Source organism: Cypionkella sinensis (genome assembly GCF_042646385.1).
Classification (GTDB): Bacteria; Pseudomonadota; Alphaproteobacteria; order Rhodobacterales; family Rhodobacteraceae; genus Cypionkella; species Cypionkella sinensis.
The window spans coordinates 2,288,905-2,343,391 of sequence record NZ_JBHRTO010000001.1 but is presented as its reverse complement, the minus strand read 5'-3'; the positions used below and the strand labels follow the sequence as shown (position 1 = coordinate 2,343,391).

59 protein-coding genes (2 of these 59 running past the window's edge) are annotated in these 54,487 nt (G+C 61.7%); 42 read left to right on the top strand and 17 right to left on the bottom strand.

Annotated features, from left to right (window positions below; all coding sequences use genetic code 11):
- Positions 1-94 carry the end of a hypothetical protein gene (locus tag ACFOGH_RS11785; protein ID WP_380073261.1) on the top strand. Its footprint begins 848 nt before the window's first position, so only the last 94 of its 942 coding nucleotides appear in the window; its start codon lies off the left edge, out of view; it ends in the stop codon at positions 92-94.
- Here the strand turns inward: ACFOGH_RS11785 and ACFOGH_RS11780 are convergent.
- Positions 91-297 (bottom strand): DUF6471 domain-containing protein, encoded by a 207-nt coding sequence (locus tag ACFOGH_RS11780; protein ID WP_380073260.1) that lies wholly within the window; start codon positions 295-297, stop codon positions 91-93. The genes ACFOGH_RS11785 and ACFOGH_RS11780 overlap by 4 nt on opposite strands.
- Before the next feature lie 103 nt (positions 298-400).
- On the opposite strand from ACFOGH_RS11780, the gene ACFOGH_RS11775 reads away from it, so the two are divergent.
- Together ACFOGH_RS11775 and ACFOGH_RS11770 are read left to right on the top strand one after the other, a co-directional pair.
- Positions 401-1,363: an IS1595 family transposase gene (locus ACFOGH_RS11775; protein WP_380073259.1), complete on the top strand. Its 963-nt coding sequence runs from the start codon at positions 401-403 to the stop codon at positions 1,361-1,363.
- Positions 1,364-1,433: 70 nt separating this feature from the next.
- Positions 1,434-2,138: an NYN domain-containing protein gene (locus ACFOGH_RS11770; RefSeq protein WP_380073258.1), complete on the top strand. Its 705-nt coding sequence runs from the start codon at positions 1,434-1,436 to the stop codon at positions 2,136-2,138.
- Positions 2,139-2,611: 473 nt separating this feature from the next.
- Here the strand turns inward: ACFOGH_RS11770 and ACFOGH_RS11765 are convergent, their stop codons facing one another.
- A complete protein-coding gene (locus ACFOGH_RS11765) occupies positions 2,612-3,718 on the bottom strand; it encodes a hypothetical protein (RefSeq protein ID WP_380073257.1) in 1,107 nt (368 codons plus the stop codon).
- Between the two features lie 3 nt (positions 3,719-3,721).
- Positions 3,722-4,765: a tryptophan--tRNA ligase gene (gene trpS, locus ACFOGH_RS11760; RefSeq protein ID WP_380073256.1), complete on the bottom strand. Its 1,044-nt coding sequence runs from the start codon at positions 4,763-4,765 to the stop codon at positions 3,722-3,724.
- An 86-nt stretch (positions 4,766-4,851) separates the two neighbouring features.
- Between trpS and ACFOGH_RS11755 the strand changes: the two genes are divergently transcribed.
- Complete coding sequence (locus ACFOGH_RS11755) at positions 4,852-5,589, top strand: rhomboid family intramembrane serine protease (protein WP_380073255.1); 738 nt, start codon at positions 4,852-4,854, stop codon at positions 5,587-5,589.
- Positions 5,590-5,609: 20 nt separating this feature from the next.
- Here the strand turns inward: ACFOGH_RS11755 and murJ are convergent, their stop codons facing one another.
- Positions 5,610-7,154: a murein biosynthesis integral membrane protein MurJ gene (gene murJ, locus ACFOGH_RS11750; RefSeq protein ID WP_380073254.1), complete on the bottom strand. Its 1,545-nt coding sequence runs from the start codon at positions 7,152-7,154 to the stop codon at positions 5,610-5,612.
- A 363-nt stretch (positions 7,155-7,517) separates the two neighbouring features.
- Here murJ and ACFOGH_RS11745 point away from each other — a divergent pair, with 363 nt between their 5' ends.
- From ACFOGH_RS11745 to ACFOGH_RS11730, 4 genes are all read left to right on the top strand, one after another.
- Complete coding sequence (locus ACFOGH_RS11745) at positions 7,518-7,769, top strand: GlsB/YeaQ/YmgE family stress response membrane protein (protein WP_380073253.1); 252 nt, start codon at positions 7,518-7,520, stop codon at positions 7,767-7,769.
- 50 nt (positions 7,770-7,819) lie between these two features.
- Positions 7,820-8,311, top strand: coding sequence for a YidB family protein (locus ACFOGH_RS11740; protein ID WP_380073252.1), 492 nt, complete (start codon positions 7,820-7,822; stop codon positions 8,309-8,311).
- A gap of 24 nt (positions 8,312-8,335) precedes the next feature.
- A complete protein-coding gene (locus tag ACFOGH_RS11735; RefSeq protein WP_380073251.1) occupies positions 8,336-8,830 on the top strand; it encodes a Dps family protein in 495 nt (164 codons plus the stop codon).
- 138 nt (positions 8,831-8,968) lie between these two features.
- Positions 8,969-9,514: a hypothetical protein gene (locus tag ACFOGH_RS11730; RefSeq protein ID WP_380073250.1), complete on the top strand. Its 546-nt coding sequence runs from the start codon at positions 8,969-8,971 to the stop codon at positions 9,512-9,514.
- Positions 9,515-9,536: 22 nt separating this feature from the next.
- Here the strand turns inward: ACFOGH_RS11730 and ACFOGH_RS11725 are convergent, their stop codons facing one another.
- Entirely contained in the window at positions 9,537-12,320 is a 2,784-nt protein-coding gene (locus ACFOGH_RS11725; protein ID WP_380073249.1) for a [protein-PII] uridylyltransferase, read from the bottom strand.
- A gap of 21 nt (positions 12,321-12,341) precedes the next feature.
- Positions 12,342-13,517 carry a penicillin-binding protein activator gene (locus tag ACFOGH_RS11720; RefSeq protein WP_380073248.1) on the bottom strand — a complete coding sequence of 392 codons (1,176 nt, stop codon included), beginning with the start codon at positions 13,515-13,517 and terminating at the stop codon, positions 12,342-12,344.
- 82 nt (positions 13,518-13,599) lie between these two features.
- Between ACFOGH_RS11720 and rsmI the strand changes: the two genes are divergently transcribed.
- The 3 genes from rsmI to gshB are packed head-to-tail and all read left to right on the top strand — an operon-like array spanning position 13,600 to position 15,819.
- The gene (gene rsmI / locus ACFOGH_RS11715; RefSeq protein ID WP_380073247.1) at positions 13,600-14,472 is read left to right on the top strand and encodes a 16S rRNA (cytidine(1402)-2'-O)-methyltransferase; all 873 of its coding nucleotides are present in this window, start codon (positions 13,600-13,602) and stop codon (positions 14,470-14,472) included.
- Positions 14,469-14,822: a YraN family protein gene (locus ACFOGH_RS11710; protein ID WP_380073246.1), complete on the top strand. Its 354-nt coding sequence runs from the start codon at positions 14,469-14,471 to the stop codon at positions 14,820-14,822. The genes rsmI and ACFOGH_RS11710 overlap by 4 nt, the downstream gene beginning before the upstream one ends.
- Before the next feature lie 55 nt (positions 14,823-14,877).
- A complete protein-coding gene (gshB, locus tag ACFOGH_RS11705; RefSeq protein WP_380073245.1) occupies positions 14,878-15,819 on the top strand; it encodes a glutathione synthase in 942 nt (313 codons plus the stop codon).
- Between the two features lie 71 nt (positions 15,820-15,890).
- Here gshB and ACFOGH_RS11700 read toward each other — a convergent pair whose 3' ends face one another.
- Together ACFOGH_RS11700 and ACFOGH_RS11695 are read right to left on the bottom strand one after the other, a co-directional pair.
- Entirely contained in the window at positions 15,891-17,405 is a 1,515-nt protein-coding gene (locus ACFOGH_RS11700; protein WP_380073244.1) for a YifB family Mg chelatase-like AAA ATPase, read from the bottom strand.
- Positions 17,406-17,474: 69 nt separating this feature from the next.
- Positions 17,475-18,344: a glutathione S-transferase N-terminal domain-containing protein gene (locus ACFOGH_RS11695; RefSeq protein ID WP_380073243.1), complete on the bottom strand. Its 870-nt coding sequence runs from the start codon at positions 18,342-18,344 to the stop codon at positions 17,475-17,477.
- Positions 18,345-18,543: 199 nt separating this feature from the next.
- Between ACFOGH_RS11695 and ACFOGH_RS11690 the strand changes: the two genes are divergently transcribed.
- The 8 genes from ACFOGH_RS11690 (at position 18,544) to ACFOGH_RS11655 (ending at position 26,852) form a co-directional block, all read left to right on the top strand.
- Positions 18,544-19,419, top strand: coding sequence for an RNA polymerase factor sigma-32 (locus ACFOGH_RS11690; RefSeq protein WP_380073242.1), 876 nt, complete (start codon positions 18,544-18,546; stop codon positions 19,417-19,419).
- A 68-nt stretch (positions 19,420-19,487) separates the two neighbouring features.
- Positions 19,488-20,684, top strand: coding sequence for a bifunctional phosphopantothenoylcysteine decarboxylase/phosphopantothenate--cysteine ligase CoaBC (coaBC, locus tag ACFOGH_RS11685; protein ID WP_380073241.1), 1,197 nt, complete (start codon positions 19,488-19,490; stop codon positions 20,682-20,684).
- Between the two features lie 102 nt (positions 20,685-20,786).
- Positions 20,787-21,272 carry a dUTP diphosphatase gene (gene dut, locus ACFOGH_RS11680; RefSeq protein WP_380073999.1) on the top strand — a complete coding sequence of 162 codons (486 nt, stop codon included), beginning with the start codon at positions 20,787-20,789 and terminating at the stop codon, positions 21,270-21,272.
- A complete protein-coding gene (locus tag ACFOGH_RS11675; protein WP_380073998.1) occupies positions 21,269-22,303 on the top strand; it encodes a HesA/MoeB/ThiF family protein in 1,035 nt (344 codons plus the stop codon). Before dut ends, ACFOGH_RS11675 begins: the two co-directional genes overlap by 4 nt.
- A 266-nt stretch (positions 22,304-22,569) precedes the next feature.
- Positions 22,570-23,361: a transporter substrate-binding domain-containing protein gene (locus ACFOGH_RS11670; RefSeq protein ID WP_380073240.1), complete on the top strand. Its 792-nt coding sequence runs from the start codon at positions 22,570-22,572 to the stop codon at positions 23,359-23,361.
- Positions 23,362-23,398: 37 nt separating this feature from the next.
- On the top strand, positions 23,399-24,190 hold the full coding sequence (locus ACFOGH_RS11665; RefSeq protein ID WP_380073239.1) for an amino acid ABC transporter permease: 792 nt from the start codon (positions 23,399-23,401) through the stop codon (positions 24,188-24,190).
- 72 nt (positions 24,191-24,262) lie between these two features.
- Positions 24,263-26,272 (top strand): M3 family metallopeptidase, encoded by a 2,010-nt coding sequence (locus tag ACFOGH_RS11660; protein WP_380073238.1) that lies wholly within the window; start codon positions 24,263-24,265, stop codon positions 26,270-26,272.
- A gap of 55 nt (positions 26,273-26,327) precedes the next feature.
- The gene (locus ACFOGH_RS11655) at positions 26,328-26,852 is read left to right on the top strand and encodes an MgtC/SapB family protein (RefSeq protein ID WP_380073237.1); all 525 of its coding nucleotides are present in this window, start codon (positions 26,328-26,330) and stop codon (positions 26,850-26,852) included.
- On the opposite strand, the gene ACFOGH_RS11650 is transcribed toward ACFOGH_RS11655, so the two are convergent.
- A complete protein-coding gene (locus ACFOGH_RS11650; protein ID WP_380073236.1) occupies positions 26,790-27,770 on the bottom strand; it encodes a GlxA family transcriptional regulator in 981 nt (326 codons plus the stop codon). The genes ACFOGH_RS11655 and ACFOGH_RS11650 overlap by 63 nt on opposite strands.
- 73 nt (positions 27,771-27,843) lie before the next feature.
- Between ACFOGH_RS11650 and ACFOGH_RS11645 the strand changes: the two genes are divergently transcribed.
- From ACFOGH_RS11645 to ACFOGH_RS11615, 7 genes are all read left to right on the top strand, one after another.
- Positions 27,844-28,758, top strand: coding sequence for a BKACE family enzyme (locus tag ACFOGH_RS11645; protein ID WP_380073234.1), 915 nt, complete (start codon positions 27,844-27,846; stop codon positions 28,756-28,758).
- A gap of 6 nt (positions 28,759-28,764) precedes the next feature.
- Positions 28,765-29,061: a hypothetical protein gene (locus tag ACFOGH_RS11640; RefSeq protein WP_380073233.1), complete on the top strand. Its 297-nt coding sequence runs from the start codon at positions 28,765-28,767 to the stop codon at positions 29,059-29,061.
- A gap of 63 nt (positions 29,062-29,124) precedes the next feature.
- The gene (locus ACFOGH_RS11635; protein WP_380073232.1) at positions 29,125-30,594 is read left to right on the top strand and encodes a carnitine 3-dehydrogenase; all 1,470 of its coding nucleotides are present in this window, start codon (positions 29,125-29,127) and stop codon (positions 30,592-30,594) included.
- A 3-nt stretch (positions 30,595-30,597) separates the two neighbouring features.
- Positions 30,598-31,761: an acyl-CoA dehydrogenase family protein gene (locus ACFOGH_RS11630; RefSeq protein WP_380073231.1), complete on the top strand. Its 1,164-nt coding sequence runs from the start codon at positions 30,598-30,600 to the stop codon at positions 31,759-31,761.
- 15 nt (positions 31,762-31,776) lie between these two features.
- Complete coding sequence (locus tag ACFOGH_RS11625) at positions 31,777-32,079, top strand: SelT/SelW/SelH family protein (protein ID WP_380073230.1); 303 nt, start codon at positions 31,777-31,779, stop codon at positions 32,077-32,079.
- Positions 32,080-32,329: 250 nt separating this feature from the next.
- On the top strand, positions 32,330-34,318 hold the full coding sequence (locus ACFOGH_RS11620) for an acetate--CoA ligase family protein (RefSeq protein WP_380073229.1): 1,989 nt from the start codon (positions 32,330-32,332) through the stop codon (positions 34,316-34,318).
- Between the two features lie 2 nt (positions 34,319-34,320).
- Positions 34,321-35,115, top strand: a complete 795-nt coding sequence (locus ACFOGH_RS11615; protein WP_380073228.1) for a carnitinyl-CoA dehydratase — start codon at positions 34,321-34,323, stop codon at positions 35,113-35,115.
- 19 nt (positions 35,116-35,134) lie between these two features.
- Here the strand turns inward: ACFOGH_RS11615 and ACFOGH_RS11610 are convergent, their stop codons facing one another.
- Together ACFOGH_RS11610 and sugE are read right to left on the bottom strand one after the other, a co-directional pair.
- Entirely contained in the window at positions 35,135-35,512 is a 378-nt protein-coding gene (locus ACFOGH_RS11610) for a YciI family protein (protein ID WP_380073227.1), read from the bottom strand.
- 54 nt (positions 35,513-35,566) lie between these two features.
- Entirely contained in the window at positions 35,567-35,887 is a 321-nt protein-coding gene (gene sugE / locus ACFOGH_RS11605; protein WP_380073226.1) for a quaternary ammonium compound efflux SMR transporter SugE, read from the bottom strand.
- A gap of 223 nt (positions 35,888-36,110) precedes the next feature.
- On the opposite strand from sugE, the gene ACFOGH_RS11600 reads away from it, so the two are divergent.
- Both ACFOGH_RS11600 and ACFOGH_RS11595 read left to right on the top strand, forming a co-directional pair.
- A complete protein-coding gene (locus ACFOGH_RS11600; RefSeq protein WP_380073225.1) occupies positions 36,111-37,724 on the top strand; it encodes a GMC family oxidoreductase in 1,614 nt (537 codons plus the stop codon).
- A gap of 110 nt (positions 37,725-37,834) precedes the next feature.
- Positions 37,835-38,275 (top strand): c-type cytochrome, encoded by a 441-nt coding sequence (locus tag ACFOGH_RS11595; protein WP_380073224.1) that lies wholly within the window; start codon positions 37,835-37,837, stop codon positions 38,273-38,275.
- Between the two features lie 58 nt (positions 38,276-38,333).
- On the opposite strand, the gene ACFOGH_RS11590 is transcribed toward ACFOGH_RS11595, so the two are convergent.
- Positions 38,334-38,618, bottom strand: a complete 285-nt coding sequence (locus tag ACFOGH_RS11590; RefSeq protein WP_380073223.1) for an I78 family peptidase inhibitor — start codon at positions 38,616-38,618, stop codon at positions 38,334-38,336.
- Positions 38,619-38,637: 19 nt separating this feature from the next.
- Positions 38,638-38,958: an I78 family peptidase inhibitor gene (locus tag ACFOGH_RS11585; protein WP_380073222.1), complete on the bottom strand. Its 321-nt coding sequence runs from the start codon at positions 38,956-38,958 to the stop codon at positions 38,638-38,640.
- Positions 38,959-39,132: 174 nt separating this feature from the next.
- Between ACFOGH_RS11585 and ACFOGH_RS11580 the strand changes: the two genes are divergently transcribed.
- From ACFOGH_RS11580 to ACFOGH_RS11560, 5 genes are all read left to right on the top strand, one after another.
- Positions 39,133-40,269 carry an S-(hydroxymethyl)glutathione dehydrogenase/class III alcohol dehydrogenase gene (locus tag ACFOGH_RS11580; protein WP_380073221.1) on the top strand — a complete coding sequence of 379 codons (1,137 nt, stop codon included), beginning with the start codon at positions 39,133-39,135 and terminating at the stop codon, positions 40,267-40,269.
- A 24-nt stretch (positions 40,270-40,293) separates the two neighbouring features.
- A complete protein-coding gene (locus ACFOGH_RS11575) occupies positions 40,294-40,680 on the top strand; it encodes a hypothetical protein (protein WP_380073220.1) in 387 nt (128 codons plus the stop codon).
- 345 nt (positions 40,681-41,025) lie between these two features.
- On the top strand, positions 41,026-41,496 hold the full coding sequence (gene ybaK, locus ACFOGH_RS11570) for a Cys-tRNA(Pro) deacylase (RefSeq protein ID WP_380073219.1): 471 nt from the start codon (positions 41,026-41,028) through the stop codon (positions 41,494-41,496).
- Positions 41,497-41,547: 51 nt separating this feature from the next.
- Positions 41,548-43,095, top strand: coding sequence for an acetolactate synthase large subunit (locus ACFOGH_RS11565; protein WP_380073218.1), 1,548 nt, complete (start codon positions 41,548-41,550; stop codon positions 43,093-43,095).
- Positions 43,096-43,340: 245 nt separating this feature from the next.
- Positions 43,341-44,099, top strand: coding sequence for an NYN domain-containing protein (locus ACFOGH_RS11560; RefSeq protein ID WP_380073217.1), 759 nt, complete (start codon positions 43,341-43,343; stop codon positions 44,097-44,099).
- 110 nt (positions 44,100-44,209) lie between these two features.
- Here the strand turns inward: ACFOGH_RS11560 and ACFOGH_RS11555 are convergent, their stop codons facing one another.
- The 3 genes from ACFOGH_RS11555 to ACFOGH_RS11545 are packed head-to-tail and all read right to left on the bottom strand — an operon-like array spanning position 44,210 to position 46,535.
- Positions 44,210-44,692 (bottom strand): RidA family protein, encoded by a 483-nt coding sequence (locus ACFOGH_RS11555; protein ID WP_380073216.1) that lies wholly within the window; start codon positions 44,690-44,692, stop codon positions 44,210-44,212.
- 1 nt (position 44,693) lies between these two features.
- Positions 44,694-45,125: a hypothetical protein gene (locus ACFOGH_RS11550; RefSeq protein ID WP_380073215.1), complete on the bottom strand. Its 432-nt coding sequence runs from the start codon at positions 45,123-45,125 to the stop codon at positions 44,694-44,696.
- A gap of 57 nt (positions 45,126-45,182) precedes the next feature.
- Positions 45,183-46,535: a cytochrome P450 gene (locus ACFOGH_RS11545; protein WP_380073214.1), complete on the bottom strand. Its 1,353-nt coding sequence runs from the start codon at positions 46,533-46,535 to the stop codon at positions 45,183-45,185.
- A 219-nt stretch (positions 46,536-46,754) separates the two neighbouring features.
- Here ACFOGH_RS11545 and ACFOGH_RS11540 point away from each other — a divergent pair, with 219 nt between their 5' ends.
- The 9 genes from ACFOGH_RS11540 (at position 46,755) to ACFOGH_RS11500 (ending at position 54,380) form a co-directional block, all read left to right on the top strand.
- On the top strand, positions 46,755-47,591 hold the full coding sequence (locus tag ACFOGH_RS11540; RefSeq protein ID WP_380073213.1) for a PhzF family phenazine biosynthesis protein: 837 nt from the start codon (positions 46,755-46,757) through the stop codon (positions 47,589-47,591).
- Positions 47,592-47,656: 65 nt separating this feature from the next.
- Complete coding sequence (locus ACFOGH_RS11535) at positions 47,657-48,412, top strand: hypothetical protein (protein WP_380073212.1); 756 nt, start codon at positions 47,657-47,659, stop codon at positions 48,410-48,412.
- 23 nt (positions 48,413-48,435) lie between these two features.
- Positions 48,436-48,984 (top strand): hypothetical protein, encoded by a 549-nt coding sequence (locus ACFOGH_RS11530; RefSeq protein WP_380073211.1) that lies wholly within the window; start codon positions 48,436-48,438, stop codon positions 48,982-48,984.
- Between the two features lie 135 nt (positions 48,985-49,119).
- Positions 49,120-50,295 carry an elongation factor Tu gene (gene tuf, locus ACFOGH_RS11525; RefSeq protein ID WP_380073181.1) on the top strand — a complete coding sequence of 392 codons (1,176 nt, stop codon included), beginning with the start codon at positions 49,120-49,122 and terminating at the stop codon, positions 50,293-50,295.
- Between the two features lie 178 nt (positions 50,296-50,473).
- A complete protein-coding gene (locus ACFOGH_RS11520) occupies positions 50,474-50,776 on the top strand; it encodes a ribbon-helix-helix domain-containing protein (RefSeq protein ID WP_380073210.1) in 303 nt (100 codons plus the stop codon).
- Positions 50,777-50,867: 91 nt separating this feature from the next.
- Positions 50,868-51,263 (top strand): VOC family protein, encoded by a 396-nt coding sequence (locus ACFOGH_RS11515; protein WP_380073209.1) that lies wholly within the window; start codon positions 50,868-50,870, stop codon positions 51,261-51,263.
- A 66-nt stretch (positions 51,264-51,329) separates the two neighbouring features.
- On the top strand, positions 51,330-51,851 hold the full coding sequence (locus ACFOGH_RS11510) for a Twin-arginine translocation pathway signal (RefSeq protein WP_380073208.1): 522 nt from the start codon (positions 51,330-51,332) through the stop codon (positions 51,849-51,851).
- 15 nt (positions 51,852-51,866) lie between these two features.
- Positions 51,867-53,441, top strand: coding sequence for a GMC family oxidoreductase (locus ACFOGH_RS11505; protein WP_380073207.1), 1,575 nt, complete (start codon positions 51,867-51,869; stop codon positions 53,439-53,441).
- A 402-nt stretch (positions 53,442-53,843) separates the two neighbouring features.
- Positions 53,844-54,380, top strand: a complete 537-nt coding sequence (locus ACFOGH_RS11500) for a hypothetical protein (RefSeq protein WP_380073206.1) — start codon at positions 53,844-53,846, stop codon at positions 54,378-54,380.
- A gap of 2 nt (positions 54,381-54,382) precedes the next feature.
- Here the strand turns inward: ACFOGH_RS11500 and ACFOGH_RS11495 are convergent, their stop codons facing one another.
- On the bottom strand, positions 54,383-54,487 hold the 3' portion of the coding sequence (locus ACFOGH_RS11495; RefSeq protein ID WP_380073205.1) for a DUF2798 domain-containing protein. The gene runs 117 nt beyond the window's last position; the window shows 105 of its 222 coding nt (coding positions 118-222); the start codon falls outside the window, past its right edge — the gene reads right to left on this strand; the stop codon is at positions 54,383-54,385.

The window sequence follows — 54,487 nt, the reverse complement described above, 5'->3', positions numbered from 1 at the left end:
GATAGTTGGTGAGGCAACTTTTAAGATTGTCAGAGTTCATGGTGTACATAAACGACATGAGCAGCCTAGGCTAGATTTCAAAGACGAAGACTAAAACCGAAGTTCATGCACTCCTATAGCGCTTAGGCAATGCAGCAAGAAGGCCGCCGTGAATTTTCCACGTGCTAACTTGTTGCGAATATTCACTTCTTTGTCGTCAATCATATCTGCAAGCTGCGCATAGGTCACGCCTTTGCGCTTCAATTCTGACTTTAACATATTGGCTGCGAACACTTCCCAATCTGTCTTTTCTATCATGTATCACCCTTAGCAGTAAAAGTATCGTATACGTTACTTATGCCCTTGCGCGCGATACGTCAACGCACTATATACGTTACATAAGTAACGAAAGTAGTGCATCATGGCCCAACACTTCCTCCTTTCTGCAGCCGCTCGCACCCTGAGCCTGCGCACCATCTACAAAGATGGTGAGGAAGCCGCATACGCCAAGTTCTGCGAAATGCGCTGGCCGGAAACCAATGGCGATGCGATCTGCCCTGACTGCGGTTGCTGCGAAACCTACAAGATCACCACCCGCCGCAAGTTCAAATGCAAGGCTTGCAGCCGCCAATTCTCGGTCACGTCTGGCACCATCTTTGCATCGCGCAAGATGGCTTTCGTTGATTTGCTGGCCGCGATCTGCATTACTGTGAACGCCGCCAAAGGCGTCTCAATGGTGCAGCTTTCGCGGGATCTGGACTGCCAATATAAAACCGCCTTCGTGCTGGCCCACAAGCTGCGCGAAGCGATGGCAAGCGAAGTGCAGACTGGCGCAATGCTTCAAGGTCACATTGAAATCGACGGCGCTTACTTCGGCGGTCATATCCGCCCCGAGAACCATAAGGCAGACCGCAAGGACCGTCGCCTGAAAGAACACCAGAACGGACGCCGCCGCGTTGTCGTGGTGATGCGTGAGCGTCATGGCCGCACCCTGCCAATCGTCACCATGTCCGAAGCTGATGGCGTCGTGCTGGCCAATGAGAACGTGGACCGCATGGCAACCATGTCAGCCGACGAAGCAAGCCACTGGGACATGCTGCACAACGGCTGGAATGTTGATCGCGTGAACCACAGCGAAGTTTACAGCGACCACGGCAAGCACACCAACTGGGCAGAAAGCTACTTCTCGCGCCTGCGCCGCATGGTTGTCGGTCAACACCACCATGTCAGCCCGCAATACCTGCACCAGTATGCAAACCAAGCCGCATGGCTTGAAGATAACCGCCGCAAGGACAACGGCGCGCTGGCCTTCGGTCTGGTGCAAAACGCGATGGGCTGTCCCGTCAGCCGCGCTTGGAAGGGCTACTGGCAGAAAGTGGCTTAGCCTGTGACAAAACGCCAGTTGACCTAGACCACGGCTTGATTCATAAGTAGGCCACAGCACCCCGGTAGACTTGTCTGCCGCCAGCCGTGGGCGTGAAAACGCTCACGGCATTTTTGTTTGTGAGAACATCATGGTTAACGTTGCCTGCTACATTGATGGCTTCAATATGTATCATTCGATTGATGAGGGGAACCGAGCATCGGGATACCTTAAGGGGCATCTAAAGTGGGTTGACCTTTACGCCCTCATGAAAAGATTTACAGACCCGGCAATCCACACAGTCCAGCAGGTGAAATTCTTCACGGCCTATCCTGTCTGGAATCCCGCAAAACTATCACGCCATCAAAATTATGTAGCAGCCTTGCGGCACACAGGCGTCACTATAGTTGAAGGGAAGTTCAAAACTAAGGACAGTTACTGTAAAAACTGCCGAACTACTTATCAGGGCCGAGAAGAAAAAGAATCTGACGTCAACATAGCTATGCATCTGATTAATGATGCGCATTGCGGTGTTTTTGACCAAGCGTTCTTAGTGACCAACGACTCAGACTTGCTTGGGCCAGTTCGAATGCTCAGAAATACAATCCCTGACAAGAAAATCAAAGTCATTGCACCGCCTTTTCGTCGCCACAGCAAGGAACTATGGGCGGCGGCAAATGGTCGCGCTAAGATTGGCGAAGCGCATCTGCTCGCATGCTTGCTGCCAATAGAAGCATTCGACGGGGCCGGGAATGTGATATTCCGCCGTCCTAACGAATATGCCATTCCTGTCTAGATAAGCCTCCACCTAGCCCCATCCCTGCCAACTAACCCCGCCGATTCCATACGCGCCAAAGCCGCATAAACGCGCCGCATGGCCTGTGCGTAGGTAACGCTAGGCTCGCGGCCCGATACATAGACAGCAACGTCTCTGCCCCTCATAGGACCGCCCCGCAGCCCTTCGGTGATCAATCGCCGCAATTCCCTACGCCTGAACATGTTCGCGGCTCTAGGCGTCGCTACACGATGGCCGCTTGGATCAATCCCCCGCGAACGCAAGAGCGCTTCAACGTGTGGCAAACCATCAAGACCGCCGCGCACGATCTGGCGGCGAAGGGTGAGCAATGCGCTGTCTATCGTCTTATCTAACATGCAGCCAAGTTAGCTGATCAAGCTCGCGAGGGATTCACTTTTGTTGGTGCGTTTGCTACATAAGGCCGGATATTTAAGCAGAGAGGATGACCGAAACGCCGGGTTCATCCTCTGCGCCTAAATATCCCCGCCGGAGGCTCTTGGTTTTAGCGGTGCCTTGCGTTTCAGGCTGTGGTGCAGGTGTTTGAGCAGGGCATGCTGGATCATGCCGCCGATCAGGCTGGCGGACGAGATCAGCAGGCCGACCAGCCCCGCGCCCAAGGCCCATGCGGTTTCGGAAAAGCGCAAGGTGGCGCGGAACAGGCGGGCTTTGCCCAAGACTTCGGCGCGACCGACGAGCTTCGGGCCAAGCGCCTCGGCAGCATTGGCGAGGCGGCGGGCGTCGGCGGCATCATCGACCATCGGCAGCAGGTGCAGGGCTGTGGTGGCATCGGTGGCCGCGTTCAGGCGTTGCAGGTCGGTCAGGGTGTTGGTCAGCGGCAGGAAGGCCTCGGTACGGATGGCGGCGGTCAAATCGTCAACCGAGCGGACGGCAGGCAGGCTGGCCCAGTTTATGCCGGTGCGGGCGGCATCGACGGCCATTTCCACCAGACGCGGCGATAGGCGGCCCATCTTGCGGGCGAGTTTGGCAAGGCTTGCGCCTGCCTTGACCACGCCGCTGGAACCGCCCGAGGCGAGGATGGCGGCGGTGGCCCCCAACCCCACCACCGACAGGGCAAGGTCGATTTGATCCACCGGGTCGCCACTGGCATAGGCGACACCGGCGCGGGTGACGCCGAGCAGATCGCCGACCGGCGTCAGGGCGATGGGGGCTTGGCAGACCATCACTTCGGTCAGGGCACATTGCGCCGGATCATAGGCGCAGGCGGCGCAGGACGTGACGGTGGCGTAGGTGCTGTGATCTTCTTCGCGCGCGGCTTGCACGGCGGCGTTCAGCGCGGAAGGGATCGCGATCTTGCGTTCATAGGCAAGGTCCACTAGCGCATCGAGGGCAAGCCAGTTGCGCGGCTCTTCCGCCAGACGGTTGGCGATATGCGCGGCGAGGGTTTCGGGGGTGGCGGCGGTGATCAGCATCCGCTCGGTCGTGGCGGCGATCTGGTCTTTGGTCGCCTCGACAAACGGGGCGATCAGCGGATCTGCGGCGATGCGGGCGGCGGTGAGGGTGGTTCCGGCAAGCGAGCCTGCCAGAACCAGAAGCAAAATCAGGCGGGCGATCCCGCGCACGCGCTATACCTGACGCGAGCGGATCATGCCGATGATGTCATAGACCTGATCGACGATGGGCCGCGCGATGGCGTCGGCGCGGGTAGCACCTTCGCCCAGGATGCGGTCGATTTCGGCGGGGTCTTGCATCAATTGGCTCATCTTGGTGGTGATCGGCGAGAGTTTCGCCACCGCCAGATCGGCCAGTGCCGGCTTGAAGGTGCCAAACTGCGCGCCTGCATAGTCGCGGATCACCGCTTCGGGCGTTATATCTGCCAGCGCCGCATAGACATTGATCAGGTTGCGCGCGTCGGGGCGGTCTTTCAGGCCGTCGAGATCGCTGGGCAAGGGCTCGCTATCGGTTTTGGCCTTGCGAAACTTTTGCGCGATCTTGTCGGCGTCATCGGTCAGGTTGATGCGCGACTGATCCGAGGGATCGGATTTCGACATCTTCTTGGTGCCATCGCGCAAAGACATAACGCGGGTGGCGGCGCCTTCGATCACGGGTTCGGTGATCGGGAAGAAGTTGACCTTGTAATCGTTATTGAACTTCATCGCGATGTCGCGGGTCAGTTCCAGATGCTGTTTCTGATCTTCGCCCACCGGAACATGCGTGGCTTTATAGGCCAGAATATCGGCGGCCATCAACGATGGATAAGCAAACAGGCCGAGTGAGACGTTTTCGGAGTTCTTGCCGGCCTTGTCCTTGAACTGGGTCATCCGGCTCATCCAACCCATGCGGGCGACGCAGTTGAAGATCCAGCCAAGCTCGGCATGGGCGGTGACTTGAGATTGGTTGAACAGGATCGAGCGCGCAGGGTCGATGCCTGCGGCGATGAAGCCAGCGGCGGCCTCGCGTGTTTGTTGGCGCAGCTTTATGGGGTCTTGCCAGGTAGTGATCGCGTGCATGTCGACAAGGCAATACACGGTCTCGATGCCTTCATCCTGCTTTTGCACAAAGCGTTTCAGGGCACCAAGGTAATTACCAAGGGTCAATCCGCCCGAGGGCTGGATGCCGGAAAAGATCCGGGTCGGGAAAGTCTGAGGCGTTTGGACCGGCTCGGACATGGGGTTCTCCATCTGGAAATTGCTGCCGGATCGGCTTAACGAAGGGGGAAGGGGGCGTCAATCAGCGGCGGCCCAAGTGGGGTGCGATGCAGGATGATGTGAAAGACGGGCCGATTGCCCCGATCAATCCGCTGCCGGTGGTGGTGTGGCTGCTGGTGCTGCCGATGATCGGGCTCGAGATCTTGTTCAGTCTGGCCGATGCCGGGGTGATTGGCGGGCCGCAGGCGGTGGGCTGGCGGGTGGCGGCGATCGAAGGCTACGGGGTGTTCCCCGAATTCTGGCGGCAGAATTGGGCTGCGGGGGCGGTGGATATGCCGCTGCTGCGACGGTTTTTCAGCTTTGCCTTCATCCATGGCTCGATGACGCAGGCGCTTTTTGGCATCGCGATGACAATGGCTTTGGGCAAATTCGTCGGAGAGGTGTTCAAGGGATGGGCGTTGGCCTTGGTATTCCTAGGCTCCGGCGCTATCGGCGCGGTGGTATATGCCTTTGCGGTGCCAAACGTGCCGCTGTTTGGCGCTTATCCGGGGGTTTATGGGCTGATCGGTGCGTTTTCGTTCCTGATCTGGGTGAAGCTGGCTGGAACTGGGTTGAACCAGTTGCGCGCGTTCAGTTTGATTGGTGCGTTGTTGGTGTTTCGCGCGCTGTTCGGCGTGTTCTTCACGCTGGCACCGATGGTGATGCCAAGCATGGGCGCGACTGGTGAGGATTGGTCTTGGGTGGCCGACTTGCCCGCTTTTGCCGTGGGGTTCGTGCTGTCGTTCGTGGTCAGCCCCGGTGGGTTTGCACGCGTGCGTGCGCGGGTGCGCGAATGGGGGAATTAAGCGGCGGTGACAGGGAAGGGTCAGCCGCCACGCCGCCGCAACTTGCGAAAATCTGAAAGGCGGAATGCACCGATGGCGGTGCCTGCGGCGGCGTAACTGACCATGCCGATGCCGATCAGCAGGGCAAGGCCTGCGTAGCGCCAGATGTGTGAGGCCAGTATCTCGCCCAAGATTACCTGCCCGCCATATAGGGCGAAGCCCATCGCAATCGCGGCGATGATGATGCGCGGGGCTCGGCTGCGGAATCGGGTGTCGAAGCGGGCGGCGTCGCCCATCCGCTTGGTGCCCAGCCAGAGTTGTGCAGCCATCATCCATCCGGCCACGGTGGTGGCCAAGGCGGCGGCGGCAAAGCCGATGTGGGGCATCAGGCCTACGGCGATCACGGCGTTGACGATCATCGAGACGATGGCGAAGCGGAACGGCGAGCGGCTGTCTTCGCGGGCGTAATACAGCGGTTGATAGACCTTGTGCAGCACGAAGGCGGGCAGGCCTGCGCCGTAGATCGCCAGCACAAGGGCGGTGGCGGCGGTGTCGTCGGTGCTGAACGCGCCGCGTTGATACAGCACTTGCGTCAGCGGCAACGCGATCACCATCAGCGCCACGGCGCAGGGGAAGGTCAGTGCAAGCGCCAGTTCGGTGCCACGGTTGAAGGATTCGCGGCCCCCGGCTTCGTCTCCGGCGCGCAGGCGGCGGCTTAGGTCAGGCAGCAGGACGGTGCCGATGGCGATAGCGACGACTCCGAGCGGGAGTTGATAGAGGCGGTCTGCGTAGACCAGCCAACTGACCGCGCCTTCGGTGTAGCTGGCGACTTGACGGCCGACCAGCATGTTGATCTGCACGACGCCGCCAGACAGGATGGCCGGGCCTGCGATGATGGCAAGGCGCTTGAGTTCGGGGGTGATTTTCGGCCAGCGGGGGGCGAAGGTTAGGCCGAGTTTGGCGGCGGAATACCATGTGAAGCCGAGTTGCGCGACGCCGGTGATTGGCACGGCCCAAGCCAAGGTCAGGCCCATATCCCAACCGAATTTCGCGGCCATGAACATCATCGCGATGAAGATCAGGTTCATCAGCACCGGGACAAACCCCGCCTCGGTGAAGTGGCCGTAGGCGTTCAAGACGCCGGACAGCAGGGCGACGAGGCTGATGAACAGGATGTAGTTAAAGCCGATCTGGCCATAAAGCACCGCGAGATCAAACCGGGCATCGCCTGCGAAACCTGAGGCCATCACCCAGACCAGCCATGGCATCGCGAGGGTGCCGATGATCGAGAAGATGATCAGGATCGCGGCGAGGCCGTTGAAGGCGTCGCGGGCGAAAGAATTGGCATCCTCGCCCCCCTCAAGCTTTTTGGCGAACATGGGCACGAAGGCCATGTTGAAGGCACCTTCGGCGAAGAAGCGGCGGAACATGTTCGGCAGCGAAAACGCCACGTTGAAGGCATCGGCGACCGGCCCGGCCCCCAGATAGGCGGCCATCATCATATCGCGGGCAAAGCCTGCCCCGCGCGACAGCAGCGTCCAGCCGCCGACGGTGAGGATAGAGCGCAGAAGGCTGATCGGTTTCATAGGGGCGGCCCTGTGGTTGCGGGGCAAGGCTTACAGGGGATTGCGGGCGGGGTGAATTGGGAAACTGCGCAGCAAAGCCTGCGTTAGGGAGTGGTGATGCCGTGTCCACGTGTGAACAGCGGGGCGGGTCTATATTTATCAAGGGGTTGGTACAGTCTCGTTCAGAGGTTGTTAGCCATATGGGCGGCGGGCGGGATGCGCCGGGTTTGCATAGGGCTGACTCCGGCCTCCCTCACTCTGGCCCCCGACTCTGACTCGATCCTCACTCTAACTCGATGCGGAACCTTATGCGATTTGCGGCGTTTTGATCGTGACGGTCGGGGGCATTGCGGAGCCCGGCCTTGATCAGCGCAGGGGGATCACATGGGTATCATCTGGACAATTCTGATCGGCTTTGTCGCCGGCGTGGTGGCGAAGTTTATCACACCCGGCAGCAACGAGCCCTCGGGCTTTATCCTGACCACCATTCTCGGCATCGTCGGTGCCTTTGTCGCTACCTATCTTGGGCAGGCGATGGGCTGGTATGCGCCCTATGAGGGTGCGGGCTTTATCGGCGCGGTGGTCGGCGCGATCATCGTGCTGATGGTCTGGGGCTTTGCGTCGCGGCGGGCCTGAGAGACGGCTGGGGGCGCAGATAAATTATCACGTATCATCGGAGTAAGATCATGGCCAAAGGAATGCCTTCTGTAACGGCGCTGCTCGCGCTGCTGGCGGTTGCAGGATATCAGCACCGCGACAAGATCAGTGACCTGCTGCGCAAGGCGGGGTCGGAGGGGGATCAGCCGCCGACGGGCTTGGATGCGCACAACAGCCAGTCAATTTCCAATGTGTTGTCGGAAATCGGCTCGTTTTTCACCGGGTCGTCGGGGGCGAGCGCCTTGTCGGGTGGTTTGGGTGGTCTGGTCGATCAGTTCCGGGGCAAGGGCCATGCCGAGGCCGCTGACAGCTGGGTGTCCAATGATGCCAACAAGCCGGTGGCCGAGCAGGATCTGGCCGCCGCGTTGGGCGACGAAACTTTGGCGGAACTGTCTGCGAAAACCGGACTTGGCCGTGATGTATTGCTGCAGCGGCTGGCACGGGTGATCCCGGATGCGGTGCATGGCATGACGCCGGACGGGCGCCTGCCGAGCGCAGAGGATGCCAAGGGTTATATCTGAGACAATTCCACGAAGGGACGCGCTATGACTGAACAGATGAAAGTCGTGCCGAAAGCCGAAAAGGTCGATACCGGGGTGGAAAACGCCAAGGGGTTGGCCGGGGCGCTGAGCGGAGCGGTGGCGGATACCTACCGTTTGATTTTCAAGACCCATGCCTATCACTGGAATGTCGAGGGGCCGCTGTTTTACTCGGTGCATCATCTGACCGATGCCCAGTATAACGAGATGTTCCCGGCGGCGGATGAGCTGGCCGAGCGTATCCGCGCCATTGGCCAGTTGGCACCGCATGCGCTGGCGGAGGTGATGAAGCTGTCGGTGGTGAAGGATCTGACAAGCTTGCCCTCGACGTTGGAGATGGTGGAGGATCTGGCGCAGGATCACGCCGCGGTGGCGGTGCGGTTTCATGAGCTGATCAAGCTGGCGGATGATAACAATGATCCGGTGACGGCCGATCTGGCGACGCGGCGCTCGGCGTTTCACGAGCAGGCGGCCTGGATGCTGCGGGCAACGGCGAAGTAGGGGGCTAGGTGTTCAATCACGCGTCGATGAGCGGTGGGAGGTCGCTCATCGACGCGTCGAGAAGATCATTGCGATATCTTCGGGTTAAGATAGGCTGAAAGGTATGATCCATTTACGCTCACTTAAGGTGACTCCATCATGAGTAAAGAAATACTGTTTGCCGCATTTGGTATAGTGCTGGCGACATCAGTATCTGCCGAGGAAATTCGCTGGAAACCGGAGACCGAGAAGCCAGGTGATTATGTGGTTATTAACCAAACTCAGTCTGGTCGGGTGACACATGTATTTATGGGAAAGGTTGGTAACGCCTATGTAATCCAAAGTTACAAAGGCAAGGTGAAATCAAGCGAGATAGATTTCACCACCTATCTTGATCAGGATGGAAACTACCTGAAGTTTGTTTATCCCGACGGGTCGATGTACAAATATCAACCGCATGATTGCAAACGTGTTCTTGGAACCTGTCGCTATACAGAGATTGCACCTGATGGAACGCGGCAAAAACTAACGCATGTCGCCAGAGCTATAAAGGGCGGATTTGAGTTTCAGGTTTTGCACCAAGATGGTGAAGTGAAGCTTGAAGGGCAGGTAATGCTTGATGAACATGGTAATGCTGGCGATGGTTTTACTCGCGGAGGCAGCAGGGTTGAAAAGTATAAACTCGTGAAATCTTATTTTCAGTAGTCTACGTATTCATTCGAGTTTTCTACCCCGCGTTCTGCGCCCTCTCCGCCCCTTCAATGATGGCTTGCCTTAGCTTACGATCCAGCGATTCCTGCTTGGATTTGGTGTGCAGTTTCAGGCCGAACATGTCTTTGACATAGAATGCATCGACCACCTGCGCGCCATAGGTCGCGATCACGGCGCTCGCGATATAGATGTGGTTGGCGGCCAAGGTGCGTGTCAGGTCATACAAAAGGCCGGGGCGATCGCGGGTGTCGACTTCGATGATCGTGTAGATCTCCGAGCCTTCGTTGTCGAAGGTGATATGCGTCGGAAAGCGGAATTCGCGTTCGCGTTTCTTCACCTTGTCACGGCCTGCGAGGGCTTCACGCGGCAGCACTTCGCCTTTCAGGGTTTTCTCAATCATTCCGCGCAGGCGGGGCAGGCGGCTGACTTCGTAGGGTTTGCCGTCGGAATCTTGAATCCAGAACACCGGGGTCGCGTAGCCGTCTTTCGAGGTATAGGTGCGCGCATCGACGACATTGGCCCCGACCAGGGCCAAGGCCCCGGCAAGGCGGCTGAAAATGCCGGGATGGTCGCCCAAGGCAAAGCAGGCGCGGGTGGCGTCGCGGGCGGGTTCGGGGTGCAGGTCGATGCGGATTTCATCGTCACCAAGGCCGCGGAGCAGGCGGGCGAACACCTCTTGCGTGTCGGTTTGCAGGCCCTGCCAATAGGGGGCGTAGTGGCGCGATTGCTCGGCCTTGATCTCGGCCTCGGGCCAGTCGTGCAGGCGCAGGCGCAAGGCGGCTTTGGCCTCATCCTCGCGCTTGTCGCGGTTGATGGTTTCCAGACCACCTTCCAGCGCCTCGGTGGTCAGGCTGTAAAGCTGACGCAGCAGCATGGCTTTCCAGTTGTTCCATGTGGTCGGCCCGACACCGCGAATGTCGCAGACCGTCAGCACCGTAAGCAGATCGAGGCGCTTGCGGGTTTTCACCGCCTTGGCAAAGTCGCGCACGGTGCGTGGATCACCGATGTCGCGTTTCTGCGCCATATCCGACATGAGCAGATGATAGCGCACCAGCCATTCGACGGTTTCACATTCTTCGGCATTCAGGCCAAGGCGGGGGGCGATGCGGCGGGCCAGTTGCGCGCCGATGATCGAGTGATCTTCGGGGCGGCCTTTGCCAATGTCATGCAGCAGCAGCGCGACATAAATCACCCGGCGATTCACCCCGGCCTTGAGGATCGACGACGACAGCGGCAGGTCCTCGACCAACTCGCCGCGTTCGATCTGCGCTAAGACGCTGATGGTCTGGATGATATGCTCGTCCACCGTGTAGTGGTGATAGACGTTGAACTGCATCATCGCGACGATGTTTTCAAACTCGGGGATGAAGGCCGACAGCACGCCGAGTTCGTTCATCCGGCGCAGGGCGCGTTCCGGGTTGCCGTGTTTCAGCATGAGATCTAGGAAGATGCGCTGGGCTTCGGGGTTGTCGCGCAGATCATCGTCGATCAGGTCAAGATTGGCGGCGATCACCCGCATGATGTTGGGGTGCAGCAGATAGCGTGAGCGCAGGGCCTCTTCAAAGGCGCGCAGCAGGTTCAAGGGATCGGACAGGAAGGCGGCGGGGTCGATCAGGTCGATGCGGCTTTGCACCAGTTTGTAGGGTGGTTTGACCTTTTTGCGGTTGAAAACGCCCAGCAGGCGGGATTCGGGTTTGGCGTGGCGGGCTTCGAGTTCGGTCAGGAAAATCCGCGTCAACTCTCCGACATGGGTGGCGTGGCGGAAGTAATCCTGCATGAACAGCTCGACCGCGCGGCGGCCTGCGGCATCGTGATAGCCCATGCGTTTGGCGACATCGACCTGTGCGTCAAAGGTCAACTGATCAATGGCGCGGTGGGTGATGTAGTGCAAATGACAGCGCGCGGCCCAAAGGAAATTTTCAGCGTGCTCGAACTTGTCGTATTCCTCTCGCGATAGCAGACCCGCCGCCACCAGCCCCGCCGAGGACGACACCCGCAGCAGATACTTGCCGATCCAATACAGGGTTTGCAGATCGCGCAGACCGCCCTTGGCCTCTTTGACATTGGGTTCCAGCACATAGCGCTGACCGCCTTGTCTTTTATGGCGCTCGGCGCGTTCGGCGAGTTTGGCCTCGATGAATTCGGGCCCAGAGTTGCGGAACAGATCGGACCAGAGGCGTTCGTTCAACTCTGCCGCAAGGGCGGCATCGCCTGCGATGAAGCGATGTTCCAGCAGGGCGGTGCGGATGGTGATGTCTTCGCGGCCCAGCCGGATGCAATCGGCGACGGTGCGGGAGGAATGGCCGACCTTCAGCTTTAGATCCCAAAGCATATAGAGCATCGATTCGATCACCGATTCCGCCCATGGCGTGATTTTCCATGGTGTCAGGAACAACAGATCGACATCGGAATGCGGGGCCATCTCGGCGCGGCCAAAGCCGCCGACGGCCAGCACGGTCAGGCGCTCGGCTATGGTCGGCGATTGCGCGCGGTGCAAATGATCGCGGGCGATCAGCAGGGCGGTTGTGACCAGCACATCGGTCAGATGCGACTGCGCCGAGATCAGGGCGCGGGCGTTCAGCGGATGGCGCAGGAAGGCCGCCTCAAGCGCTTCATTGGCGCGGTTCTTGGCCAGCGTCATATGGCGCACCGCCACTGCGCGCCCTGCGCGGGCATCGGCGGCGGGCAGGTCGGCGGTGATTGCCTGAAGCAAGCCCGCGCCGTCGATCAACTCTCCCGCAGGGATCAGCAGATCGGGCGCGGCCAAGGGGGCGGCCGGAGGGGCTGCGGCGGGTTTCATGCCAAACTCCGGCCGTTGTCGTTAAGAACCGAAGCCGCCGAAGCTGCGTGGCGCGGGATCAATCACGACTGCACGACCGCTTTGGATTTGCGCAATGGCAAGGCCACGTTCGTTGGTGCCATCGGCGCGCAGACGGAAGATGCCGTTCACGCCGACAAAACCCGCACCTTGGGTCAGAGCCTGTTTCGAAAGCGGGCCTGGCCCCGCCTTTTTCATCAGAGCGCCAATCGCAGCAATGCCGTCATAGGCAAGGCCAGAGATCGGATGTGGCGGCTCGTTGAAGGTGGATTGGTAGCGCGACTGATACTGTGCATAAAGTGCGGGATCGGGCAGCGCGAACCAGCCACCTTGCACACCGGGCAGGCCAAGTGTGGCCGCGGGAATATCCCAACGTGTCAGGCCGATGAACTGGGCCGTCGCATTGGAGAGGCCGTTGTCAGCTAAAAGCTGGCTGACCAGCGGCAAGGCACCTGCGGTATCAGCGGTCAGGAACACGGCTTGCGCACCTGCGGATTTTGCCGCGCTTGCGATGCCGGGCGCGGCTGCGACCACGCCGTTCTGCGAGAATTCATAATTGCCGGTGGCCACGACAGAACCGCCCGCTTGGGTCACGGCCTGCGCAATGGCCGCACGGCCCAGCTCGCCTGCGGTGTTGCGATCATGCACGATCATGATCTGCGACTTCCCTTGCCGGACCGCATAGGACGCCAGACGGCTGGCGGTGTTGCTGAAGGTCGGTCCCAGCACGAAAACGTTATTGCCCGCGATATCGGGGTTGTTCGAGAAGGCCAGCACATTGACGCCAGAGCCTGCAACGGCGACGCCTGCGGCATTGGCCTCTTGCGCGAAGACCGGGCCAAGGATGACTTGTGCGCCTTCGGCCACGGCTTTGGTCGCCATGGCGGCAGCTTGGGCGGGCTGGCCTGCGGTGTTGTAAACCCGCAGATCGACCTGTGCAGACCCGCCGAGATCAGAAATCGCCATCCGCGCCGCATTTTGCAGCGAGCGGGCGAGCAGTTCGTCGCTGGCCTGACCGGACCCTGCGGGCACCAGCAAAGCCACCTGAATCTTGCCCGAAGCATTGCCGCCACTGGGCGCAGGCCCGGTGGATGGCACGCAGGCTGCGAGAATCACCGCGGCACCTGCAACAAGAATTTGGCCCAGCGACTTGCGGGCCCGCGTCAAAACGGACAACATAGACTTCCCTCACCCATGGCAGACTGGCGCTTAGGTTATGCGCAACGGGGCGGGAAGTAAACTTGTCAGGGAGGCGGGCCGGGTGACGATCAGCAGAGCGGCGCCGGAAAAACAGCGCCTTGCAGCGGGGCTGTATTTTCTGGCCACACCTATCGGGGCCGCGCGGGATATCACCCTGCGGGCGCTGGATATTCTGGCCTCGGCGGATGTGCTGGCGGCAGAAGATACAAGGACGCTGCGGCATCTGATGGAAATTCATGGGGTTGCCTTGGGGGACCGCCCGCTTGTCGCTTATCACGAGCATAACAATGACGTGGCTCTGCCGCGGCTGATGCGCGCGATTGCCGAGGGGAAATCGGTGGCCTATGCCTCGGAAGCCGGCACGCCACTGATCTCGGACCCCGGTTTTCAACTGGGGCGCGCGGCGATTGCCGAGGGCCATCTAGTGCTGTCGGCACCGGGAGCATCGGCGGTTCTTTGCGCGCTGACGGTGTCGGGGCTGCCCTCGGACAGGTTCATGTTTGCCGGATTTCCACCCACTGCGAAAGCCGCGCGGCAAAGCTTTGTCCGCGATCTTGCCCAGACGCAGGCGACGGTGATCCTCTATGAATCGCCGAAACGCGTTAAGGGATTATTAGATGATCTGGTGCAAGAGTTGGGGGAAGGGCGTAACGCTGTAGTGTGCCGGGAGCTGACCAAGCGATTCGAAGAAGTGTCGCGGGGCAGTCTGGCGGAACTTGCGGCGGCGTTTGACGGGCGGGATGTGAAGGGCGAAATCGTGGTGTTGATCGATCGCGCACCCGAACAGGTGGCAGATGCGGCAACGGTGGAACAGGCTTTGGATCAGGCTTTGACACATATGACGATGAAGGATGCGGCGGCGGCGGTGGCGCAGGCTTATGGCCTGCCGCGGCGCGATATGTATCAACTGGCATTGAAAAGGACGGGCGGATGAGCGGGGCACGGTCTTATCACGCAGGCTTTGCCGCCGAAGAACAGGTGGCGCAGCTTTATGATCGTTCGGGGCGCAAGGTTTGTGCGCGGCGCTGGCGGGGATCTGCGGGTGAGATTGATCTGATTGCCCGCGATGGCGCCGAGGTGATCTTCATCGAGGTCAAGCACAGCAAGACTCATGCGATGGCGGCTGAACATCTGACCGCGCGGCAGATGGCGCGGATTTACGGCGCGGCCTCGGAGTTTCTGGCAGGTGAACCGGCTGGGCAGTTGACCGTTGTGCGGTTTGACGTGGCTTTGGTCGATGCGGTGGGGCGGATCGAAGTGTTGGAAAACGCTTACGCCGCCTGATTGCATCCGGGGCGGGCTTGCGGCATCAAGTGGGCAATGAAGTCTGGAGAGTCTCATGCCGCTTAAGGTCGCGCTACAGATGGACCCGATCGGGTCGGTCAATATCAACGGTGACAGCACCTTCCGCATCGCTCTGGAAGCGCAAGAGCGGGGCCATTCGCTGTTTTTCTACACGCCGGACAAATTGGCCTTTGTCGAGGGCCGGGTGATGGCGCGGGGTTTTCCGATCACGCTGCGGCGAGAGATTGGCAACCATGTCAGCTATGGGCCTGAGGCCGAGGTGGATCTCAGCACGTTTGACGTCGTCTGGCTGCGGCAGGATCCACCGTTTGACATGGGCTATATCACCACCACGCATCTGCTGGACATGATCCACCCCAAGACCTTGGTGGTGAATGACCCGTTCTGGGTGCGGAATTACCCGGAAAAGCTGTTGGTGCTGCGCTTCCCCGAACTGACGCCGCCGACGGCGATTGCGCGGGATTTGCAGACGATTCGTGAGTTCAAGGCGCGGCATGGCGATATCATCCTGAAGCCGCTCTATGGCAATGGCGGCGCTGGTGTGTTCCGGCTGGACCCGAATGACCGCAATCTGGCCAGCCTGTATGAGATGTTTACCGGCATCAACCGTGAGCCTTTGATCGTGCAGAAATTCCTGCCGGATGTATCGAAGGGCGACAAAAGGGTGATTCTGGTCGATGGAGTGCCGGTGGGCGCGATCAACCGGGTGCCGCAGGCGGGGGAGACGCGCTCGAACATGCACGCGGGTGGGCGGCCGGAGAAGGTGGCGCTGACGCCGCGCGATCTGGAGATTTGCGCGGCGATTGGCCCGACCCTGCGGGACCATGGCCAGATTTTCGTCGGCATTGATGTGATTGGCGATTATCTGACCGAGATCAACGTCACTTCGCCGACCGGGATTCAGGAGTTGGAGCGGTTTGACGGCACCAACACCGCCGCGCTGATCTGGCAGGCGATTGAGGCCAAGCGGGCCTGACGCAGGCTTTACAGCCAGGTTGCCCCCTGTCTGGTTTCTACGGGGGCGGTCCGATTTGACCGAGGCCTTTGCTAATTCTTGACGCCGACGGCAAGGCGATAGCTGACGGCCTCGGCGATATGGGGCAGGCGAACCTGATCCGAGGCGTCGAGATCGGCGATGGTGCGGGCGACGCGCAGCACGCGGTGATAGCCGCGCGCGGACAGGCCAAAGCGCTCGGCCACCTTGGCCAGCAAGGCGCGGCCCTCGGAATCGGGGGCGGCGACCTGTTCCAGCAGGCTGCCTTCCATATCGGCGTTGACGCGGATGCTGTTGTGCCCCGCGAAGCGTTTGGCTTGCCGGGCGCGGGCGGTGGCGACACGTTCGGCAACCACCGCTGAGCTGTCGCCAGAGGATGGCAAATCAAGGTCGGTATAGGCGACGGGCGGCACTTCGACACGCAGATCAAAGCGGTCCATCAAGGGGCCAGAGATGCGGCCCAGATAGTCCTCGCCACAGAGCGGCACCTTGGCGCAGGCTCGGGCGGGGTCGGACATATAACCGCATTTGCAAGGGTTCGCGGCGGCGATCAGCAGAAAGCGGCAGGGATAGCGGATATGCGCATTGGCGCGGGCGACCATGATTTCGCCGGTTTCAATCGGCTGGCGTAGGGTTTCCAGCACGGTGCGCGGAAATTCGGGGAATTCATCCATGAACAGCACGCCGTTATGGGCAAGGCTGATTTCACCGGGTTTCGCGCCCTTGCCTCCGCCCACAATCGCCGCCATCGAGGCGGTGTGATGCGGTTCGCGAAACGGTCGGGCGCGCGAGATGCCGCCATCAGAGAGTAGCCCCGCAAGGGAATGAATCATCGAGGTTTCAAGGGCTTCCTGCGCGGATAGTGGCGGCAAGATCCCCGGTAGACGTGCCGCGAGCATGGATTTTCCTGACCCAGGCGTGCCGACCATCAGCGCGTGGTGCCGCCCAGATGCGGCGATTTCCAGCGCGCGCTTAGCGCGTTCCTGACCTTTGACATCGCGGAAATCGCGGCCTGTGGCGGCGGGGGCGACCTCGCCTGCCTCGGCGGGGGTGATCGGGATTTGCCCGGTGTAGTGGCGCACCACATCGTTGAGGGTGGCGGCGGCCAGCACTTGCGTCGCGCCGACCCAAGCGGCCTCGGCGCCGCAGGCCTTTGGGCAGAGTAGCGCACGGTCTTCTTCGGCGGCGGCCATGGCGGCGGGCAAAGCCCCCAGCACCGGGATTAGGCGGCCATCCAGTGACAACTCGCCCAAGGCCACGGTGGCCTCAACGGCATCTTTCGGGATGATATCCAGTGCCGCCAGCAGCGCCAAAGCGATGGGCAGATCGAAATGCGAGCCTTCTTTCGGCAGATCGGCGGGCGAGAGATTGACCATGATGCGTTTAGATGGCAGCGCGATGGACATGGCTGCCATGGCGGCGCGGACACGTTCTTTCGCTTCGGATACTGCCTTGTCGGGCAGGCCGACGACGCCGAAATAGGGCATGCCGGGGGCAAGCGCGCATTGCACCTCGACGATGCGCGCTTCGACCCCTTCAAAGGCGACTGTATAGGCCCGTGCGACCATTGCGCCCCTCCCCGTTCATCTTCGTTAACGGCTAGGGGGCAATGGTTTACGAATGGTAAAGATCCACGGTCAGGCTTGATAAATCGCCATGAATCTCGGCCAAGCCTCGGGGTCTGCTACAGTTTTATCGCGGCAGAAGGCGTTGCAGAAGCCGATACGGCGTCCTGCGATTTCCAAGACATGCGTGACCGGTTTGCCAGAGTAGGGGCAGGCAGAATTCTCGGCCATGCTGCCTTCGACCGGGCGGCTGGCCAGCGGCACCGGGCCGGGCCAGGGGCGGCGGGGGTAGCCGCGGCGGTAGAACTCTTGATCTGCGCCGTCGATCATGCCCATCGCGCGCCAGCGCCGGAACGATGGATGCGCCAGATGCGCGCGCACATAGGCCATCGCCCGTGGAGACATCGGCAGATTATAACTGGCCACACGTGCGGCAACTGGGGCGAAAAACGCATCGGCGGCGGAATAGGCACCGCAGAGCCAAGTATCCGATCCAGTTTCTTCCTGTGCCCAAGCCCAGATGGTTTCCAGCCGCGCCAGATCGGCCCGCACCTCGGTCGGGGGGCTGCAATCGGTATAGCTGACGCGCAGGTTCATTGGGCAATGGCTGCGCAGAGCAACAAAACCTGCGTGCATCTCGGCAGCCAGTACGCGGGCAATGGCGCGGGCTTTGGGGGCTGTTGGCCATAGACCTGCATCAGGGTGGCGGCTGGCCAGTTCCTCGGCGATGGCGATGGTCTCGGGCACCACGACACCATCGGGGGTGCGCATGGTGGGGGCGGTGCGAGCAGGGTGGAAGGCTTTGAGCGTATTGGCAAGTTCATCGGTGTAAAGCCGTGCGGTGTGCAGTTTAACGGGGATGTTGAATGCGTCGAACAGCAGCCAACCGCGCAGGCTCCAACTGGAATAGGCGCGGTCGCCGATCACGAGATCATAGGTCATTGCAGGCTCCGGGATTTGGGGTGGTTGCAGGCTAGGGCATGGTGCGGGGCGATGAAAAGTGCTGAATTGTGCGCAGGTTCATCACGCGAATTGATGGATCAGCAATATTTCATTTTCTGACGTTTGCCATGCATCCAAATCGGGGGGCTGTGCGTAATCCCTGTGTCACCCGCAAAGCACGGGGATATTGGGGGATCAGATGGCACTTGACGCACCCTATCAGCAGGATTTGTCGCGCCAAGCACGCGCGGCGGAGTTGCTGGATGCTGAAACCGAATTGCGGCTGGCCTACGCCTGGCGCGATCACCGGGATGAGGTGGCCCTGCACAGATTGATCACCGCTTACATGCGGCTGGCGATTTCCATGGCCGCCAAGTTTCGACGCTACGGCGCGCCGATGAACGATCTGATTCAAGAGGCGTCTCTGGGTCTGATGAAAGCGGCTGAAAAGTTTGACCCAGATCGCGGTGTTCGGTTTTCGACCTATGCCGTGTGGTGGATCAAGGCCAGCATTCAGGATTATGTGATGCGCAACTGGTCGATGGTTCGCACAGGTAGCACATCGGCGCAGAAGTCGCTGTTTTTCAATCTGAAACGGGTGCAAGCCAAGCTGGAGCGCGAGGCTGCTGCAGAGGGTATGGTGCTGGATCAGCATCAGTTGCGCGAGAAGGTCGCGCATGAAATTGGTGTGCGGGTGGCCGAGGTGGCGATGATGGAGGGGCGGTTGGCCGGGTCTGACGCTTCGCTCAACGCCACGCAGTCGACGGATGAGGATGGTCGCGCCTGGATTGACGCTTTGGAAGATGACGGGCCACAGGCCAGTGATCGCGTAGAGGCGTCGCATGACACGGCGTGCCTGCGTCAATGGCTGATCGCAGCCTTGGGCCAACTGAGCGCGCGCGAACGCCATATTGTCGCCGAACGTCGCCTGCGTGACGAACCGCGCACATTGGAATCCTTGGGGACGGAACTGGGGCTTTCAAAGGAACGGATCCGGCAGTTGGAATCCGCTGCCTATGTCAAATTGCGCCGCGCGCTTGAAGCGCAATCGCCTGAAGTCATGGCCCTGCTGTAACGGCTGGCCGGAAGGCCGTTGAGTTTGCCGCCGCTGCCGCCTACATCTAGGCGCAAAGGGAGTAGGCAATGCTGGCGGACAAGCGGATTTTGCTGATTATCGGCGGCGGTATCGCGGCCTATAAATCCTTGGCGCTGATCAGGCTTTTGAAGCGGGCAGGGGCGGCGGTAACGCCGGTGCTGACGCGGGCCGGGGCAGAATTTGTAACGCCATTGTCGGTCAGCGCGCTGGCGGGCGAAAAGGTTTATGACGCGCTGTTCGATCTGACCGATGAGGCCGAAATGGGCCATATCCAGCTTTCCCGCGTTGCCGATCTGATCGTGGTCGCGCCTGCGACGGCGGATTTGCTGGCGAAGATGGTGCAGGGGCGGGCGGATGATCTGGCCTCGACCCTGCTGCTGGCCACCGACACGCGGGTGTTGGTGGCACCTGCGATGAATGTGCGGATGTGGCAGCATCCGGCAACGCAGCGCAATATTGCGCAAGCGCGGGCGGATGGCGTGCAGGTGGTTGGCCCGGATGAGGGCGAGATGGCCTGCGGCGAATATGGGCCGGGGCGGATGGCCGAGCCTGAGGTGATCATGCAGGCGATCTCGAGCGAGCTGGGCAGTGGGCCTTTGGCGGGCAAGCATGTTCTGGTCACGTCTGGCCCGACGCATGAACCGATTGATCCGGTGCGTTATATTGCCAATCGGTCTTCGGGGGCGCAGGGCACTGCGATTGCGGTGGCGCTGCGCGATCTGGGGGCGAAGGTGACGTTTGTGACCGGGCCGGCGAGCGTGCCCGCGCCCGCAGGCGTGGCGGTGGTGCGGGTGGAAACCGCTGCGGAAATGCTGGCGGCGGTCGAGGCGGCTTTCCCAGCCGATGCGGCGGTGATGGCGGCGGCGGTGGCGGATTGGCGGGTGGCCAATGCCAGCGGATCAAAGCTGAAGAAAGACGGCAGCGGTCTCGCCCCAGCTTTGGAATTTGCCGAAAACCCCGATATTCTGACGCGCGTCTCGCAAGGGGCACTGCGCCCCGCTCTGGTGGTGGGCTTTGCCGCCGAGACTGATCACGTGGCGGAATATGCGGCGGCGAAGCGATTGCGCAAGGGCTGCGACTGGATCGTGGCCAATGATGTCTCGCCGGCGACCGGGATCATGGGTGGCTCTGAGAATGCGGTGACGCTGATCACCGCAGCCGGGTCCGAGGTTTGGCCGCGCATGGCAAAGGATGCGGTGGCACGGGAATTGGCGGCGCGGATCGCGGCGGCTTTGCGGGCGTGAAGTCGGAATTTTGCGGTAAATTCCGTGGGCAGGTTCTGCGGCGCTCGGTTTGTGGCACGGTCGGATGCCTCCGGCGGGGATATTTGAGCAGAGAGGATGACCATGGCGCTGGTGCAGGTGATGTGGGAGGATTGGGCAGATCGCGCGGTGGCGCTGCCCGCCTATCAGACGGCAGGGGCGGCGGGGGCTGACCTTTGCGCCAACCTCGCGCAGGCCGATCGCGCGGCGGGGATCGAGATTGCGCCCTTGGGGCGGGTTCTGGTACCGACGGGGATTCGTGTCGCGATTCCAGAGGGGTATGAGATGCAGATCCGGCCGCGCTCGGGCCTGGCGGTGAAGTTTGGCATCACTTTGGCCAATGCGCCCGGCACCATCGACAGCGACTATCGTGGGCCGTTGGGGGTGGCTTTGGTCAATCTGGGGGCTGAGCCCTATGTGGTGCGCCACGGCGACCGCATCGCGCAAGCGGTGCTGGCGCCCGTGGTGCGGATGCAGATGCAGGTGGTGGTGGCGTTGGACGAAACCCAGCGCGGCGCGGGCGGTTTTGGCTCGACCGGGTTCGGTCCGCGTTCCGGGGGCGCAGACTGATGCTTGTGGTGGGGCTGGCTCTGGCGCTTTGGATGTTGGGCTGGGTGCTGGACACGCCGAAGCGGCTGCGTTGGGGGGCGATTGCTCTGCTGTGGTTGGCGGCGGTTGTGGTGAATCTTACCTTGCCCGAGGGGCATCCTCTCCGCGAGATGACGGGCGGCGATGCGCGGGTTTGGTTGGCGGTGGCGCTTGGATTTGCGCTGGTGCTTGGCTATCGGATATTGCTCAAGCGGTTGAAAAAACAGGTAGGAATGGCCGCGCCGCCTCCGTCCCCTGCGGCATTTTCCGAGGCCGAGGTGGCGCGCTATGCCCGCCATATCCTGCTGCGTGAGATCGGCGGGCCGGGGCAGCGCCGTCTGAAAGACGCGCGCGTGTTGGTGGTGGGCGCGGGCGGTCTGGGCGCGCCGTTGCTGTTGTATCTGGCGGCGGCGGGGGTGGGTGAGATTGGCGTGATTGATGATGACGTAGTTGATGTCAGTAACCTGCAACGGCAGATTATCCACTCTGATCAAAGGCTTGGCATGGATAAGGTGCAATCCGCCGAAATCGCGATGCGGGCGCTGAACCCGTTTGTGCAGGTCAAACCCTACAAGCGGCGGCTGGTTGCCGAGACCGGCGGGCTGGTGGCGGAGTATGATCTGGTGCTGGACGGCTCGGACAATTTCGACACGCGCTATCTGGTGAATAGTTTATGCGTGGCGGCCGGAAAACCGCTGATCGCAGGGGCGATCACGCAATGGGAGGGGCAGCTCTCGGTCTATGATCCCGCCAATGGAAGCCCTTGTTACGAATGCGTTTTTCCGGTGCGACCCGCGCCGGGAACGGTGCCGACCTGTGCTGAGGCTGGGGTGGCGGCCCCCTTGCCCGGCGTGCTGGGCAGCATGATGGCGATGGAGGCGGTGAAGCTGATCACCGGGGCCGGCGCGCCGTTGCGTGGGCGGCTGTTGATTCATGATGCGCTTTACGGCGAGACGCGGGTGATCGGCGTGAAGCGTCGCGCCGATTGCGCGGTTTGCGGCGTGGGGCACTGAAAAATCGCGCGGCAAGTGGGTCTGTTCATTATTTGTTCATGATCGGATTTCAGACTGTCTGGCATGACTCAGCAAAGGCCAAGACATTGACATTGCCCGACCGAATTCTGGAATTTGGCCTATGCACCCTGCTAATCGGTCTGCGGATGGCGATTTTCGGGCTGGTGCCGCCGCAGGCGATCAGGGCGTGGCGTGATGGCCCCCTTGCCCCAGCCCCCCAATCCCGGCCATACTCCCGCATCCACTCTGTGACAGGGAGTTCACATATGAAGTTTGCTGCTGCCCTTGCGGGCCTTGCCCTTACTGCGTCGATCAGCGTTTCTGCGGCTTTTGCGGGCGATTTGCCCGATCTGGGCGGCAAGGAAATTACCATCGTGACCGAAAACGCCTATCCGCCCCTGCAGTTCATCGACAAATCGGGCGCTGCGATTGGCTGGGAATATGACGCGATTGCCGAGTTGGCCAAGCGGATGAATTTAAAGGTGAAATACGAAACCAGCTCCTGGGATGCGATGATTCCGGCGGTGTCGGAAGGCCAGTTCGACATGGGCATGACCGGGATCACCATCAAGGATGATCGCAAGGAAAAGGTCGATTTTTCAGACCCCTACATGCGTTCGGAAAGCATGATGCTGGTGCGTGGCGATGAGGCCCGCTTTACCGATGCGGCCAGCTTTGCCGCCGATGCCGATCTACTGATCGGCGCGCAGGCGGGCACCACGCCGTTCTACACCGCCGTCTATTCGGTGCTGGATGGCAACGAGTCCAATCCGCGCATCAAGCTGTTTGAAACCTTTGGCGCCAGTGTCGAGGCGTTGAAGGCGGGCGATGTCGATACCGTGCTGACTGATATGACGGCGGGCAAGGGCTATGTTGATGCCTCGGGTGGGGCGCTGAAAATGGTCGGGCAACCGCTCGGCACCGAAGACTTCGGCTTCATCTTCCCGAAAGGCTCGGATCTGGTGGCCAGCATGAACGCCGGGATCGCAGCGCTGAAAGCCGATGGCACCTTTGATGCGCTGAACAAGAAGTGGTTCCTGGATTACAAGGCCGAATAAGATCAGCGGCCCCGGTGAGAGGCCGGGGCCAACTCCGATGAAGGCATTGAAAGATCAGGATTTTCCGTGGTGGCTGGTGGCGCTTGTCGGCATCGGCCTTGTGCTGTTTTATCAGGTCTGGGCCAGTGAGGTTTATTCCTCGGCGATGAAATTGCTGGCCAAGGGGATTTGGGTGACGATCTTCGTTACCGTGGTGGCCTATGCGATGGCTTGCCTGTTGGGGCTGGGCTTGGCGATGGCGGGGCTGTCGCGGTTTCGCGCGGTGCGGCAAGTGGCACGGTTTTACATTGAGGTGATGCGCGGCGTGCCGATCATGGTGCTGCTGCTATATGTCACCTTTGTTGCCTCTCCGCTGGCGGTTGAAGGCTGGAACTGGCTGACCGCCTATTTCGGGTTGGAGCCCATGAAAACGCGTGATTTTCCTTATCTTTGGCGGGCGATCATCGCGCTGATGCTGGCCTATTCGGCGTTTCTCGCCGAAGTGTTCCGCGCCGGATTGCAGGCGGTGGACAAGGGCCAGATCGAGGCCGCGCAGGCGCTTGGGCTTTCAGGCTGGCAACGCTTTCGCCATGTGGTGTTCCCGCAAGCGTTTCGGATGGTGCTGCCGCCGTTGGGCAATGATTTTGTCGCGATGGTGAAGGACAGCTCGCTGGTGTCGGTGCTGGGGGTGGCGGATATCACGCAGCTGGGCAAGGTCACGGCGGCGGGGAACTTCCGCTATTTTGAAACCTATAATCTGGTGGCTCTGCTCTATCTGACGATGACGATCAGCCTGTCTTTGGTGCTGCGCCGGATCGAGACCAGGCTGAAAGCGCGCGATCAGCGGTAGCATCGAAAAACCACCCGCTTGGACTGGACGTTGTTGCACCGGCTGCCTAGCTTTGGGCAAAGGAGATTTGCGATGAATGCTTTGCTGCGCGATTGGACTGAGGAATTCGGGCTACCGCCCTTTGCCGAGATTAAGGATACCGACTTTGCCCCGGCGTTTGATGCTGCGTTGGCCGAGGCGCGCGCGAATATCGCTGCGATCACCGCCGATCCGCAGGTGACTTTCGCCAATACCATTGAGGCGCTGGAACTGGCCGAAGGTGCACTCGACCGGGTTGGCGGGGTGTTCTACAATTTGGCCAGTGCCGACAGCACCTCTGCGCGCGAGGCGTTGCAGATGGATCTGGCGCCGAAAATGTCGGCCTTTGCCTCGGAAGTCACCAATAACGCTGCACTTTTTGCCCGCATCGAAGATCTGTGGCAGCGCCGCGATAGCCTGTCGCTGACGCCTGAACAGATGCGGGTGCTGACACTGTATCGGCAGATGTTTGTGCGCTCGGGCGCGTTGCTGACCGGGGAAAAGGCCGCGCGGCTGACGGAAGTAAAATCGCGGCTGGCGGTGCTGGGCACAAGCTTCAGCCAGAACCTTCTGGCGGATGAGCGATCATGGTTCATGGATCTCAACGAGGAAGATCTGGAAGGCCTGCCGGATTTCGTCGTCGCCTCGGCGCGTGCGGCGGGGGCGGAAAAGGGCGCAGCCGGGCCGGTGGTGACACTGTCGCGATCGCTGATCGTGCCGTTCTTGCAGTTTTCCCCGCGCCGCGCGCTGCGGCAAAAGGCTTATGAGGCTTGGGGCCTGCGCGGTGCGACTGGTGGCGCGACCGACAATCGCGCGATTGCGGCGGAAATTTTGGCGCTGCGGGCCGAGCGGGCGGCGCTGTTGGGCTATGCCAGCTTCGCCGATTACAAGCTGGAACCCGAGATGGCGAAAACGCCGGCGGCGGTGCGCGATCTGTTGATGCGGGTGTGGACGCCCGTCAAGGCCAAGGCGCTTGAAGATGCGGCGGTGCTGGAGGCGATGCTGCATGCCGATGGCATCGCAGGCCCGCTAGAGCCGTGGGATTGGCGCTATTATTCCGAAAAGCGCCGCGTGGCCGAGCATGATCTGGATGAGGCGGTGCTGAAACCCTACCTCGGGCTAGAGGCGATGCTGGCAGCGCAGTTCGATTGCGCGCATCGCTTGTTCGGGCTGGAATTTCGCGCGCTGGACATCCCGCTTTATCACCCCGATGCGCGGGTGTGGGAGGTGACGCGTCAAGGTTCTCATGTAGCTGTTTTCATTGGGGACTACTTCGCACGCGGCTCCAAGCGTTCGGGTGCTTGGTGTTCGGCGATGCGCAGTCAGCGCAAACTTGGCGGTGATCAGCGGCCCATCGTGGTAAATATCTGCAACTTCGCCAAGGGCGATCCGGCGCTGCTGTCTTATGACGATGCCCGCACCTTGTTCCACGAATTCGGCCATGCGCTGCATCAGATGCTGTCGAACGTGACCTATGGTTTCATCAGCGGCACCAGCGTTGCGCGCGATTTTGTCGAATTGCCCAGCCAGCTTTATGAGCATTGGATGGAAGTGCCGGAAGTGCTGGAGAAACACGCGCGGCATTGGCAGACCGGCGAGGCGATGCCCGCCGATCTGATCAAGCGCTTGCTGGATGCGGGCACTTATGATCAGGGTTTTGCGACGGTCGAGTTCATCTCATCGGCGATGGTCGATCTGGCCTTCCACGAAGGCGCCGCCCCCGCCGATCCGATGCAGAAACAGGCCGAGGTGCTGGAATCTCTGGGCATGCCGCGCGCCATTCGGATGCGCCACGCCACGCCGCATTTTGCGCATGTTTTTTCGGGCGACGGCTATTCCTCGGCCTATTACAGCTACATGTGGTCGGAAGTCATGGATGCAGACGCTTTCGCTGCCTTTGAAGAGGCAGGCGATGCGTTTGACCCTGCCACCGCCGCACGGCTGGAAAAATTCATCCTGTCGGCGGGCGGGTCGGAAGAGCCCGATGTGCTTTACACCAAGTTCCGTGGCCGGATGCCGGGGGTGGAGCCCTTGCTGCAAGGCCGTGGCTTGGTCGAGGTCTAGGAACCAAAGCCTGCACCGCTGCGTTACTGCCTGAATTTCAGGAGATAACGCGGCGATGCTGGCCAATTTGATGCAAGATTTCGATCTGACTTTTGACGCCAAAGAGACCGCCTCGCACCTGATCAAGCTGGTGCTGGCCTATCTGCTAGCGCTGCCAATCGGCTGGAACCGCGAGCAGGAAGAACGCAGCGCCGGGATCAGGACATTTCCGCTGGTGGCGATGGCGGCTTGCGGCTTTGTTATCATTGCGATTGGGGTGCTGGGGCCGGATGCCCCCGAACATTCCAAGGTGATGGAGGGGCTGATCACCGGTGTCGGCTTTATCGGCGGCGGTGCGATCCTGAAACAGGGCGTGCAGGCGCGGGGCACGGCGACGGCGGCAAGCCTGTGGGGCACCGGGGCTTTGGGCACGGCGGTGGGCTATGGCTTGCTGGATGTCGCGGTGATCCTGAGCGTCGTGACATATCTTGCTCTGCGTATCCTTTCGCCATTGAAAGAGGCGGCGCGGGATACCAGCCTAGCGCCGCAGGCTGCTGGGCGGGATACCAAACTGCCCCCGGAACGCCCGCGACAGGCTTGAGGCCGAGGAAAACCCGCAGCGCAGCGCCACTTCGGCCAGCGGATGCCGCGTGTCGGTGATCATCCGCCGCGCCGCAGCCAATCGCAGGCCAAGCGCATGCGCGGCGGGCGTCAGCCCCAGATTTTCTGCGAAAATCTGTTCCAGCCGACGTGGCGACATGCCAAGGGCAGCGGCAATCTCGGCGGTGGTTTCGGGGCTGTCGAGGCGGCTTTCCATCCGGCTGATCGCGGCCGAAACCCGGGGATCAAGCCGCGGATCGGGTTGCGCGCGGATCATCTGCGGCTCGGTGCCATCGCGGGCTGTGGTAATGAAGCTGGCGGCGACTTGCAGCGCCAAGGCTGGGCCGTGCCGAGCGCGGATGAGGTGCAGCATCAGATCGCAGGCGGGTGCCGCGCCGCCCGCGGTAAAGCGGTTGCGGTCGATCACGAAGCGATCAGGGGCCACGTCGATCTGCGGGTGGGTGGCGGCGAAATCTTCCAGATCTTCCCAATGCACCGTAGCTTTGTAGCCGTTCAGCAATCCGGCGCGGGCCAGCACCCAAGCGCCTGCGTCAATGCCGCCGATGGCCGCAAAGCGCGCGGCGATGCGCGACAGATCGCGGACCAAGGGCTGCGTGGCCGAGCGGGATTGTTGGAACCCGGCGATGACGATAAGGGCATCCGCGCCTTCGGCGGCAGACAGCGGGCCATTCGAGGGCAGCTCGATGCCGCAGGTCAGCGGCACCGGGCCGCCATCGGGCGAGACCACACGCCAGCGATAGGCCTCGTGCCCCAGATGGCGGTTGGCCGAACGCAAAGGGTCCAGCGTTGAGGCAACTTCCAAGATCGAGGCTTGCGGCAGCACCAGAAGCGCCAGCGTCAGCGGCTGATCCGAGGGCGCGAACAGCGCAGATGTGATAATTTTTGCGGGTTTCGCCATGAATATTGCGTAAATCGTCAAGCGCGGCGTTGCAAGGCGGTTATGGTAGGCCCGACCGAATTGGAGGATTCCCATGCCCTTGGCCATGAACCGCGAAGTTTTCATCACCGCTGCCGTCACCGGATCGGGCGGCACGCAGGACAAATCTCCGCATGTGCCGCGCAGCCCTGAGCAGATCGCGAAATCGGCGATTGATGCGGCCAAGGCCGGGGCTGCGGTGGTGCATTGCCATGTGCGTGACCCGGAAACCGGCAAGCCTTCGCGCGATCTGGCTTTGTATCGCGAAGTCACCGAGCGTATTCGCGATTCTGGCACAGATGTGGTGCTGAACCTGACGGCGGGCATGGGCGGCGATCTCATGTTCGACGGCACCGAAAAGATGAACCAGATGGCGGGCCATTCCGACATGATCGGGGCCACGGCACGGGTGGCGCATGTGGTGGAATGCCGACCCGAGATTTGCACGCTCGACTGCGGCACGATGAACTTCAACGAGGCCGATTATGTCATGGTCAACACCCCCGGCATGCTGCGGGATATGGCCAAACGCATGACGGCGGCGGGCGTGCGGATTGAGATTGAGGCGTTCGACACCGGCCATCTGTGGCTGGCCAAGGAACTGGCGCGCGAAGGCGTGATCCCGGCGCCGACCTTGGTGCAGCTTTGCATGGGCGTGCCGTGGGGCGCGCCGGATGATCTGAACACCTTCCTCGCGATGGTCAACAACGTCCCCGCCGATTGGCACTGGAGCGCATTTGCGATTGGCCGCAACCAGATGCCCTATGTCGCGGCTTCCGTGCTGGCGGGCGGCAACGTGCGGGTCGGGTTGGAGGATAACCTGTGGCTGGACAAGGGCGTTCTGGCCACCAACGCGCAACTGGTGGAGCGGGCTGTGACGATCATCAGCAACTTGGGCGCGCGGGTGATCACGCCTGCCGAGGTGCGGGCGAAGCTGAAGCTGGAGAAGCGCGCGCCGTTGGCGAAGTAGCTGTCGATGCCTCTCTTGCTGTTGGTGATTGGTCTTCCACTGCTTGTGATGATTGTTGCTGCCTTCGCATCTTGGTTGTTTGCGGGCAGTAAGCAGCGGTGGCTGGTTCTGGCGGCGATTAACTTAGCAATGTTCGTAGTCGTGAAAATCGCACTTCTGCAATACGGACCTGTTAATGAGGCAAATACCGAACTGGGGCCTATCATCCTTATATGGATGATTTTTGGCTGCATTTTCGGGCTCGTCATGGGGCTTGGCGCGCGTGTTTTAGCCTTTGCACTTACATCCGTTTCTGGTCGATGAAATTGAGTGTGATGTAACGGCGTCGATAATGAAATCTCAAAAGATGCAGACGGGAAGTTAGCAATGACCAAAAAAGCAGCAATCATTGGCGGTGGCGTAATCGGCGGCGGATGGGCGGCGCGGTTCTTGCTCAACGGCTGGAACGTCTCGGTGTTCGATCCCGATCCGCAGGCCGAGCGCAAGATCAGCGAAGTGATGGCCAATGCGCGGGCGGCTTTGCCTGCCCTCAGCGATGTGCCGATGCCTGCCGAGGGCAAGCTTTCGTTTGCCTCCACCATCACCGAAGCGGTGGAGGGCGCGCATTACATTCAGGAATCCGTCAGCGAACGGCTCGACCTGAAGCACCGCGTCTTTGCACAGATCCAACAATCGGCAGAACTCGGTACGCCGATCGGCTCCTCAACTTCCGGCTTCAAGCCGTCAGAGTTGCAGGAAAATGCCGCCAACCCGGCCACGATTTTTGTCGCCCACCCGTTCAACCCGGTTTACCTTTTGCCACTGGCCGAGGTGGTGCCCTCGCCGAAATCCGACCCGGCGGTCATTGAGAACGCAAAGAAAATCCTGCGCGAAATCGGCATGTTCCCCCTGCATGTTCGCAAGGAAATCGACGCCCATATCGCCGACCGTTTCCTGGAAGCCGTCTGGCGCGAGGCGCTTTGGCTGGTGAAGGACGGCATCGCCACCACCGAAGAAATCGACGAGGCGATCCGCATGGGCTTTGGTCTGCGTTGGGGCCAGATGGGCTTGTTCGAGACCTATCGCGTCGCGGGTGGCGAGGCCGGGATGAAGCACTTCATGGCACAGTTCGGCCCCTGCCTGACCTGGCCCTGGACCAAGCTGATGGACGTGCCCGAGTTCAACGACGAACTCGTGGACCTGATCGCGGGCCAATCCGATGCGCAATCCGGCCACCATACCATCCGCGAGCTGGAACGTATCCGCGACAGCAACCTGATCGGCTTCCTGCGCGCGCTGAAAGACCGCAACTGGGGCGCGGGCAAGGTGCTGCGCGAGCATGACGAGGCCCGCGCCGTGGCCTTCCACGCCGAAATCGACACCGCCCCGAAAGCCACACCCCTGGTGATGGCGCATATGCAGGTGCTGCCGGGCTGGATCGACTACAACGGCCACATGACCGAAAGCCGTTACTATTTCGCCAACTCCGAAGTGGTCGATGCCTTCCTGCGGCTGATCGGCGCGGGGATGGATTATGTCGCGGCGGGCAATTCCTATTACTCGGCCGAAACCCATATCCGCCATCTCGGCGAGGCCAAGCTGGGTGATCGCCTCACCGGCACCATCCAGATCATCAGCGCTGACGAAAAGCGCTTCCGTTCCTTCGTGCGGATCATGAAGGGCGATGATTGTGTGGCGACCATCGAACAGTTGTGCCTGCATGTATACATGGCCGAGGGGAAATCCGCCCCTGCATCGGCTGAGGTTTGGGCCAAGCTGCGCGCCATCGCTGAGGCACATGCGAGCCTGCCGCAGCCGGAAGGCGCGGGCCGCGCTGTTGGTCAGAAGAAAGGCTAAGCCATGCACTTTGGTCTCTCCGAAGAACAGCAGATGATCGTCGACACCACCCGCGCCTTTGTGGAAAACGAACTTTTCCCGCATGAGGCAGAGGTGGAGCGCACCGGGGTGCTGCGGCGCGAATTGCTGAAAGAACTGGCGCAAAAGGCTGTCGCTGCGGGGCTTTACGCGGCGAACATGCCGGAAGATGTCGGCGGTGCTGGCCTCGATACCCTGACGTGGCTGCTTTACGAAAAGGAACTCGGCAAGGCCAACTATGCGCTGCACTGGAACTGTGTCGCACGGCCTTCCAACATCCTGCTGGCCTGCACGCCGGAACAGCGCGAGAAATATCTGTTCCCCTGCATCCGCGCCGAAAAGCACGATTGTCAGGCGATGACCGAACCCGGTTCGGGCTCGGATTTGCGCAGCATGAAGGCCTTCGCGCGCGCCGATGGCGGCGACTATGTGCTGAACGGCACCAAGCATTTCATCAGCCATGCCGATGTTGCGGATTTCGCGATTGTCTGGGTGGCGACGGGCGAGGAAGACACGCCGCGCGGCCCGAAAAAGCTGATCACCGCGTTTCTGGTCGATAAAGGCACGCCGGGCTTTACCGTGCGCGAGGGCTATCGCAACGTCAGTCACCGCGGCTACAACAACATGATCCTTGAATTTGACGACTGCCGCCTGCCGGCCAGTCAGATTCTGGGCGAGGTCCACAAGGGCTTTGAAGTGGCGGGCAAATGGCTGGGCGCGACGCGGTTGCAAGTGGCCTCGACCTGCCTTGGCCGCGCCGAACGCGCCTTGGGCCATGCGATCTCCTATGCCGCCGAGCGCAAGCAATTCGGCCAGCAGATTGGCAAATTTCAAGGCATCAGCTTCAAACTGGCCGATATGGCTATGGAGTTGAAGGCGGCAGAGCTGCTGACCCGCGAGGCGGCGTGGAAATACGATCAGGGCACCGTAACGGAAGCCGATATGTCGATGGCCAAACTGAAAGCCACCGAAGTGCTGGCGATGATCGCGGATGAGGCGATCCAGATTCACGGCGGCATGGGCTTGATGGATGAATTGCCGCTGGAACGCATCTGGCGCGATGCGCGGGTGGAGCGTATCTGGGAAGGCACATCGGAAATCCAGCGTCATATCATCAGCCGTGAATTGCTGCGGCCGCACGGCGCGTAACGAAAGGCCCGCACGATGTCTGAAACGCCGCGCCCGGTGATCACCCTGTCCTATTGCACGCAATGCAACTGGCTGTTGCGCACGGCGTGGATGGCGCAGGAATTGCTGTCCACGTTCGGGCAGGACATCGCCTCGGTCACGCTGATCCCAGCGACAGGTGGGCTGTTTCAGATCATCCTCGACGGCGAGGTGATCTGGGATCGCAAAGAGCGCGGGGGCTTCCCGGATGTGAAAGTGCTGAAACAGATGGTGCGCGATCGGGTCTGGCCAGAGCGGGACTTGGGTCATATCGACCGCGCCACGAAAGATCAGGGTTAGTGCTTGCCGCAAGCGCCGGGGCGCTGCCCCGGACCCCGGGATATTTAGGAACAGATGAAAGTAACGCGATGTTAACCTCTTTGCGTCAGACTCAGTTTACCGAACAGGCGGGGACGCCGATGACGGTAACGGGTGAAACCCCTCTGCCCGTGTTGGCAGAGGGGCGCCTCCTTGGCCTTTCATCCGTTCATAAATATCCCGGGGTCCGGGGCAGCGCCCCAGCGGCTGATGCAGGGCGGGAGGGTTGGGCATGAAAAACCTCGACCGCCTGCTGCGCCCGAAATCCATCGCCGTTCTGGGCGCGGGTTGGGCGCTGAATGTTATCGAGCAATGCCGCAAGATGGGCTTTGCGGGGGAGATTTGGCCGGTGCATCCGACCAAACCCGAGATTGGCGGCCTGCGCGCCTATCCAAGCCTTGCCGATCTGCCCTCTGCTCCCGATGCCACCTTCATCGGCGTCAATCGTTTTGCCACGGTCGAGGTGGTGGGCCAGCTTGCCGCAATGGGGGCAGGCGGCGCGATCTGTTTTGCCTCTGGCTGGACCGAGGCCGGAGAACCTGAATTGCAGGCCAAGCTGGTGGCAGCGGCGGGCGATATGCCGATCCTTGGGCCGAACTGCTATGGCGTGATCAATTATCTGGACGGCGCGCTGCTCTGGCCCGATCAGCACGGCGGGATTCCGGTGGCGAAGGGCGTGGCTTTGGTCAGCCAGTCTTCCAACATCGTGATCAATCTGGGGATGCAGAAGCGGGCGTTGCCGGTGGCTTATGTTGCCTGCTTGGGCAATGCGGCGGTGGTGGGTTTGGCCGATCTCGCCGGGGCCTTGCTGGATGATCCGCGCGTGACCGCCTTGGGCATGTATATCGAAGGCATCGACGACGCGGCGGCTTTTGCTGCACTTGCCGAGCGTGCGCGGGCGATGGGCAAGGGCGTGGTCTGCATCAAATCCGGCAAGACCGAACTCAGTCGCACGGCGGCGGCCAGCCATACCGCATCGCTTGCGGGCGGCGGTGCGGCGTCGTCGGCCTTCCTGCGACAAATAGGTGTGGCCGAAGTGAACACGCCATCCGAACTGATCGAAACGCTGAAGATCTTCCACACCCACGGCCCGCAAATTGGCACGCGGATTTGCAGCCTGTCATGCTCGGGCGGTGAGGCCGGCTTGGTGGCCGATCTGGCAGCGCCCTATGGCATCGACTTTCCGCCAGTGCCGCAGGCCACGCATGACCGGCTGTTCAACGTGCTGGGTGAGATCCCGACAATCTCTAACCCGCTGGACTATCACACTTTCATCTGGGGCGACGGCCCGAAAACTACCGAGGTTTTCACTGCCATGCTGGAGGCTTACGACGCAGGCCTCTACATCATCGACCCGCCGCGAAATGACCGCTGCGATCCGGCGGGCTATCAGCCGGCGCTGGATGCCATCGTCGCTGCGCAGAAAACCAGCGGCAAGATCGCCTTGCCTGTCGCCTCGATGCCCGAAAACTTCGATGAGCGGCAAGCCATGGTGCTGATGGATCAGGGCGTGGTGACGCTGATGGGGCTGGAGACCGCCTTGGCGGCGGTAAAGGCGGCGCAAACGCCTTCCGGGGTGCACGGCTGGCGGCCCGCCAAGCCGCTGCCGCCGCGCGACAGCCGGATGCTGTCCGAGGCCGAGGGCAAGGCCCTGCTGACGCGCGTCGGGGTGCCGGTGCCGCGCGCGGTGTCGGGGACCTTTGCCGAAGTCGTGGCAGGGGCCTCTGGCCTGACCGCACCGCTCGCGCTGAAGGGTTTGGGTTTCGCCCACAAGACCGAGGCTGGGGCGGTGCGCCTTGGCCTTGCCAGCCTTGACGGTCAGGCCGAAATGCCGGGCGCTACCGGCTATCTGGTCGAAGAAATGGTGACGGGCACGGTGGCCGAAATCCTGCTCGGGCTGCGGCGCGATCCGGTCTATGGCATCAGCCTGACCTTGGGCATGGGCGGGGTGACGGCCGAAGTCCTCGCCGATACCGTCACGCTGATCCTGCCCGCGACCGAGGCGCAAATTCTGCAAGCGCTGCGGGGTTTGCGCCTATGGCCCCTGCTGGACGGCTATCGCGGCCGCGCCAAGGCGGACATGGCTGCGGTGGCGCGGATTGCGGTGGCTTTGGGCGATCTGATGATGGCCGATGCCAGCCTTGAAGAAATTGAAATCAACCCCATCCTCGTGCGTGCCGAAGGTGCTGTCGCGGTGGATGCCTTGGTAAGGATGGCTTGAAAATGGACATGCGCACGGAAGGCCCGATCAAAACCCGCCGCGACGGCGCTATTCTTGAGGTGACGCTGGACGCGCCCAAGGCCAATGCGATCAGCCTGAAAACCAGCCGGGTGATGGGGCAGGTGTTCCGCGATTTCCGCGATGATGACAGCCTGCGGGTCTGCATCTTGCGCGCGCATGGCGAGAAATTCTTCTGCCCCGGTTGGGATTTGAAGGCCGCAGCCGAGGGCGATGCGGTGGATGGCGATTACGGTGTGGGCGGCTTTGGCGGTTTGCAGGAATTGCCGAATCTGAACAAGCCGGTGATCGCGGCGGTGAACGGCATCTGCTGCGGCGGCGGGCTGGAACTGGCGCTGTCCGCCGATCTCATCCTGTGTTCGTCGAACGCCACCTTTGCCTTGCCGGAAATCCGCTCTGGCACCGTCGCAGATGCCGCCAGCATCAAACTGCCCAAGCGCATCCCCTATCATGTGGCGATGGATTTGCTGCTGACGGGCCGCTGGTTTGATGCTGAGGAGGCGCTGCGCTGGGGCATCGTCAAGGAAATCACCACGCCTGCGGATTTGCTGGCAAAGGCCTGGGATCTGGCCCGCCTGCTCGAATCCGGCCCGCCCCTCGTCTATGCCGCGATCAAGGAAGTGGTGCGCGAGGCCGAGAACATGCGCTTCCAGGACGCGCTGAACCGCATCACCAAGCGCCTGCTGCCGACGGTGGATAAGCTGTATTCCTCTGAGGATCAGTTGGAAGGTGCGCGCGCCTTTGCCGAAAAGCGTGATCCGGTGTGGAAGGGCAAATAGCCGTCGCTGGTTGCTGCCCTCAAGCTGGCGAAAGCATCTCCAGCAAATCTGCTTCCTCGTAAAACGGGCGGATTTCGATTTCGGACGGGCCGGGCATCGGATTGGGGCAGCGCGTCACCCAATCCACCGCCTCGGCCATATCCCTGACCTCCCAGATCCAGAAGCCCGCGATCAGTTCATTGGTCGCGGCGAAGGGGCCATCGCTGATCAGGCGGCCGGTGCCATCAAACCGCACCCGCTTGCCTTGCCGTGATGGCTTGAGCCCGCCCATGCTGCGGGTGATGCCCGCTGCATCGAGTTCGGCGTTGAACGCCTCCATCGCTGCCCAAGCCTCGGGCTTTGGCGGCGCACCGGCTTCACTTTCGGGCGTGGCTTTGACGATTACCATGACGCGCATCTGACACCTCCGCTGTTTGGGCCAGCCTAACAGACACCGCGCAATTTGCTGCCCTTAATGCGTGCTGGACAGTTTCATCAGCACCAGCCCGCTGACGATCAGCGCCGCCGCAATCAGGCGCATCGGGGTCGCGGCCTCGCCCAAGGCGATGATGCCAAGGATGAACGCGCCGACCGCGCCGATCCCCGTCCAGATCGTGTAGGCGGTGCCCAAAGGCAGGCTGCGCATCGCCACGGCCAGCAGGCCAAAGCTGGCTGCCATCGTGACCAAGGTGATCACACTGGGGGCAAGCAGCGTGAAACCTTCGGATTTCTTCATGGAATAGGCCCAGACGACTTCCAGCAGTCCGGCGATGATCAGATATATCCAAGCCATATGGCCCTCATCAGCAAACCGGGCCGTCCCGATGCGGTGCAGATGCCGCAGGCCGTCCTGCGCATACCCAATATGCGGTGAGCCGCCCGCCAAGGCAAGACCAACGGCGGCCCGATTGCCGCACAGAAACCGACATATTTTGTCGCGGCTTGGCGCGGGCCCCCGTCATCCCCCCGTTACAAACGCAAGGCCCGCCGGACGCTGCGGCGCGAAGGAGCCGCAGATGCACGACACCGATTACATCATTGTGGGCGCAGGCTCGGCGGGGTCGGTGCTGGCTGAACGGCTGAGCGCCTCGGGCAAGCATAAGGTCGTGGTGCTGGAAGCGGGCGGCACGGATCGGCGGTTTTTCGTGCAATTGCCCTTGGGCTACGGCAAGCTGTTTTACGATCCGGCGGTGAACTGGATGTATCAGACCGCGCCCGATCCGGGGCTGAACGGCCAGCGCGATCACTGGCCGCGCGGCAAGCTGCTCGGCGGTTCGTCCAGCATCAATGCCATGGTCTATATTCGCGGCCACAAGGCGGATTACGACGAATGGGGCGCGGAAAATCCCGGCTGGGGTTGGGACGATTGCCTGTCGGCCTACAAGGCGATGGAAGACACCGAAGCGGGCGGCGATGCGTATCGCGGCAAGGGCGGGCCTTTGTTTGTCAGCGAAAACCGCAAGGGTCTGCACTGGTTGGTTGAAAACTACATCGCGGCCTGCGGGCAGGGTGGTTTGCCGTATAACCGCGATTTCAACGGTGCCGAGCAGGAAGGTGCGGGCACCTATCAGATGACGATCAAGAACGCCCGCCGCAACTCGGCGGCACGGGCGTTTCTGCGGCCCGCGATGAAGCGGTCGAACCTGCAAGTGATCACCCGTGCGCAGGTGACGCGGGTGCTGTTTGACGGCAAGCGCGCGGTGGGGGTGGAGTATCTGCGCGATGGCGTGGCTTGCGCGTTGCGCTGCAACGGCGAAGTGATCCTGTCGGGCGGGGCGATCAACTCGCCGCAACTGCTGCAACTGTCGGGCGTTGGGCCGGGGGCCTTGCTGTCGGGGTTGGGGCTGGCGGTGATGCTGGATAATCCGAACGTGGGGGATCACCTCAGTGATCATCAGGGCATCAATTACACCTGGCGGATGAAGGTTCCGACCTATAACGACCTGCTGCGGCCGTGGTGGGGCAAGCTGTTCGTCGGCGCGCAGTATTTCCTGACCGGCGGCGGGCCTTTGGCCAAGTCGATCAACCACGCGGGCGGATTTTTCCGCACCAGCGCCGATCTGGCCCGCCCGAACATGCAGCTTTATCTGCAGGCTTTCTCCACCCTGCTGCCAAAGGCAGGCGAGCGCCCGCTGCTGACGCCCGACCCATTCCCCGGCCTGTCGATTGGCCTGTCGAACTGCCGCCCAACCTCGCGCGGGCATATCCGCATCCACACGCCCGATGCGCTGGCGCATCCGACCATCACCGCCAATGCGTTTTCCACCGATCACGACGTGGCTGAGATGTTGGCGGCGGTGAAATACCTGCGCCATATCGCGGCGCAGCCAGCCTTGGCCGATCTGATCGCCGAAGAACTGCGCCCCGGCCCTGCGGTGCAAAGCGATGCCGATCTGATCGACGATTTCCGCCAACGCTCTGGCACCGTCTATCACCCCAGTTGCACAGCCCGGATGGGCCGCGATGCCACAACCTCGGTGGTGGATGCGGGCTGCCGGGTGCATGGGCTGCAAGGCCTGCGGGTGATCGACGCCAGCGCGTTTCCGAACCTGATCGCTGGCAACACCAATGCGCCGTCGATGCTGATGGGCTGGAAGGGTGCCGCTGCGGTGCTGGCCGACGCGCGGTGATTTGATCGGGGGCCGCAAATCCGCGCAATCTGCGGTTATCAGACCAAAGTCTGTTCCCGGATGCTGCGACTTGGGTATACTGACAGTCTTGTCACAACCCGGAGTCGTCCATGCGTATCGCCACCAAAGTTTTAGCCAGCGCCCTTGTCCTGTTCGCGGGCGTCGCCATTGCCGAAGTCGAGGCCACCGATCCGGTGGTGATTGCCCAGAAGGATCTGATGAAATCCTTCGGTGGCGCCATGAAAACCCTGGGCGGCATGGCCTCGGGCGAGGTCGCCTTTGACGCCACTGCCGCAGAGGCCGCCAAGGCGACGCTTGTCACCGGCTCGGCAGACATCCATGTGAAATTCGAGAAAGCGGGCAACGACCCAGCCTCGGAAGCCAAGCCGGAAATCTGGACCAACTGGGATGATTTCGTCAAAAAAGCTGATGCGTTGAACGCCGCTGCCACCGCGGTGGACGCGACTTCGGTTGATGGCATCAAGGCTGGCATGGGTGCCGTAGGCGGTGCTTGCAAGGATTGCCACACCACCTACCGCGTCGCGAGCTGATATTCCCTGCATCTGTCAGGTTTTGGGCCGCGGGCATTGCCCTGCGGCCCATGCCATTTCAGCCGCAGCTGACGCGGGTGATCACCTCAGCAGCATTGACCTCGATGTTCAGCCGTTCGGCGGAGTAATCCATCGTCACCGCCATGCCGGGGCGAATGATGCGCACGGTCTTGGCAAAGCGCATGGTTTCCAGTTTTTTCGCGGATTGCCCGACCAAGCCTTGCAAGGCGCTGGCACCACAAGCGTCTTCCATCGGGGCAGGGTCGGGTGCGGGGGCCACGGGTTCAGGCACGCAGGCCATCAGGCCAAGTGGCAACACTAGCAACAGGGCGGCAGAACGCATCGGGGCACCTCTCTGAAAGTCAGCCGCAGGATAGCCGCAGAATCAACTGATCGTTAGTCACTTCTGCATTCAGCCGGTTTGGCACCACCTCATCGGTGATTTCCTGCCCAGGCCACAAAATCCGCAGCGGCCCAACAAGCTGATGATCGGCAAGCAGGGTAAAGGGTTGCCCCACCACATCAATCAGCGCCGCAGCACCACACAGATCAGGCTGCGGTTTCAGCATTTTCGCCACCGGCCCCATCCGCACCTGGCCGCCCATCACGCAGGCCGACAGGCAAACTGCCACCAGCGCCCCCAAAGCCGCACGCCGCATCCCAGACACAACCAAGACCACCATATGCGCGCGCAAACTTTCTACAGATCCTGCCCTGTCATAGCCCGCGCCCCGTCCTGCCAGCAACCACCAATGCGGCAACAGGGCGAAACAGGTCGTTTCCAGCGTTGCAATTTGGCGCGGGCTGGCCCAGTTTGGCGCAAAATAATCCCGCTTACTCACCCTCGGAGGACCCCCATGCGCACCCGTGCAGCCGTCGCCCTTGCCCCTGGCAAACCGCTTGAAGTCATGGAGGTCAACCTCGCCGATCCCAAGGAAGGCGAGGTTCTGGTCGAGATCAAGGCCACCGGCATCTGCCACACCGACGAATTCACCCTGTCGGGTGCCGACCCCGAAGGCTTGTTTCCGGCGATCCTTGGCCATGAAGGCGCGGGCGTTGTCATCGCCGTTGGCCCCGGCGTGAAATCGCTGAAAGTCGGCGATCACGTCATTCCGCTTTACACCCCGGAATGCCGCGAGTGCCCGTCGTGCCTCAGCCAGAAAACCAACCTCTGCACCGCGATCCGGTCCACCCAAGGCCAGGGCCTGATGCCCGACGGCACCAGCCGCTTCAGCATGTTGGATGGCACGCCGATCTATCACTACATGGGCTGCTCGACCTTCGCCAATCACACGGTTGTGCCGGAAATCGCACTGGCCAAAGTGCGCGATGACGCGCCGTTTGACAAGATCTGCTACATTGGCTGCGGTGTGACCACCGGCATCGGCGCTGTGCTGAACACGGCCAAAGTGGAACATGACGCCACCGCCGTGGTGTTCGGTCTGGGCGGCATTGGTCTGAACGTGATTCAGGGCCTGAAGATGGCAGGGGCGCGGATGATCATCGGCGTTGATCTGAATAACGACAAAAAGGAATGGGGCGAGAAGTTCGGGATGACCCACTTCATCAACCCCAAGGAATTGCCCGAGGGCACGTCGGTTGTGCAGGCGATTGTCGATCTGACCAAGACCCCATTCGACAAGATCGGCGGCGCGGATTACTCGTTCGATTGCACCGGCAACGTCAAGGTGATGCGCGATGCGCTGGAATGCACCCATCGCGGTTGGGGTCAGTCGATCATCATCGGCGTGGCCCCTGCGGGGGCGGTGATTGAAACCCGTCCGTTCCAACTGGTGACGGGCCGGGTCTGGAAAGGCACCGCCTTTGGTGGCGCACGTGGCCGCACCGATGTGCCGAAGATCGTCGATTGGTATATGGATGGCCGGATCGAGATCGACAGCCTGATCACCCACATCCTGCCGCTTGAGGATATCAACAAGGGGTTCGATCTGATGCACGCGGGCGAAAGCATCCGCGCCGTCGTGGTTTATTGACCCATGCGCGCGGGGGTGATCCGCATGACCCTCGCCGTGATCGCCACTCTGGCAAGCAGCCTTCCCGTTTTTGCCGACGGGAAGGCGTTTTTGCATCTGGAGTTTGACGCGCGCCGTCTTGATCTGCCGGGTAAGGCGATTGAGACGGTGAACATCATCAAGGATTTCAACAACCAAGACGCGCTTGAGGTGATCGTCACCCCCGATTGGACGCCCGCTTTGGCGACATTCACCGCCGATCCGCAAGGGCGGACGGTGTCGATCTACATTTGCGGCGCGCTGGTGGCCGAACCGGCGCTGCAAAGCCAGATCGGACAGGGTCGGTTCTTTCTGACCGGCGATCCGGCGGTGATCCACAAGGCCGCAAACTATCTGCGCGCAAGGGCATGTGATGCTGTCCCGGGCTCGTAGCAACGCATCCTCTCTCTGGCCCGGAATCAAGGCGCGTAAGCGCCGCCGGGCAGCGCCCGACCGCCCCCTCGGGCGGGCGCTTTGCAGCGGCACCAGCAGAATTCCGGGCGGGAGGGGTTGATCCATAAATCGCCTAGAACTTCTGTGGCTCGCCCACCCGGCGGTCGTGCGCGGCCCTCTGTTCAGCCACTTCTCTCGCCGACACGACCGCCAGCTTGCGGCTATGCTGCGACACTGGCAAACTTCGCTGCAAGTCGAAGCGATCAACGATCACCGTCCGCAACTCGTTGATAAAGACATCTATTCATCCAGTCCCAACTTGGGACCCTGCTCAAAGGCCCGCACATGGCTGCCACCCCCGGTCTGAAGTTTCTGGAAAGCAAGGCCATCGCCTTCACCCTGCATCCCTATGCCTACGATCCCGATGCCGAGGCGGTGGGGCTGGCTGCGGCGGCGGCCTTGGGGTTGGATCCGCATCTGACGCTGAAAACCCTGATGGTCGAGGTCGACGGCGCCCCCGCCTGCTGCGTGATCCCCTCGGACCGGCAGTTGTCGATGAAGCGGGTGGCGGCGGCCTTTGGCGGCAAATCGGCGGCGATGATGGCGGTGCCGAAGGCCGAGAAACTGACCGGCTACAAAGTGGGCGGTATCAGCCCGTTCGGCCAGAAACGTTCTGTGCCAACCGCGATTGAGGCCTCGATTTGCGGCGCGGAGCGGGTGTGGATCAACGCAGGCCAGCGCGGCCTTCTGCTGGGCATCGCGCCGCAAGACGCCAGCGCCAGCCTTGGCGCGCAGGCGGCGGCGCTGATTGCTTGAACCTGCAGCCCCCAGCGGGCAGACTGGCCGGACAAGCGCGGAGGGAATGCGATGAACGGTGCCGAAAGTCTGGTGAAAACCCTGCTCGCCTCGGGGGTTGAGGTCTGCTTTGCCAATCCCGGCACATCCGAGATGCATTTCGTCGCGGCACTGGATCGCCATCCCGAGATGCGCTGCATCCTGTGCCTGTTCGAGGGCGGCGTGTCGGGTGCGGCGGATGGATATTATCGGATGTCGGGGCGGGTGGCGGCGACGCTGCTGCATTTGGCCCCCGGCTTTGGCAATGCTTTTGCCAACCTGCACAACGCCCGCAAGGCGCAGTCTGGCATCGTCAATGTGATGGGCGACCATGCCAGTTATCATCTGAAACACGAAAGCCCATTGAAGGGTGATACCGTAGGGATTTCTCAGGCAATTTCGCACTGGACGCGGGTATCGCAGGATGCGGCTCAGGTCGCGGGCGATGGCGCGGCGGCGGTGCAGGCGGCGCGGGCCGCGAATGGCCAGATCGCCACGCTGATCCTGCCCGCCAATACGGCTTGGGAGGAAGCGGATGCGCCCGCCGTCGCGGCAGCGCCACCTGCGCTGCGCAAGCCTCGGGCCGAGGATGTGGCGGCGGCGGCGCGGGCGCTTTGCCTGCCGGGGGCGGCGCTGATGGTGGATGGCGCGGCACTTTACACCGATTTGGGGCAGGTGGCGGCGCGGATTGCGCAGGCTTCGGGCTGCACGCTGATGGCACCGTTTTTCAGCGCGCGGTCGAGGCGGGGGGCGGGGTCGGTCAGGATGCAGCGGCTGGCGTATGAGGTGGATGTCAATGTTGGTATTCTGGCCGATAAATCCGTGCTGGTGCTGTGCGGCACCCAGCGCCCGACGGCGTTTTTCGCCTATCCCGGCAAGCCCAGCCTGCCGGAGGCACCGGATTGCCGGGTGATCGAGTTGTGTTCCATCGACATGGATTACGCTTGGACGTTGCAGGAGATTGCCAAGGCGCTGGGGGCTTCGGATGATCTGCCGGATGCGGCGTTTCAGCCGTTGGACTTGCCTGCGCTGCCAAGCGGGGCCTTGAGCCTTGAGAAGGTGGGTCAGGCCATCGCACATCTGATGCCAAAGGATTGCGTGGTGGTGAATGAGGCGATTACTTCGGGCGTGCCGGTCGGGCTGCCGATGCTGGGCGCGCGCGGCCATGATGTGCTGGTGACGATGGGCGGGGCGATTGGCCAATGCCTGCCGGCGGCGGTGGGGGCGGCGGTGGCCTGCCCGGATCGCAAGGTGCTGGCTTTGTCGGGCGATGGCTCGGCGATGTATACGCTGCAAAGCCTGTGGACGATGGCGCGCGAGGGTCTGGACGTCTGCGTGGTGATCTTTGCCAACCGGACTTACAAGATTTTGCATGGCGAGTTGATCAATGTCGGCGTGGCGGATGTGGGCCGCAATGTGAACCGGATGTTCGACATGGTGGACCCCAGTCTTGACTGGGTGGCGCTGGCGCAGGGGCATGGCGTGGCTGGGGTGCGGGTGGAAACCGCGGATGGCTTTGTCAGCGCTTTTGCCGCGGCGATGGCGACGCGCGGACCGTCTCTGATTGAGGTGGTGTGCTAAGGCGTCATTCCCAGCTGGGAGGCACTTGTGTGTGTTTTGCACCCGAACACTACATATGGTGTATTTTCTGCGATGAGCGGCGTAAAAAGGGGGTTTCACACCCCCGTCCGCTGCGCGGACTCCCCCGTGGGATATTTGGGCAGAGAGGATGACATTTTTAGATAAGGTTTAGCGAATTGGCTTTGCCAGTTTGCTCTATCGGTTTGCAGGGTTTTCGGGCACACCAAGGGAAAAGCGAGGGCCTTATGTCTGCCAATATGACGACGATTGCCGGGCGCACGCCGCGGCTGGCGGTTTTGATCGACGCCGATAACGTGCCGGCGCGTCATGCGGTGGCGATTCTGGATGAGATTGCCAGCTTTGGCGACCCGTCGCTGCGGCGGGTTTATGGCGATTGGTCGTCACAGGCGTTGACGCAGTGGAAAGAGGCCGCGCGCGATCTGGGGCTGGTGATGCATCAGCAATCGGCCAATACCAAGGGCAAGAACGCCAGCGACATCGGCCTTGTGATCGACGCTATGGATATTCTGCACGCCGGCAAGGTTGATGGCTTTGTGCTGGTCTCATCCGACAGCGATTTCACGCGGCTGGCCAGCCGTATCCGCGAGGATGGTTTGCAGGTGATTGGCATTGGCGAGGCCAAGACGCCGGACAGCTTGCGCAAGGTTTGCAATCGGTTTGTGTTCATCGAGAACATCATCAGCGGGGCCGAGGTTTTGGAGGCCAAGCCAGGCAAGCCCGATGCGGCGCGCGAGCCTGCAGCTGCGGGCAAGCAATCGGCGGCGCAGGCGATTCCGTTGATCAGCGATGCGATGAAAAAGATCGATCCCGATCAGGATGATTACTCGCTGGGGCAGTTGGGGCAGGTTATCACGCAACTGCATCCCGATTTTGACCCGCGCAGCTATGGCTCGGCCAAACTTTCGGATTTGCTGCGCAAAACCGGGCGGTTCGAGGTGTTTCAGGGCCAGAACAATGCGATGAAGGTGCGGGATAAGGCCTGAGCCTTCCCCCGCCGCCCCGGACTTGATCCGGGGCCTCTGCGCTGCCCATGACGCCCCGGCCTGCGCCGGGCGGCGGGGGAATGTTGAAGGCGGGGCGGCGGGCAGAGGGGTTAATCGGCGATTTCTACCGTCGCCCAAGTCTCAAAGCACACGCCATTCGCCAGCGCCATGATGCCGATGGTTGCGCGGCCGCCAAGGCCGATCTCGCGGCCGAACACTTCGACGAACAAGTCTGACATGCCGGATGAGACTTTGTGCACATCCTCATATTCCGGGGTGCAGACCACGAAATTCAGCGTGCGGACGATGCTTTTCACCTTGTCCAGCGACCCCACAGCCTGCCGGATACCGCCCAGCACGTTCAGCCCGGTCTGGCGCGCGGCGGCGTAGCCTTGTTCGGTGGTCAGGTCTTGGCCCAAGCGGCCCTTGTGGGTGATCTGGGTGCCGATTTGCGCGACATGGCCCGACAAGAACAGCAGCGAGCCGATACGATGATAGGGCTTCATCGTGCCATAATCCGCGCCGTAATAACCGATCTTGTCGAAATCCGGCAGATCAAGCCCCATGTGCAGGGCCATGGCTTCGGGTTGCATGTTATCCTCCGATCAGTTTGCAGGCGATTTCCTGGGTGGACTTGGACAGCGCGTCGGTCGGGCCATCGACAATGCCACAGTCAAGCAGGTTGTTTTCATCGGTGATGCGGGCCGAATAGACGTTCACATTGACCATGGGTGCCGCGACATTGCCAATCGGTGCGCCGCCCAGAGAGCCGCCGATGGTCAGGGTTTGCTCATGCGGCCAGACGGTGGCCTCCTCGCCACCCAGATAAAGCTGGCCCATTTCGTTGACTGGCAGAAAGTTTCCGGGCACCGGATCGCCCCAGAAATAGCTGGAGACCACCACCATCTCACCCGCCTCTTGCAGCTTGGTGGCCGAGGCCGCGTCAAAGGTGATGTGGAGGGTCAGGCTGGTTTCCTGCGCCATGACGGGGGTGGCGAGCAGGGCTGTGAGGATTAGGGCTTTCATCGCGGCCTCCGGCAGGTTTGCGGAAACTATTGCGGTGAGGCGGGGGTTTGGCAAGCCTTAGGCCGGATCAATCTGCAACCAGACCCCGCCCTCGGGGCGCAGGGTGAGGATCATCACCGGGTTCGGATCGCGGCCGGGGATGCGGGTGAAGGTGAAGCGCGCGAGCAGCGTGGCGAGGATGATCACCGCTTCTTGCAGGGCAAAGCTGGCCCCGATGCAGATGCGCGGGCCATCGCCGAAGGGCAGGTAGGCAAAGCGGTCGATGGCGCGGGGGTCGGCAAAGCGGGCGGGGTTGAAGGCGTCGGGGTCGTCCCACAGCGCGTGGTGGCGGTGCAGAGCATAGATCGGCAGGATCACGGTATCGCCGGGGCGCACTTCGCGGCCCATCAGCGTGTCGGCGGCCTGTGCGGTGCGCGACAGGAAGGCGGCGGGGGGATACATCCGCAGCGCCTCATCGACGATGCGGCGGGTGAGGGGGAGGTTGGCGATATCGGCCACGGTGGCGGCGCGGTCTCCCAAGGTGGCCTGCGCCTCGGCGCGGGCTTCGGCCTGAATTTCAGGGGCGAAGGCGCAGAGGTAAAGCGCCCACGAGAGCGTCAGCGCTGTGGTCTCATGCCCCGCGACGATGAAGGTCAGCAGGTTGTCGCGCAACTCGGCGGTGGACATCTGGCGTTGGCTGGTGGGGTCTTCGGCCTTCAGCAGCAGGTCGAGCAGATCAGGCGTGGGCTTGGCACCATCGGCGCGGCGCTGGTCGATGGCGGCATCGGCCACGCGTTTCATGTCACGGATGCCGGTGGTGGAGACCATGCGACCGGGGCGGGGCACCCAAGCTGGCGCGCCGAGGATATCCAGCAGCGAGACTTTCGCGGTCTGGCCGATATAGGTTTCAATCGCCTTATGCACCGCCGCACGGTCAAAGCCTGCGCCGCCCGAGAAGGTCACGTCGGAAATCACCTCGAAGGTCGCCGTCACCATTTCGGCAAACATATCTGCGCCGCGCCCAAGGCTGGCCGCGATGCGGGCGGCAGAACGCTCGGCGGCCAGCGTCATCACCGGGGCCAAGGCTGCGACGTTGCGATGGGTGAACACCGGGGCTGCGGCGCGGCGCTGCCACATCCAATGTTCGCCTTCCGCCACGAACAGGCTTTCGCCGATGGCGGGGCCAAGGATCAGCTTTGTCACCATGGATTTCGGATAATCATTCACCCGGTCGCGCAGGATGTGGCGCAGCGCTTCGGGGTCCATCACCATATGCCAGCGTTTGCCGGTGGTGCCCGACAGGATCGGCGCGTGGGTGGCGGCTTCGGGGATCAGCAGCAGCACATTCTGTCGCGCGGCTTTGAGCGAGCCCCAGATGCCAAGCGGGCTGGTGTGAAGCGGCACTTTGACGGGATGGGCGGATGGGGGCATGGGGCGCTCCTTTGCCTGCAAGATAGGGCGGGGTGGGGTTTCGGCAAAGCAGTCATTCCGCCGCATGATGGCGGGGCGCACAAAACGGAATTTGTCTGGTCGGGTGATCTGGCGGAAGGTGCTGCACAGAGCAACCACGCGCCCCGGACTTGATCCGGGGCCTCATGGGCAGCGTAGAGGCCCCGGATCAAGTCCGGGGCGGCGGGGAGTGCGGGGCAGATGGAGGATCAGATGCAGATCGAGCGGATTGCGGCCTTTGCAATGGGCGATCAGGGCGGAAACCCGGCGGGGGTGGTGATTGGCGATGCCTTGCCCGCGCGCGCGGATATGCAGCGCATCGCGCGCGAGGTTGGCTATTCTGAAACCGCCTTTGCCGCACGGGATGGCGATGGCTGGCAGGTGCGCTATTTCGCGCCCGATGCCGAAGTGCCGTTCTGCGGCCATGCCACCATCGCGCTGGGCTGCGCTTTGGGGCAAAGGTTTGGCGCGGGGCGCTATGATCTGCACCTGTCGCAGGCGCGGATTTCGGTGGTGGCAGAGCTTGGCGCGCGGGGCTGGCAGGCGGTGCTGACCTCGCCGCCGACTTGGTCGAAACCGATGCCGCAAGAGTTTCGGGACGCTTTGTTGGGCCATTTTGACCTGGCCGAGGCTGATCTGGACCCAAGCCTTGCGCCGCATCTGGCACATGGCGGCGCGACCCATGCTGTCTTTGCGCTGCCGAGCCGCGAGACACTGGCCGCGATGGACTATGCGTTTGATCCGGTGCGGGCGCTGATGCTGGACGCGGATCTGACCACAATCAGCCTGATCTGGCGGGAAAGCGCCGATGTCTTTGTCAGCCGCAACGCCTTTGCGGTGGGGGGCGTGGTGGAAGACCCCGCCACGGGGGCGGCGGCGGCGGCTTTGGGCGGGTTACTGGTGGATCTGGGTCGGGGTGCCAGCAGCTTTACCATCCGGCAGGGCGAGGATATGGGCGCACCTTCGCTGATACACGTCACTGTGACGGGGCAAAGCGGCGATGGCGTGCGCGTCGCGGGGGCTGCCCGCGTGCTCTAGGTTGCTTTGCGCGCGAAGCCCCGCTATCCCGAAAAGTGGTGCCATGGACCCCAAGGGAATCGTATATGCGTCTGCTTCGTTTGCTTGCTTTCGGATTGGGTCTGACCGCTTTGGCTGCCTGCCAGACCAATGACCTGAAAGAACCACCAGCGCCCTTGGGCAATTTCCGTTTGGGTCTGAATATTGCCGTTGCCGATAACGTGCAGAAAGTGCCGATTTCGCGCGAGGCGAGCAAGGAAGACTGGGAGGCTGCGCTGAAAAAAGCCGTGGCAGACCGTTTTGGCCGCTATGAGGGCGACAAGCTTTACAACATAGGCATCGCGATTGACGCCTATGCGCTGGCACCTCCGGGTGTGCCGCTGGTGGTTTCGCCGAAATCTGTGCTGGTGATCACCGCCAACATCTGGGATGACGCCGCGCGCAAAAAGCTGAACCCCGAAGGCAAACAGCTGACCATTTTCGAGCATATGTCGGCAGAGACGATGATCGGATCTGGCCTGACGCAGAACAAGAAAAAGCAGATGGAGATTTTGTCGTATAACGCGGCGAAGTCAGTTGAAAAATGGCTGCTGGAAAACCCCGAATGGTTTGGCCTGCCGCCGAAAGGCAAAACGGCTGCGACCACACCTGCTGCGACCACACCCGCTGCGACGACTCCGCCAGTGGCAACGCCTGCGGTGACGGCTCCTGCCGTGACAGCGCCCGCTGCTCCGCCAGCGCCGGTTGTCCCCGCGACACCAGCACCGGCACCGACCAAGAAAAAGCCGGTGATCATTCTGCCAGTGCCCAGCAAGACTGTCCCCAGAACCGGAACCCCGTGATCATGCGTCTTTATGTTGCCTTGATGAGTATTCTTGCCCTGTTGGGCTGCACCCCGCATATGCTGGAAGATCAGGCCGCCGCCAATCTGATCGTGCGCAATGTGACGGTCGACACCTCGGCGATCAGCGGTGTGGCCGGGCGCAAGATGGCGTTTGATGTGCCGCCCTCCCAGATCAACGCCGATCTGACGCAGGCGCTGCGGCGTAAACTGCGGGCCACGCCGCAGGGCAATGCCGATGTGACGGTGGTGGTGACGCAGGTGCGGCTGATGTCGCGGATGCAGGAATTGATGTTGGGCGGGGCAAGCTATGTGCGCGGCACGCTGAGCGTCACCGACGCGGCGACGGGGCGGCAGATCGTGGCGCCGACCTCGATTCTGGCCACCTCGCAGCGGTTCCGGGTGGGTGGGCCGATTGGGGCGGCGGTGGCCCCCACTGCGGAACACGACTACCAGCAAACCATTGAAGGCTTTGTGATGAATGTGCTGGTGCGGCTATCACCCAGCCGCAATGTCACCGTGGCACCCGACAGCCCGGCGGTGAGGGCCGGGCGGGCACAGGTCGCCCCCTGAACGCACGCCGTAGATTTCGCAGCAAGCGGCCGCATCCGCGCTCGGCCCCTTGATTTTCCTTTGCCAGACGGTTATCTGCCCGCCCGTGTAGATAGGGTTCGATTCCGGGCCCGCGAAAGATAGGGCGCCCCGACCATGGCAAAGGCAAAGTTTGAACGGAACAAACCGCACGTCAACATCGGCACGATTGGCCACGTTGACCACGGCAAGACCACTCTGACGGCAGCGATCACCAAGTATTTTGGTGAATTCCGCGCCTACGACCAAATCGACGGCGCGCCGGAAGAGCGTGCACGTGGGATCACGATTTCGACCGCGCACGTCGAATATGAAACCGAAAACCGCCACTACGCCCACGTCGACTGCCCCGGCCACGCTGACTATGTGAAGAACATGATCACCGGTGCGGCTCAGATGGACGGCGCGATCCTCGTGTGCGCAGCCTCCGACGGCCCGATGCCGCAGACCCGCGAGCACATCCTGCTTGGCCGCCAGGTGGGTATCCCCTACATGGTCTGCTACATGAACAAGGTCGACCTGGTTGACGACGAAGAGCTGATCGAACTGGTGGAAATGGAACTGCGCGAGCTGTTCTCGTCCTACGAATACCCGGGCGACGACATTCCGATCATCAAAGGCTCGGCCCACCAAGCCATGATCGGCGAGCGGAAAGACATCGGCGAGGATTCGATCCGCGCGCTGATGGCTGCCGTTGACAGCTACATCCCGACCCCGGCACGCGCTGTGGATCAGCCGTTCCTGATGCCGATCGAAGACGTGTTCTCGATCTCGGGCCGTGGCACGGTTGTGACCGGTCGTATCGAGCGCGGCGTGATCAACGTCGGCGACGAAGTTGAAATCGTTGGCATCCGTGACACCAAGAAGTCGGTCTGCACCGGCGTCGAGATGTTCCGCAAGCTGCTGGACCGTGGTGAAGCTGGCGACAACGTCGGCGTGCTGCTGCGCGGTATCGACCGTGAAGGCGTTGAGCGCGGCCAAGTGCTGTGCAAGCCGAAGTCGGTGAACCCGCACACCAAGTTCGAGGCAGAAGCCTACATTCTGACCAAGGAAGAAGGCGGCCGTCACACCCCGTTCTTCGCGAACTACCGTCCGCAATTCTACTTCCGCACCACCGACGTGACCGGCACGGTCGAGCTGCCGGCTGGCACCGAAATGGTGATGCCGGGCGACAACCTGAAGTTCAACGTCGAACTGATCGCCCCGATCGCGATGGAAGAAAAACTGCGCTTCGCCATCCGCGAAGGCGGCCGCACCGTCGGCGCAGGCGTCGTGTCGAAAATCATCAAGTGATGATCTGAGACGCGCAAACCGTCGCGTGTCGAAAATCATCAAGTCAGTTTGACGCAACCTTGCGTCACTCTATCTGAAAGGGCCGTGCCGCAAGGCGCGGCCCTTTTACATTCGGGGTGCCGGCCCCGTTGACGACTCTGCCGCCAATGCCTTAGCCTGACTGGGGGAGAACAAGCCGATGTGCCAGATTTTCGCCGGGCAAAGCCCGACCCGTTACGAATCAATCACCCGCCGCCTGCGGCTGAACGGGCAATCGACCAGCATCCGGCTGGAACGGGCGTTTTGGCGGATCCTGGATGCGATGGCGGAAAAGCAGGGCATGACCACGCCGCTTTTGTTGTCAAAACTGCATTCCGAAGTGCTGCAATTGCATGGCGAGGCGCCGAACTTCACCTCTTTCCTGCGCTGTGCCTGCACCATTCATCTGGGCGAGTTGGACCAGATGCCAGATCAGGTGCAGCCGCGTTTTGCCGCCGAGTAGCAATAAAATTTCGCTGTAGTAGTCCGCTACTACCCCGAAAATAAATTGGTTCAGTAATCTTACCAAAACCTAAGGGGGTTGAGGAGAGATTATGGCCAAGGCGATACATTCGATGATCCGCGTGCTGAACGAGGCGCGCTCGGTTGCGTTTTACCAGACGGCCTTTGGGCTATCGGTGGCGGATCGGCTGGATTTTACCGGCTTCACCTTGATCTACATGTCAAACCCCGAGACCGGGTTTGAGGTGGAACTGACCGTCAACAAGGATCGGACGGAACCCTACAATCTGGGCGACGGCTACGGCCATCTGGCGTTTTCGGTGGATGATCTGGACGCAGAACACGCGCGGCTGACGGCGGCGGGGTTGGCCCCGCGCAAGCTGGTGGATTTCAAGAACGGCGATGTGCTGGTGGCGCGGTTCTTCTTCATCGCCGACCCCGACGGCTACCAGATCGAGGTTTTGCAGCGCGGCGGCAGGTATCTGTGACGCGCTGAGGCTTCGCCAAGGCTGCGGGGGGAGTTCGCGGCCATTACGCACTCAAGGGAGGATAACATGAAACAAGAACACCTGAAGGGCATCACCCGGCGTGCGCTGTTGTCGCGCACAATGGCGACTTGGGCGCTGGCTGTCTCGGGCGCGGGCTTTATCGCCGCCCCCGACGCGGCTTGGGCGCTGGAGGTTTCGGTGATCACGCCGGAGCAGATGGCGACGCTGCTGCAAATGGCGCGCGATATCTATCCGCATGACCAGGTGGCTGACCAATACTACGCCATCGCCGTCAAGGGCTATGACTCGGCCGAGAGCAAAGACATGGTTGCCGCCGGGATTGATGAGTTGAACGCGGCGGCGGTGGCGCAGGGCCATGCGTCATACCTTGCGATTGGGTGGGAGAAAGACCGCGTCAAGGTGCTGCAGGCCATCGAAAGCGGCGCGTTCTTTCAGACCGTGCGGGCTGGCCTTGTGACCGGGCTTTATAACCAGAAAGAGATCTGGCCGATCTTTGGCTATGAGGGCGAGTCCTTCAGCCAGGGCGGCTATATCGACCGCGGCTTCAACGACATCGCTTGGCTGTAAGGGGAGGACGAACACATGGTTGCGAAATTTGATCTGAACGACGATTCCGTGGTCGTCATCATCGGCACTGGCGCAGGCGGCGGGGTTCTGGCGAATGAGTTGGCGCAAAAAGGCGTCAAGGTGGTCGCTTTGGAGGCTGGCGGGCGTTATCTGCCGGAAGATTATCTGAACGACGAATGGGCGAGCTTTGGGCAACTGGCCTGGACCGACACCCGCACCACCAGCGGCGATTGGCGGGTGGCCAAGGATTTCTCGGGGCTTCCGACATGGATCGTGAAGGCGGTCGGCGGCACTACGACGCATTGGGCGGGCGCATCGATCCGGTTTCAGGATCACGAATGGAAGGCGCTGACCACCTATGGCAAGGTCGAGGGCGCGAACCTGCTGGACTGGCCGATTGACGGGGCCGAGATGGCGCCGTGGTATGACAAGGCCGAGGAAAAGCTGGGTGTGACCCGCACCGGCAACCGCCCTGGCCTGCCCGGCAACAACAACTACAAAGTGTTCGAAAAGGGCGCAAAATCGCTGGGCTACACACAGGTGCATACCGGGCGGATGGCGATCCAATCCTCGGATGAAACCGGTAATCGCATTGCCTGCCAGCAGACCGGGTTCTGCTTTCAGGGCTGCAAATGGGGCGCGAAATGGTCGGCTGCCTACACCGACATCCCGGAAGGCGAGGCGACCGGCAACCTTGAGGTGCGTGAGCGCAGCCATGTTGCCAAGATCCTGCATGACGAGACCGGCAAGGTGACGGCGGTGGAATACTTCGACAAGGATGGCACGTTGCAGACCCAGAAGGCGCGGATCATCTGCGTGGCGGGCAACACGATTGAAAGCCCGCGGCTGTTGTTAAACTCGGCATCCGAGATGTTCCCGAACGGGCTGGCGAACTCGTCTGATCAGGTCGGGCGGAATTACATGCGGCACGTCACCGGCTCGGTTTACGGTGTGTTCGACAAGCCGGTGCGGATGTGGCGCGGCACCACCATGGCCGGCATCGTGCAAGACGAGGCGCATCACGACCCGCAGCGCGGCTTTGTCGGCGGGTATGAGTTGGAGACGCTGAGCCTTGGTCTGCCGTTCATGGCGGCCTTCCTTGATCCGGGCGCTTGGGGGCGCGAGTTTACCTCCGGCTTGGACAGCTATGAAAACATGGCGGGGCTGTGGATTGTGGGCGAGGATTTGCCGCAGGCCGACAACCGGGTCACGCTGTCGAAAGAGGCCAAGGATCAGTTTGGCTTGCCCGCACCGAATGTGAATTACTCGGACCACCCGAACGATGTCGCCATGCGCAACCATGCCTATGCGCGCGGCGTGGCGATGTATGAAGCTGTGGGGGCCACCCGTGCCTTCCCGACGCCGCCCTATCCATCGACCCATAACCTTGGCACCAACCGGATGTCGGAAGACCCCAAGCTGGGCGTGGTCAACAAATGGGGCCAGACGCATGACATCGCCAATCTGTTCATCTCGGACGGCAGCCAGTTCACCACTGGCGCGGCAGAGAACCCGACGCTGACGATTGTGGCCTTGGCGATCCGTCAGGCTGATCACATCGCCAAGGAAATGGCGGCGGGCACGATCTGAGGCTGGTCAGAGACGAGACAGCAGCGCGCGGGGGCAACCTCGCGCGTTTGCGTGACCGGGCTGAGGATGTTTCGGGCGAGGCAATGCTTGTCACATGCTTTCCCAGCTGGGATGCGCTTGTGGTTTTCGCGGTGAGAATCAATAAAAAACACAATATATTGTGTTTTTGGGCCCATGCCTTGGTGATTCATGACGCCAACACGGCGTCAGCCGCCGGGCCGGTTTGCGAAAATCAGCGCTTTACGGTCATCCTCTCTGCTTAAATATCCCCGCCGGAGGCTTCTACACTTGCCCCGCGCGCATCGCCACAGACAGATCACCCGCAACCTGCTAGCATTGCCGCAGGGCGCCGATATTTCCTGCCCGAGTCGCGATATTTCAGCACAACCCACGGAGCATATCATGCCCTACACCTCCGCCACGGCCATCGCTTTTGCACAACGCCAGTCGGGTCGCTATGGCGACGGCGAATGCTGGACTTTGGTGGAAGCCGCCATTACCGGGGCAGGGGGCAAATCCTCGATCCCGCAGACGCCGAATTTTGGGCCGAATGTGGCCTATGTCTGGGGCACGGCGGTTAGTGTGGCGGCGCTGCAGCCGGGCGATGTGGTGCAGTATCAGAATTTCTCGTGGACCCAGACCACCCGGATTGACACCAGCAGCCCGGAGGGCACCAGCTTTTCCGAAGACAGCCGCACCGAGGGGCGGGGATTGCCGCATCATTCGGGTCTGGTGGTGCGGGTGATCTCTCCGGGGATGGTCGAGGTGATCGAGCAGAACATCCCGCCCAGGTCTGGCCCGGTGCAAAGCTTTCAGATCGCACTTAGCGCGCCGGCGACCACCACGGAAACGGTGCGCAGCGGCACCACGGTGACGGTGACGACGATCAGCCATACGGTAGCGGGCGTGGTGCGCTGTTACCGCCCGGTTGCGGCCTGAGATCAGCGCACCAGCCGTGCCACGATGCGGCGGGTGATCGGTGCGATCACCAGCACGCAGGGAAACGCCAGCGCCCAGGATGCGGCCCAGTTGCCCATCCATTGCCG

Excerpts from the sequence above, each read along its gene's own strand:
- ACFOGH_RS11780 (WP_380073260.1), bottom strand. The coding sequence starts at position 297 with ATGATAGAAAAGACAGATTGGGAAGTGTTCGCAGCCAATATGTTAAAG.
- ACFOGH_RS11775 (WP_380073259.1), top strand. The coding sequence starts at position 401 with ATGGCCCAACACTTCCTCCTTTCTGCAGCCGCTCGCACCCTGAGCCTG.
- trpS (WP_380073256.1), bottom strand. The coding sequence starts at position 4,765 with ATGTCCGAGCCGGTCCAAACGCCTCAGACTTTCCCGACCCGGATCTTT.
- ACFOGH_RS11755 (WP_380073255.1), top strand. The coding sequence starts at position 4,852 with ATGCAGGATGATGTGAAAGACGGGCCGATTGCCCCGATCAATCCGCTG.
- murJ (WP_380073254.1), bottom strand. The coding sequence starts at position 7,154 with ATGAAACCGATCAGCCTTCTGCGCTCTATCCTCACCGTCGGCGGCTGG.
- ACFOGH_RS11745 (WP_380073253.1), top strand. The coding sequence starts at position 7,518 with ATGGGTATCATCTGGACAATTCTGATCGGCTTTGTCGCCGGCGTGGTG.
- ACFOGH_RS11740 (WP_380073252.1), top strand. The coding sequence starts at position 7,820 with ATGGCCAAAGGAATGCCTTCTGTAACGGCGCTGCTCGCGCTGCTGGCG.
- ACFOGH_RS11735 (WP_380073251.1), top strand. The coding sequence starts at position 8,336 with ATGACTGAACAGATGAAAGTCGTGCCGAAAGCCGAAAAGGTCGATACC.
- ACFOGH_RS11730 (WP_380073250.1), top strand. The coding sequence starts at position 8,969 with ATGAGTAAAGAAATACTGTTTGCCGCATTTGGTATAGTGCTGGCGACA.
- ACFOGH_RS11725 (WP_380073249.1), bottom strand. The coding sequence starts at position 12,320 with ATGAAACCCGCCGCAGCCCCTCCGGCCGCCCCCTTGGCCGCGCCCGAT.
- ACFOGH_RS11720 (WP_380073248.1), bottom strand. The coding sequence starts at position 13,517 with ATGTTGTCCGTTTTGACGCGGGCCCGCAAGTCGCTGGGCCAAATTCTT.
- ACFOGH_RS11710 (WP_380073246.1), top strand. The coding sequence starts at position 14,469 with ATGAGCGGGGCACGGTCTTATCACGCAGGCTTTGCCGCCGAAGAACAG.
- gshB (WP_380073245.1), top strand. The coding sequence starts at position 14,878 with ATGCCGCTTAAGGTCGCGCTACAGATGGACCCGATCGGGTCGGTCAAT.
- ACFOGH_RS11700 (WP_380073244.1), bottom strand. The coding sequence starts at position 17,405 with ATGGTCGCACGGGCCTATACAGTCGCCTTTGAAGGGGTCGAAGCGCGC.
- ACFOGH_RS11695 (WP_380073243.1), bottom strand. The coding sequence starts at position 18,344 with ATGACCTATGATCTCGTGATCGGCGACCGCGCCTATTCCAGTTGGAGC.
- ACFOGH_RS11690 (WP_380073242.1), top strand. The coding sequence starts at position 18,544 with ATGGCACTTGACGCACCCTATCAGCAGGATTTGTCGCGCCAAGCACGC.
- coaBC (WP_380073241.1), top strand. The coding sequence starts at position 19,488 with ATGCTGGCGGACAAGCGGATTTTGCTGATTATCGGCGGCGGTATCGCG.
- dut (WP_380073999.1), top strand. The coding sequence starts at position 20,787 with ATGGCGCTGGTGCAGGTGATGTGGGAGGATTGGGCAGATCGCGCGGTG.
- ACFOGH_RS11670 (WP_380073240.1), top strand. The coding sequence starts at position 22,570 with ATGAAGTTTGCTGCTGCCCTTGCGGGCCTTGCCCTTACTGCGTCGATC.
- ACFOGH_RS11665 (WP_380073239.1), top strand. The coding sequence starts at position 23,399 with ATGAAGGCATTGAAAGATCAGGATTTTCCGTGGTGGCTGGTGGCGCTT.
- ACFOGH_RS11660 (WP_380073238.1), top strand. The coding sequence starts at position 24,263 with ATGAATGCTTTGCTGCGCGATTGGACTGAGGAATTCGGGCTACCGCCC.
- ACFOGH_RS11655 (WP_380073237.1), top strand. The coding sequence starts at position 26,328 with ATGCTGGCCAATTTGATGCAAGATTTCGATCTGACTTTTGACGCCAAA.
- ACFOGH_RS11650 (WP_380073236.1), bottom strand. The coding sequence starts at position 27,770 with ATGGCGAAACCCGCAAAAATTATCACATCTGCGCTGTTCGCGCCCTCG.
- ACFOGH_RS11645 (WP_380073234.1), top strand. The coding sequence starts at position 27,844 with ATGCCCTTGGCCATGAACCGCGAAGTTTTCATCACCGCTGCCGTCACC.
- ACFOGH_RS11640 (WP_380073233.1), top strand. The coding sequence starts at position 28,765 with ATGCCTCTCTTGCTGTTGGTGATTGGTCTTCCACTGCTTGTGATGATT.
- ACFOGH_RS11635 (WP_380073232.1), top strand. The coding sequence starts at position 29,125 with ATGACCAAAAAAGCAGCAATCATTGGCGGTGGCGTAATCGGCGGCGGA.
- ACFOGH_RS11630 (WP_380073231.1), top strand. The coding sequence starts at position 30,598 with ATGCACTTTGGTCTCTCCGAAGAACAGCAGATGATCGTCGACACCACC.
- ACFOGH_RS11625 (WP_380073230.1), top strand. The coding sequence starts at position 31,777 with ATGTCTGAAACGCCGCGCCCGGTGATCACCCTGTCCTATTGCACGCAA.
- ACFOGH_RS11620 (WP_380073229.1), top strand. The coding sequence starts at position 32,330 with ATGAAAAACCTCGACCGCCTGCTGCGCCCGAAATCCATCGCCGTTCTG.
- ACFOGH_RS11615 (WP_380073228.1), top strand. The coding sequence starts at position 34,321 with ATGGACATGCGCACGGAAGGCCCGATCAAAACCCGCCGCGACGGCGCT.
- ACFOGH_RS11610 (WP_380073227.1), bottom strand. The coding sequence starts at position 35,512 with ATGCGCGTCATGGTAATCGTCAAAGCCACGCCCGAAAGTGAAGCCGGT.
- sugE (WP_380073226.1), bottom strand. The coding sequence starts at position 35,887 with ATGGCTTGGATATATCTGATCATCGCCGGACTGCTGGAAGTCGTCTGG.
- ACFOGH_RS11600 (WP_380073225.1), top strand. The coding sequence starts at position 36,111 with ATGCACGACACCGATTACATCATTGTGGGCGCAGGCTCGGCGGGGTCG.
- ACFOGH_RS11595 (WP_380073224.1), top strand. The coding sequence starts at position 37,835 with ATGCGTATCGCCACCAAAGTTTTAGCCAGCGCCCTTGTCCTGTTCGCG.
- ACFOGH_RS11590 (WP_380073223.1), bottom strand. The coding sequence starts at position 38,618 with ATGCGTTCTGCCGCCCTGTTGCTAGTGTTGCCACTTGGCCTGATGGCC.
- ACFOGH_RS11585 (WP_380073222.1), bottom strand. The coding sequence starts at position 38,958 with ATGGTGGTCTTGGTTGTGTCTGGGATGCGGCGTGCGGCTTTGGGGGCG.
- ACFOGH_RS11580 (WP_380073221.1), top strand. The coding sequence starts at position 39,133 with ATGCGCACCCGTGCAGCCGTCGCCCTTGCCCCTGGCAAACCGCTTGAA.
- ACFOGH_RS11575 (WP_380073220.1), top strand. The coding sequence starts at position 40,294 with ATGACCCTCGCCGTGATCGCCACTCTGGCAAGCAGCCTTCCCGTTTTT.
- ybaK (WP_380073219.1), top strand. The coding sequence starts at position 41,026 with ATGGCTGCCACCCCCGGTCTGAAGTTTCTGGAAAGCAAGGCCATCGCC.
- ACFOGH_RS11565 (WP_380073218.1), top strand. The coding sequence starts at position 41,548 with ATGAACGGTGCCGAAAGTCTGGTGAAAACCCTGCTCGCCTCGGGGGTT.
- ACFOGH_RS11560 (WP_380073217.1), top strand. The coding sequence starts at position 43,341 with ATGTCTGCCAATATGACGACGATTGCCGGGCGCACGCCGCGGCTGGCG.
- ACFOGH_RS11555 (WP_380073216.1), bottom strand. The coding sequence starts at position 44,692 with ATGCAACCCGAAGCCATGGCCCTGCACATGGGGCTTGATCTGCCGGAT.
- ACFOGH_RS11550 (WP_380073215.1), bottom strand. The coding sequence starts at position 45,125 with ATGAAAGCCCTAATCCTCACAGCCCTGCTCGCCACCCCCGTCATGGCG.
- ACFOGH_RS11545 (WP_380073214.1), bottom strand. The coding sequence starts at position 46,535 with ATGCCCCCATCCGCCCATCCCGTCAAAGTGCCGCTTCACACCAGCCCG.
- ACFOGH_RS11540 (WP_380073213.1), top strand. The coding sequence starts at position 46,755 with ATGGAGGATCAGATGCAGATCGAGCGGATTGCGGCCTTTGCAATGGGC.
- ACFOGH_RS11535 (WP_380073212.1), top strand. The coding sequence starts at position 47,657 with ATGCGTCTGCTTCGTTTGCTTGCTTTCGGATTGGGTCTGACCGCTTTG.
- ACFOGH_RS11530 (WP_380073211.1), top strand. The coding sequence starts at position 48,436 with ATGAGTATTCTTGCCCTGTTGGGCTGCACCCCGCATATGCTGGAAGAT.
- tuf (WP_380073181.1), top strand. The coding sequence starts at position 49,120 with ATGGCAAAGGCAAAGTTTGAACGGAACAAACCGCACGTCAACATCGGC.
- ACFOGH_RS11520 (WP_380073210.1), top strand. The coding sequence starts at position 50,474 with ATGTGCCAGATTTTCGCCGGGCAAAGCCCGACCCGTTACGAATCAATC.
- ACFOGH_RS11515 (WP_380073209.1), top strand. The coding sequence starts at position 50,868 with ATGGCCAAGGCGATACATTCGATGATCCGCGTGCTGAACGAGGCGCGC.
- ACFOGH_RS11510 (WP_380073208.1), top strand. The coding sequence starts at position 51,330 with ATGAAACAAGAACACCTGAAGGGCATCACCCGGCGTGCGCTGTTGTCG.
- ACFOGH_RS11505 (WP_380073207.1), top strand. The coding sequence starts at position 51,867 with ATGGTTGCGAAATTTGATCTGAACGACGATTCCGTGGTCGTCATCATC.
- ACFOGH_RS11500 (WP_380073206.1), top strand. The coding sequence starts at position 53,844 with ATGCCCTACACCTCCGCCACGGCCATCGCTTTTGCACAACGCCAGTCG.